The sequence below is a fragment of the Klebsiella sp. DY2415 genome (assembly GCF_026314315.1).
GTDB lineage: Bacteria > Pseudomonadota > Gammaproteobacteria > Enterobacterales > Enterobacteriaceae > Klebsiella > Klebsiella ornithinolytica.
In genome coordinates this window covers 513165-570835 of the sequence record NZ_CP111115.1, presented here as the reverse complement: position 1 = coordinate 570835, position 57671 = coordinate 513165, and the positions used below count along the sequence as shown (strand labels likewise).

The window sequence follows — 57671 nt, the reverse complement described above, 5'->3', positions numbered from 1 at the left end:
GCGTAATCAGCAATGCTCAGCACTTCTGGCACGTCATGTGACACCACGATACAGGTCACGCCCAGCGTGCTGTTGAGTTCTGAGATCAGCTTAACCAGCACGCCCATGGTGATGGGATCCTGTCCGACAAACGGTTCGTCGAACATAATCAGGTCCGGCTCCAGCGCAATAGCCCTGGCCAGGGCGGCGCGGCGCGCCATCCCGCCTGAGAGTTCAGAAGGCATTAATTTCGCCGCTCCGCGCAGCCCGACCGCTTCAAGCTTCATCATGACGGTCGTATGCAGTAACGCCTCCGGCAAACGCGTATGTTCACGTAGCGGGTAGGCTACGTTATTGAACACGTTCATATCGGTGAACAGTGCTCCGGACTGGAACAGCATGCTCATGCGCTTACGCACGGTATACAGGCGCGAGCGTGACATCTGCGGCACGTTTTCACCATCGAACAGGATCTCACCTTTATCCGGCGGGATCTGCCCACCGATCAGGCGCAGCAGCGTCGTTTTACCGATCCCCGATGGTCCCATAATCGCCGTGATCTTACCGCGCGGCACTGACAGCGAGATATCGTCAAAGATGACGCGATCGCCGCGAGAGAAGCGGATACCGCGTACTTCGACCAAATTCGCCAGAGTTTGGCTCATAAAATCATCCTTACTAAACATCCCTCGGGCTAAGCATGGCGCGTACCTTCGCCACAAACCCAACATTTTTACAGAATCTTACCTGCCTGGGTTAGCGAAAGCTGGCATTTGTTTTACTTTTGACAAACATAAAGTCAAAATTAAGAATTCGTTACGCTGCAGATGGACCGCTACAGCGAATCAACGATTATACCTGAAGAAAGGACTTTAGATGCTCTTAGCGACGGCTCTGTTAATAATTGGTTTACTGCTGGTAGTCTACAGCGCCGATCGTCTGGTCTACGCCGCTTCAATACTTTGCCGCATGATAGGGATCCCCCCGCTCATTATCGGGATGACGGTGGTAAGTATCGGCACCAGCCTGCCGGAGATCATCGTTTCCGCCGCTGCGTCTCTGCACGGACAGACCGATCTGGCGATCGGCACGGCGCTCGGATCCAATATTACCAATATATTATTAATACTCGGCCTCGCTGCCTTGTTGCGTCCATTTACCGTGCATTCTGATATCCTGCGCCGCGAGTTACCGCTAATGTTGCTGGTCAGTTTGCTGGCAAGCTTTGTGCTGTACGATGGGCAACTGTCCCGTATGGACGGTCTTTTCTTACTGGCGCTCGCCCTGCTGTGGCTGCTGTTTACGATTAAAATCGCCCGGCTGGCGGAACGTCAGGGCAGCGATAGCCTGACCCGGGAACAGATGGCGGAGCTTCCGCGGGAAGGTTCGCTTCCCGTGGCCCTGCTCTGGCTGGGTGTAGCCATGATTGTGATGCCCATGGCAACCCGAATGGTCGTGGATAATGCCACCGTGCTGGCAAACTACTTCGCTATCAGCGAGCTCACCGTCGGCTTAACGGTGGTGGCGATCGGCACCAGCCTGCCGGAACTGGCAACGACGATTGCCGGGGCGCGAAAAGGGGAAGACGATATCGCTATCGGGAATATTATCGGCGCGAATATCCTGAATATCGCCCTGGTTCTCGGATTACCGGCACTGATCGCCCCGGGAGCATTCGCACCGGAGGCCTTTACGCGCGACTATGCCGTGATGCTGTTCGTCAGCGTGATATTCGTCCTGCTATGCTGGCGTCGCAAATGGCAACCCGGTCGCCTGGTGGGTGCGCTGCTGGTCGGCGGTTTTGTGGTTTGGTTGGCGATGCTGTACTGGGCAGCACCGCTCTTCGTTGAATGAATCGGGATAACACTATGTCGCAAATAGATTTGCCAACGGATTTTGACTTTCAACGGGTAGGACGTGAAGTTCTGGAAATTGAACGTGAAGGTCTGGCTCAACTCGATCAGTACATTAATGAAGATTTCACCCATGCCTGCGAGAAGATCTTCCGCTGCGCGGGCAAAGTCGTGGTGATGGGGATGGGCAAATCCGGCCATATCGGGCGTAAAATGGCGGCGACGTTTGCCAGCACCGGTACGCCGTCGTTTTTTGTGCACCCCGGCGAAGCGGCCCACGGCGATTTAGGCATGGTGACGCCGAAGGATGTGGTTATCGCGCTCTCGAATTCCGGCGAGTCGAACGAGATCCTGGCGCTGATTCCGGTACTTAAACGCCTGCAGGTGCCTCTTATCTGCATGACCAGCCGTCCGGAAAGCAGCATGGCGCGCGCCGCGGACATCCATCTTTGCGTGAAGGTACTGAAAGAAGCCTGTCCGTTAGGGCTGGCCCCGACCTCCAGCACCACCGCCGCGCTGGTTATGGGCGATGCGCTGGCGGTTGCCCTGCTGGAAGCGCGCGGCTTTACCGCTGAAGATTTTGCGCTGTCGCACCCTGGCGGCGCACTGGGTCGTAAGCTGCTGTTGCGGGTCAATGATATTATGCATACGGGTGATGAAATCCCGCACGTCAATGTGCAGGCCACCTTGCGCGATGCGCTGCTGGAAATCACACGTAAAAATTTAGGCATGACGGCTGTCTGTGATGATGACATGAACATCATCGGTATTTTCACCGATGGCGACCTGCGCCGGGTGTTTGATACCGGGGTCGATATGCGTAATGCCAGTATTGCCGATGTCATGACACCGGGCGGCATTCGCATTCGCCCCGGTATTCTTGCCGTCGATGCGCTGAACCTGATGCAATCTCGCCATATCACCTGTGTGTTAGTTGCCGATGGCGACCGCCTGTTGGGTGTGGTACATATGCACGATCTCCTGCGCGCAGGCGTAGTGTAAGTAAGGATAAAATAATGAATAATGCTGATGCTCTGCAGGAAACCTGCTACGGGCCAGTAAGCCCTGAATTTATCGATCGGGCGGCGAAGATCCGTTTATTGATCCTCGACGTAGACGGCGTGCTGTCCGATGGCCTGATCTACATGGGCAACAGCGGTGAAGAGCTGAAGGCGTTTAACGTTCGCGACGGTTACGGAATTCGCTGCGCGCTGACCTCAGGTATTGAAGTCGCGATTATTACCGGACGAAAAGCTAAACTGGTAGAAGATCGTTGTCAGACGCTGGGCATTACGCACCTGTATCAGGGGCAGTCCGATAAACTGCTGGCATTTCGCGAATTATTGCGCAAGCTGGCCGTTCGCCCGGACGAAGTTGCCTACATCGGCGATGATCTGATCGACTGGCCGGTGATGGCCGAGGTCGGTTTAAGCGTGGCAGTGGCGGATGCGCACCCGCTGCTGCTACCGCGCGCAGATTATGTTACCCGCATCAACGGTGGACGCGGAGCGGTACGCGAAGTCTGCGATTTGTTACTATTGGCGCAGGGCAAGCTGGATGAGGCCAAAGGGCAATCAATATGAGTAAAACCAGACGTTGGGTTATCATTTTACTATCGCTGGTCGCGCTTATTCTGATCGGCCTGAATCTGGCGGGTACGGACGATACCACTCAGCAAGAGATCAATCCTGATGACCCGACCTATACCAGTGAACATACCGACACCGTTGTTTACAGCCCGGAAGGGGCGCTTAACTACCGCTTAATCGCTGAGCACGTGGAGTATTTTTCCGCCCAGGAAGTCTCGTGGTTCACCAAACCGGTGATGACCACATTTGATACCAACAAGGTACCCACCTGGTCTATCAAAGCGGATAAAGCCAAACTGACTAAAGACCGCATGCTGTATCTTTACGGAAACGTAGAGGTGGACGCGCTGAGCGCGGACTCTCAATTGCGCAAAATTACGACGGATAACGCCCAGATAAACCTGGTGACGCAAGATGTTACCTCTGATGACATGGTGACGTTGTACGGGACGACATTTAATTCCAGCGGCCTGAAAATGCGCGGAAATTTACGCAGCAAAACTGCCGAGCTGATTGAAAAGGTTAGAACCTCTTATGAAATTCAGAACAAACAAACTCAGCCTTAAGATTGCGCTCGCCAGCGCCTTACTGGCCGCCAGCCTGCCGGCACTGGCAAAAACCGGCGATACCGATCAACCGATTCACATCGAATCCGATCAGCAGTCACTGGATATGCAGGGCAATGTCGTCACCTTCACCGGTAATGTCGTCGTCACCCAGGGGACCATTAAAATCAACGCCGATAAGGTGGTGGTGACCCGTCCTGGCGGTGAAAAAGGTAAAGAAGTGATCGACGGTTACGGTAATCCGGCAACCTTCTTCCAGATGCAGGACAACGGCAAGCCGGTGAAAGGCCGCGCGCAAAAAATGCACTATGAATTGCAGAATGATTTCGTCGTCCTGACCGGTAATGCGCATCTGGAACAGATCGATAGCAACATCCAGGGCGACAAAATTACCTATCTGGTGAAAGAGCAGAAAATGCAGGCGTTCAGCAATAAAGGCGGACGCGTGACGACGGTTCTGGTTCCTTCGCAGCTGCAAGACAAAAGCACCAACCAGCAAAAGAAGGGTAACTAATTCGTTATGGCAACATTAACCGCAAAGAATCTCGCCAAGGCGTATAAAGGCCGCCGCGTGGTGGAAGATGTCAGTCTGACCGTGAACTCTGGCGAGATCGTTGGCCTCCTCGGGCCAAACGGCGCCGGTAAAACCACGACCTTCTACATGGTGGTCGGCATTGTGCCGCGCGACGCTGGCAACATTATTATCGACGATGAAGATATCAGCCTGCTGCCGCTGCATGCCCGCGCGCGTCGGGGGATCGGCTATCTGCCGCAGGAAGCTTCCATTTTCCGCCGCCTGAGCGTGTACGATAATTTAATGGCGGTTTTGCAGATTCGCGACGATCTCAGCAGCGAGCAGCGTGAAGACCGCGCGAAAGAGCTGATGGAAGAATTTCACATCGAGCATCTGCGCGACAGCCTGGGACAGGCGCTTTCCGGCGGTGAACGCCGCCGCGTTGAAATCGCCCGCGCGCTGGCCGCTAATCCGAAATTCATTCTGCTGGATGAGCCTTTTGCCGGCGTTGACCCCATTTCCGTTATTGATATCAAACGCATCATCGAACATCTGCGCGACAGCGGTCTTGGCGTGCTGATCACCGACCATAACGTCAGGGAGACGCTGGCCGTCTGCGAACGCGCCTATATCGTCAGCCAGGGCCACCTGATCGCCCACGGCACCCCGCAGCAAATCCTTGAAGACGAGCAGGTTAAGCGCGTGTATCTTGGGGAAGACTTCAGACTCTGATAGGGTAGAGGTTACAGACGTTTTAGCCGGAGATATTAGCCCTGAATATGAAGCAAGGTTTGCAATTAAGGCTAAGCCAACAGCTTGCCATGACGCCACAACTGCAACAGGCTATTCGCCTGCTGCAGCTGTCCACGTTAGAACTCCAGCAAGAACTCCAGCAGGCGCTGGAGAGTAATCCGCTGCTTGAGCAAACCGATCTTCACGATGAGGTAGAAACCAAAGAGGTCGAGGACCGCGAATCGCTGGACACCGTCGATGCTCTTGAACAAAAAGATATGCCGGAAGAGCTGCCGCTCGACGCCAGCTGGGATGAAATCTACACCGCCGGCACCCCGTCCGGAAACGGCGTTGATTACCAGGACGACGAGCTGCCTGTCTATCAAGGCGAAACGACCCAAAGCCTGCAGGATTACCTGATGTGGCAGGTTGAACTGACGCCGTTTACCGACACCGACCGCGCCATTGCCACCTCGATTGTCGATGCCGTTGATGACACCGGCTATCTCACCATTCGGCTGGAAGATATTGTCGAGAGTATCGACGATGACGACATTGGTCTCGAAGAAGTGGAAGCGGTGCTAAAGCGTATCCAGCGCTTTGACCCGGTCGGCGTCGCGGCAAAAGATCTGCGCGACTGTCTGCTGGTTCAGCTTTCCCAATATGCTAAAGAGACGCCGTGGCTGGAAGAAGCCCGGCTGATCATCAGCGATCATCTCGATCTGCTCGCCAACCATGATTTCCGCTCCCTGATGCGCGTCACCCGACTGAAAGAAGAGGTGCTGAAAGAAGCCGTTAATCTCATCCAGTCCCTCGATCCGCGCCCCGGTCAGTCGATTCAGACCAGCGAGCCGGAATACGTCATTCCCGACGTGCTGGTACGTAAGGTCAGCGGCCGCTGGGTCGTGGAGCTTAACTCCGACAGCATCCCACGTCTGAAGATTAATCAGCATTACGCGGCCATGGGCAATAGCGCGCGCAATGATGCAGACAGCCAGTTTATCCGCAGCAACCTGCAGGAAGCTCGCTGGCTGATCAAGAGTCTGGAAAGCCGCAATGATACGCTGTTGCGCGTCAGCCGCTGCATCGTCGAACAGCAGCAGGCCTTCTTCGATCAGGGTGAAGAGTTCATGAAACCGATGGTGCTGGCGGATATCGCTCAGGCCGTCGAAATGCATGAATCCACCATTTCACGCGTTACCACCCAAAAATATCTGCACAGTCCGCGCGGTATTTTTGAGCTGAAATATTTCTTTTCCAGCCACGTGAATACGGAAGGCGGCGGCGAGGCATCGTCGACGGCCATTCGTGCGCTGGTGAAGAAGTTAATCGCCGCGGAGAATCCCGCGAAGCCGTTGAGTGACAGTAAGCTGACCACCATCCTGTCCGAACAGGGTATCATGGTGGCACGTCGTACCGTCGCTAAGTACCGAGAGTCTTTATCCATTCCGCCATCTAACCAGCGTAAACAACTGGTTTGATACAACCGATAAGGAAGACACTATGCAGCTCAACATTACAGGACACAACGTCGAGATCACCCCTGCACTGCGCGAATTCGTTAATGCGAAGTTCAGCAAGCTGGAGCAGTTTTTCGACAGGATCAATCAGGTCTATATTGTGTTAAAAGTAGAGAAGGTGACGCAAATTGCGGATGCCAATCTGCATGTCAACGGTGGCGAAATCCATGCCAGTGCGGAAGGGCAGGATATGTATGCCGCTATCGATGGACTCATCGATAAGCTGGCAAGACAGTTAACAAAACATAAAGATAAACTAAAACAACACTAATTGTCCGGGCGCCGCCCTTGCCTGCTGCCAGCCTTCATCGGTAGCAGGCAAGGGGCGCGCTCAGGTGAAATTATGATGAACAACGATTCGGCTCTACAACTGAGCAACGTCCTTAACCAGGAATGTACCCGTAGCCAGGTTCACTGCCAGAGCAAAAAGCGCGCGCTGGAAATCATCAGTGAACTGGCAGCAAAACAGTTAGGTTTGCCGCCGCAGGTGGTGTTTGAGGCGATCCTTACCCGCGAGAAAATGGGCAGTACCGGGATTGGCAACGGGATTGCCATTCCGCACGGTAAACTTGAAGAGGATACGCTGCGCGCCGTTGGCGTGTTTGTCCAGCTGGAGACTCCGATCGCATTTGATGCCATCGACAATCAGCCGGTCGATCTGCTGTTTGCGCTTCTGGTCCCGGCTGACCAGACCAAAACCCATCTGCATACGCTGTCTCTGGTTGCAAAACGACTGGCGGATAAAACGATTTGCCGTCGCCTGCGCGCAGCGCAAAGCGATGAAGAGCTGTATGAGATCATCACCGAAGCAGGAAGCAACGATGACGTATAACGGCCGTCGCCCCCTACCCTTTATCGTACTGAGGAGAAACGGTACATGGTACTGATGATCGTCAGCGGCCGCTCAGGCTCGGGGAAATCCGTCGCTCTGCGGGCGCTGGAAGATATGGGCTTCTACTGCGTAGATAACCTGCCGGTAGTGCTGTTGCCTGAGCTGGCGAGATCGCTGGCCGACAGAAACATCTCTGCCGCCGTCAGCATTGACGTGCGTAACATGCCGGAATCGCCAGAGATCTTTGAACAGGCGATGAAAAACCTGCCTGAGGCATTTTCCCCTCAGCTGCTGTTCCTTGATGCTGACCGCAATACGCTGATCCGCCGCTACAGCGACACCCGTCGTCTGCATCCGCTATCGAGCAAAAATCTGTCGCTGGAAAGCGCGATTGACGAAGAGAGCGCGCTGCTGGAGCCGCTGCGTTCCCGCGCCGACCTGATCGTCGACACTTCAGAGATGTCGGTACACGAGCTGGCGGAAATGCTACGTACCCGTCTGCTCGGCAAGCGTGAACGTGAGCTGACCATGGTCTTTGAATCCTTTGGCTTTAAGCACGGTATCCCGATTGATGCCGATTACGTCTTTGACGTACGCTTCCTGCCAAACCCACACTGGGATCCGAAACTGCGTCCAATGACCGGTCTGGATAAGCCGGTGGCCGCCTTCCTTGACCGGCACACGGAAGTTCACAACTTTATTTACCAGACCCGCAGCTATCTTGAGCTATGGTTACCGATGCTGGAGACCAATAATCGCAGCTATCTGACGGTGGCGATTGGTTGTACCGGCGGTAAACACCGTTCGGTCTACATTGCCGAACAGCTGGCTGATTACTTCCGCTCACGCGGTAAGAACGTGCAGTCTCGTCATCGGACGCTGGAAAAACGCAAATCATGACCGTAAAGCAGATCGTTGAAATCACCAATAAACTGGGGATGCATGCCCGCCCGGCGATGAAGCTGTTTGAGCTGATGCAGAATTATGATGCGGAAGTCCTGCTGCGCAACGACGAGGGGACGGAAGCGGAGGCCAATAGCGTAATTGCCCTGCTGATGCTCGACTCGGCCAAAGGTCGGCAAATCGAGATTGAAGCCAACGGTCCGCAGGAAGTCGAGGCGCTGGCAGCGGTTATCGCGCTGTTCAACGCCGGTTTTGACGAAGACTAAACATTCCCGCCTCTTCCCCGGCTGCACGACGCTGACCGGGGCTATTGTTTCTGCCGCGACCTCACTTCAGCTTATTCGCCTGCATAAATCCTTCTCCGCCTAGCTGACGCATCTGACGCAGGATCCACGCCTGCCGACTGCGAACATAGCCGGACGGCGCATCGGCGCGAAAGCGAATCGGGTTGGGCAATACCGCAGCCAGGAGCGCCGCTTCAGAAGCCGTTAACTTGCTCGCAGGCTTGTGAAAGTAGCGCCGGGACGCCGCTTCGACGCCGAACGTTCCTTCCCCAAATTCAGCGATATTCAGGTAGACGGTCAGAATCCGTTTTTTACTCCACACCGTCTCAATCCCTACCGTTAACCCTGCCTCCAGCCCTTTGCGCAACCAGCTACGGCCATCCCACAAGAACAGGTTCTTAGCCGTTTGCTGCGAAAGCGTGGAGGCGCCGCGCACGCGGTTTTCCTGACGTTCATTGTGTGCCAGCGCTTTCTCTATCGCTGAGACATCAAAACCCCAGTGTTCAGGGAATTTTTGATCCTCCGCAGCGATTGCCGCCAGCCCCATCCACGGCGAGATCTCGTCCATCCCGACCCAGTCGGAGTGGGCGACATAATGAAAATCACCGCTCAGCCATGCGCCGATTTGTCGCTCGAGCATAACGGCTGAAAACGGCACCGGCAGTATGCTAAAGAGCGCGATGCCGCCTCCCCAAAAGGCTGCCGCAATCAGCAGAATGCGCAATAAAAGGCGTTTAATCATTCGCAACGGGGCCGAACGCACGCTCATGCAGTCAGAACCAGCACGCGAGCCACCAGCTTCTCAATCCCGCTTGCCGCTTCCGCAATGTTCTGTGCCAGCATCCAGGCCGGGGTCGTCACCACCTTATGTTCTTCATCGACGACGATATCATCGACCGGGCAAGGAACGTGTTCTGCGCCCATCTCTTCCACCACCTCAGCAGTATCAAGATCGGTGCCGATGGTTATCCGCAGCGGGATCGGGAAAATTTTTGGCAGCAGCGCCGGGGCGATACACATAAAGCCCAGCGGTTTACCCGCCTCGTGCATCGCCAGCGTCAACGCTTTCAGGTCGCTATCGACCTGGCATTCAGCCCCTTGCGAGGCAAAATTGCTGAGGTTCTTCGCCGCGCCAAACCCGCCAGGGACAATCAGCGCATCCAGATCTTCAGCCCGGGCCGCAGCCAGAGGCTGGATATCGCCACGGGCAATACGCGCGGCCTCCACCAGAACGTTGCGGCTTTCGGCCATCGGCTCACCGGTCAGGTGGTTGATCACGTCCGTTTGCGCTTTATCCGCGGCGAAACAGATGGCCTGTGCGCCGCTACGGGCGATCGCCAACAGGGTAATGACCGCTTCATGGATCTCCGTTCCGTCATAGACGCCACAGCCGCTCAATACCACGCCAATCTTTTTCATACTGCCAGCTCCTTAGTGCAACTTGCTGAAACCAGTCAAAAATTTTGATTTACACGCATTGCTTCACATATTTTACTGATTCACGTAACAAATAATTTAAGGTTTGCTATCTTAATGAGCGAGCAAACCAAATCCTCAGGTTGCGCTACGTAAAAATATCTCTAAAAATTCTGGCGCAACGACCAGTTCCCTGGTGTTGGCGCAGTATTCGCGCACCCCGGTTTATCCGGGGTCATTTTTTATGTGCCGCCGCAACCCATGCTTTCAGCACCGCTACATCGTTCTGCCACTCGGATTTCATCTCTTCAACCCATTCACCAACGTTATCCGACCACGCCGGCAGGTCCGGAGTCTGAATCTGCTGTCCCAGCTGTTGGATATGCCGCAGGCCAATCGAGCCTGCCGCGCCTTTAATTTTATGCCCTTCATCGACGATCCCCTTCTGGTCGCGAGCGGTCAGATTAGACTCCAGTACCGCCATATAGCCCGGCATCATCTTCTCAAAAACCGCAAGACCATCGTTGATAAGCTTTGGCCCCACCAGCTCGATATACTGCTCAAGCATCGGAATATCCAGCACGGATGCCGATTTACTCACATCCACGGTCGGCATTTCGCACTCATCCTCTTCCGGCGAATCCCAGAATTTTTTAATCATTGCCGTCAGCGCCTGCACCGATAGCGGTTTACTCAGGACGTCGTCCATTCCGGCATCAAGATACTCTTTTTTATTCTTCAGGACGTTGGCGGTCAGGGCAACCAGCGGCGGTAGCTCGTCGGCGGCAAAGTGCTGCTTAAGATGACGAGAAATATCCAGGCCCGTCATATCCGGCAGCTGGATATCCAGCAGCACCAGGTCGTACTCGCCCGGTTCAAACATCTCCAGCGCGGCCTTACCGGTCATCGCCACATCGACGCTGTTACCCAGCTTCTCCAGCACCGAGCGCGCCACAATCACGTTGAGCTCGATATCCTCGACCAGCAGCACGTTCAGCGCCGGCAGGGGCATCTCATCTTCAGTCAGCATATCTTCCACTTCTTCCGCCACCGCCGGCGCATGCACGGTCAGCGTAAATGTGGCCCCCTGGCCCGGCTGGCTGGAGACGTTAATGTCGCCGCCCATATTGCGAGCCAGACGACGCGATACGGCAAGACCGATCCCGGTGCCCGTCGCAGGCTTGCCGCCGTGGCTGTCTTTCACCTGATAATACATCGCGAAGATCTTATCCTGCTCGGCTTCGGGAATGCCGATGCCGGAGTCTTCCACTTCAAAATGCAGGATATCGCCTTCATCGTAGCGAACGCGAACGGTGACGTTTCCACCTTGCGGGGTGAATTTCACGGCGTTACTGATGAGGTTCCACAGAATCTGCCGCAGACGCGTCCCGTCGGTCACCACTTTATGCGGCAGCGGCAGCGTCGGTTCCAGGACGAAGCGCAGCCCTTTCTGTTGCGCCTGCAGGCCGGAGAGGTTTTCCAGATCGGCCAGGAAACCGGTGAAGTCGACCTGCTGATTATCCAGCTGGACTTTGCGCCGCTCCATTTTATCCATGTCGATAATATCGTTGAAAATATTCCCCAGCGTAACGGCAGAGACATGGATGGTTTTGAGGTATTTTTCCTGCTCACCGGTCAGCTCGGTATCCAGCAGGATACGGCTCAGCCCGACGATGCCGTTGAGCGGCGTACGCAGCTCGTGGCTGATGGTTGAGATAAAGGTGGTCTTATCGCGGCTGGCGCGCTCCAGCGCATCCTGGTAGCGCTTACGTTCGGTAATATCGCGGCCAAAGCCCATCAGTCCACGGCGCTTGCCGACGCGGTCATAGTAAGGGACCTTGCGGATTTCAAAGCAGGCTTTACGCCCGTCCGGATAATCCAGCCACTGCTCGTAGGTCAGCGACACATTATGGCGGAAGACCTTTTCGTCAGTCTCCAGCACTTTAACCGCCGCTTCTTCGTTATAGACATCCTGAGGTTTCAGGTGGATAAGCTGCTTTTCGCTTTTCCCGGTCAGGAGCTCCATCGCCCGGTTACAGCCAGAAAACTCTTTGTCTTCATTGCGATAGAATACCAGGTCCGGCGAGGCATCAAGGAAAGAACGGAGGAAGGAGGATTGCTGTTCCAGCTGAATTTGCGTCTCTTCGCGCTCTTTCATCTCAATCTTCAGCTGTTCCAGCGTCGTCTCGCGCTCGGCTTCCGCCTTTTCACGCTCGCCAATCTCCTGATTGAGCTGCGCGATATTATCTTTGAGCTGCACGTTAAGCTGCAGGTCGCGCTCGCGCATCTCCTCCAGTTTTTCCACCAGCCTGGAGAGACGCTGCCGCGACTCTTCCAGTTGCTCCACCACCACCGACAAAAAGTAAACTGCCCAGGGGGTGATCAGCAGACCAAAGAAGATAGAGCGGATAACGTCGATGCTCTCAACCTGGCCATGCAGAACCATCGTGACGGCCATCTGTACCACAATCGCCAGCACCACCAGGGCGAGGGCCAACAGCATGGAAAAACGCACCAGACCCAGCTTCATCATCAGGTCGACATAGTACTGCGCCAGCATACGGATTTGCTTCATAAGGGATTCCTTCGCGACAACTCCGCACAATAATACCCAATTCTGAGCAATACGCTGTAAGTTGTGCAAAAAATGCGGGCGCCCTTACTCTAAAGCTGCGCGCGGCACCCAGGCTCGTCCCAGCGCCGAGCCCTGCACGCCGTGTTGGTTGAGATAGCGGTCAAGTTCAACCATCCCGGTCCAGCGGTTCTCACACCACAGGGGCGCCAGCAGCGTCGGCCGCCGGGCGCTGGCGGAAATGCGGTGATAGATCACCTCGGGTGGCGTGTGGCGAATCATCTCCCCGGCAGTGATCGTATATTCATCCAGCGCAATCGCCTGCAACCGTCCCGCCTGCCAGGCTTTGGCCATCGTACTGCCGGTGACGATATGCAGCGGATGCAGTTTGATGCCATCCACGCCGGTATCCACAACCTGCTCCAGCGTTTGCAGGCAATGGCTCTGCGCCTCGCCCGGTAGCCCGACGATCAAATGCGCGCAGACCTTCAGCCCGCGCTCGCGCGCCAGCCGGGTCGTACGCTGATAACAGGCAAAATCATGCCCACGATTAATCCGCTGCAGCGTTTTGTCATGCGCCGTCTGTAAGCCGAGTTCCAGCCATACTTCGTAGCCCTGTTCCCGATAGCCGCCGAGCAGTTCCAGCACCGCCTCCGGGACGCAGTCAGGACGAGTACCCACGCACAGCCCGACGATATTGGCCTGACTCACCGCCTGCTGATACATCGAGCGCAGTACCTGAACTTCGGCAAAGGTGCTGGTGTAAGCCTGAAAATAAGCGAGATAGCGCCTGGCGCGATTAACCCGCTGCGCCTGATGTGCCAGCTGTTCAGCAATAGAGTGGTGCTGCTGCTCTTCGTCAGCAAAAGAGGCGACGTTGCAGAACGTGCAGCCTCCGCGGCCGATAGTGCCATCGCGATTCGGGCAGCTAAACCCGCCATGCAGCGTCAGTTTATGAACCTTTTCGCCATAGCGCCGCGAAAGATCCCCACCAAACATATTGACTAATTTTTGTAACTGCATAATCTGATAGACCGGCCTGAAGAAAGGGGCCAAGCCTGCCATTTTTAGCCACCGACGGCGATGACCTGGATCAATCGTCAGCGCGGCCGCTCATCTCATTGCATAAACACTCAAGATAACTGCAATTTCATTCACTCACTCTGTGATGACTTTTCCTTATACTTAACCTCAGGTTTGCCATTATCTTCATCAGGGCAAAAAACAGTGTTATTTACCGCGCCAGAGGTAACAGGCAGATAAATACTCTGCGATAAATAGGCAGTTCAGCACAGATCGATAATGTTACGCTATCGATATAGTGAGACAGATCACACTAGATTATGCTTTCCGCTACGTTTCAGCGCCGCTTAAAACACAGTTATTATCTTATTTATCATAACGTTAAACCATGTATAGCACATTTTTGTATAAATAAGATTGCCATTTGACGTAAGTGTCGATTCCCGATAAGTTGGGAATCCGCTGGAAGCTTTCTGGATGAGCACTCTGCTCATCATATTTATGCAGTAATTGAGATTCCCTCTTACAGCAAGTCCTCAAACTTGCGTACCGATGCGAAAAGGATTTAAAGAGGGCGAATGCGAGGTGCAAACCCCGTCGCCATGCTCTTTCTGTGCCCGTGCGCAATCGGTATCGGAGGGTGTCCCGTAGAGCCTGGGGAGGTTCACTGATATGTTGTACGATAAATCCCTTGAGAGGGATAACTGTGGTTTCGGCCTGATCGCCCACATAGAAGGCGAACCTAGCCACAAGGTAGTGCGTACCGCTATACACGCACTGGCCCGAATGCAGCACCGCGGCGCGATTCTTGCCGATGGTAAAACCGGCGACGGTTGTGGCTTGCTGCTGCAAAAACCTGACCGTTTCTTCCGTATCGTTGCGGAAGAGCGCGGCTGGCGTTTAGCCAAAAATTACGCCGTCGGGATGTTATTCCTTAATAAAGATCCTGAACTGGCGGCTACGGCACGCCGCATCGTTGAAGAAGAACTACAACGTGAAACCCTGTCTATCGTCGGCTGGCGCGAAGTGCCGACCAACGAAGGGGTTCTCGGTGAAATCGCCCTCTCCTCGCTGCCTCGTATTGAACAAATTTTTGTTAACGCCCCGGCAGGCTGGCGCCCGCGCGATATGGAACGTCGTTTGTTCATCGCCCGTCGCCGCATTGAAAAGCGTCTGCAGGAAGATAAAGATTTCTACGTTTGCAGCCTGTCGAATCTGGTGAACATTTACAAAGGTCTGTGTATGCCGGCTGACCTGCCGCGCTTCTATCTGGACCTCGCGGACCTGCGTCTGGAGTCGGCAATCTGCCTGTTCCACCAGCGCTTCTCCACTAACACCGTGCCGCGCTGGCCGCTGGCACAGCCGTTCCGCTACCTGGCGCACAACGGCGAAATCAACACCATCACCGGCAACCGCCAGTGGGCGCGCGCGCGTACCTACAAGTTCCAGACGCCGTTAATTCCGGACCTGCACGATGCGGCGCCGTTCGTGAACGAAACCGGCTCCGACTCCAGCTCGATGGATAACATGCTTGAGCTGCTGCTGGCCGGCGGGATGGATATCGTGCGCGCCATGCGTCTGCTCGTACCGCCAGCCTGGCAGAACAACCCGGATATGGATCCGGAGCTGCGCGCCTTCTTTGATTTCAACTCCATGCATATGGAGCCATGGGATGGCCCGGCGGGCATCGTGATGTCCGACGGTCGCTACGCCGCCTGTAACCTCGATCGTAACGGTCTGCGCCCGGCGCGCTACGTCATCACCAAAGACAAACTGATTACCTGCGCTTCAGAAGTCGGGATTTGGGATTACCAGCCTGACGAAGTGGTCGAAAAAGGCCGCGTAGGCCCGGGCGAACTGATGGTTATCGATACCCGCGGCGGACGTATTCTGCACTCCGCGGAAACCGATGATGACCTGAAAAGTCGCCACCCTTACAAAGAGTGGATGGAGAAAAACGTCCGCCGCCTGGTGCCGTTTGAAGATCTACCGGACGAAGACGTCGGCAGCCGCCAGCTGGATGACGACACGCTCGCCAGCTTCCAGAAACAGTTTAACTACAGCGCAGAAGAGCTGGACTCCGTCCTGCGTGTACTGGGTGAAAACGGCCAGGAAGCGGTCGGTTCAATGGGCGACGATACCCCGTTTGCCGTGCTCTCCAGCCAGCCGCGTATCATTTACGACTACTTCCGTCAGCAGTTCGCGCAGGTGACTAACCCGCCGATCGACCCGCTGCGTGAAGCTCACGTGATGTCGCTGGCCACCAGCATCGGCCGTGAAATGAACGTCTTCTGCGAAGCGGAAGGCCAGGCTCACCGCCTGAGCTTCAAATCACCGATCCTGCTGTACTCCGATTTCAAACAGCTCACCACCATGGAAGAGGAGCACTATCGCGCCGATACCCTGGATATCACCTTTAACGCCGCGGAAACCTCGCTGGCCGAAACGGTGAAGGCGCTGTGCGATAAAGCGGAACAGATGGTCCGTAACGGTACCGTTCTGCTGGTGCTCTCCGATCGTAATATCGCCAAAGATCGTCTGCCGGTTCCGGCACCGATGGCGGTAGGCGCGATTCAAACCCGCCTGGTGGATAAGAGCCTGCGCTGCGATGCCAACATTATCGTTGAGACCGCCAGCGCCCGTGACCCGCACCATTTCGCGGTGCTGCTGGGCTTCGGCGCCACGGCTATCTATCCGTACCTGGCCTATGAGACGCTGGCGAAACTGGTCGATAACAAGGCCATTGAGAAAGATTATCGTACCGTGATGCTGAACTACCGTAACGGCATCAACAAAGGCCTGTACAAGATCATGTCTAAGATGGGCATTTCGACCATCGCCTCCTATCGCTGCTCGAAGCTGTTCGAAGCGGTTGGCCTGCATCGTGAGGTTTCCGATCTGTGCTTCCTCGGCGTTGTCAGCCGCATCGGCGGCGCGGGCTTCGATGACTTCCAGCAGGATCTGCTGAATCTGTCCAAACGCGCCTGGCTGGTCCGTAAGCCGCTGGATCAGGGCGGTCTGCTGAAATACGTTCACGGCGGTGAATATCACGCCTACAACCCGGACGTCGTCCGCACGCTGCAGCAAGCGGTTCAGAGCGGTGAATACCACGACTATCAGCAGTATGCGAACCTGGTGAATGAACGCCCGGCCGCCACGCTGCGCGATCTGCTGGCGCTGAACCCTGGCGATGACGCCATCAGCATCGACCACGTCGAATCGGCCAAAGAGCTGTTCAAACGCTTCGATACCGCCGCCATGTCTATCGGTGCGTTAAGCCCGGAAGCTCATGAGTCGCTGGCGGAAGCCATGAACAGCATCGGCGGCTTCTCTAACTCCGGCGAAGGCGGCGAAGATCCGGCGCGCTATGGCACCAACAAAGTGTCGCGTATTAAACAGGTCGCTTCTGGCCGCTTCGGCGTCACACCGGCTTACCTGGTCAACGCCGACGTTATTCAGATTAAAGTCGCTCAGGGCGCGAAGCCGGGCGAAGGCGGGCAGCTGCCGGGGGACAAAGTCACCCCGTACATTGCCAAACTGCGCTATTCGGTCCCGGGTGTAACCCTGATTTCACCGCCGCCGCACCACGATATTTACTCTATCGAGGATCTGGCGCAGCTGATTTTCGACCTGAAACAGGTCAACCCGAAAGCGATGATTTCCGTGAAGCTGGTTTCCGAACCGGGCGTCGGCACCATCGCCACCGGCGTGGCCAAAGCCTATGCCGATCTTATCACCATCGCCGGTTACGACGGTGGTACGGGTGCCAGCCCGCTCTCCTCCGTGAAATACGCGGGTTGTCCGTGGGAGCTGGGTCTGGTGGAAACCCAACAGGCGCTGGTGGCGAACGGTCTGCGTCACAAGATCCGTCTGCAGGTGGATGGCGGCCTGAAAACCGGCCTCGATATCATCAAGGCGGCAATTCTTGGTGCAGAAAGCTTCGGCTTCGGCACTGGCCCGATGGTCGCGCTCGGCTGTAAATATCTGCGTATCTGCCACCTGAACAACTGCGCAACCGGCGTAGCAACTCAGGATGACAAACTGCGTAAGAATCACTATCACGGCCTGCCGTTCAAAGTGACCAACTACTTTGAATTCATCGCCCGCGAAACCCGCGAGCTGATGGCTGAGCTTGGCGTGAAGCGTCTGGTGGACCTGATTGGCCGTACCGACCTGCTGAAAGTGCTGGATGGCTTTACCGCGAAGCAGCAGAAGCTGGATCTCAGCAAACTGCTGGAAACCGCCGAGCCGCATCCGGGTAAAGCGCTGTACTGCACCGAAAGCAACCCGCCGTTTGATAACGGCGTGCTGAACGCGCAGCTGCTACAGCAGGCTAAACCGTTCGTGGACAGCAAGCAGAGCAAAACCTTCTGGTTCGATATCCGTAATACCGATCGCTCCGTTGGCGCGTCGTTGTCTGGCTATATCGCCCAGACCCATGGCGATCAGGGGCTGGCAGCAGATCCGATTACCGCGCACTTCAGCGGTACCGCAGGCCAGAGCTTCGGCGTGTGGAACGCCGGCGGCGTGGAACTGCATCTGACCGGTGACGCGAACGACTACGTGGGTAAAGGGATGGCAGGCGGTCTGCTGTCAATCCGTCCTCCGGTGGGCTCCGCCTTCCGCAGTCACGAAGCGAGCATCATCGGTAATACCTGTCTGTATGGCGCGACCGGCGGTCGTCTGTACGCTGCGGGCCGTGCAGGCGAACGCTTTGCGGTGCGTAACTCCGGTGCCATCACCGTGGTAGAAGGCATCGGCGATAACGGCTGCGAATACATGACCGGCGGCATCGTCTGCGTACTGGGTAAAACCGGCGTCAACTTTGGCGCAGGGATGACCGGCGGCTTTGCTTACGTCCTGGATGAAGACGGTGATTTCCGTAAACGTGTGAACCCGGAACTGGTGGAAGTGTTGGGCGTTGACTCTCTCGCTATCCATGAAGAGCACCTGCGTGGTCTGATTACCGAACACGTGCAGCTTACCGGTTCGTCTCGAGGCGAAGAGATCCTGGCCAACTGGCCGGCTTTTGCCGCGAAATTCGCGCTGGTTAAACCAAAGTCCAGCGATGTTAAGGCACTGTTGGGTCACCGTAGTCGTAGCGCAGCAGAGCTGCGTGTGCAGGCGCAGTAAGGAATTCAGATGAGCCAGAACGTATACCAGTTTATCGACTTACAGCGCGTTGATCCGCCAAAGAAACCGCTGAAGATCCGTAAAATTGAATTTGTTGAAATTTATGAGCCGTTTTCAGAAGGCCAGGCCAAAGCCCAGGCAGATCGCTGCCTGTCCTGCGGCAACCCGTACTGCGAATGGAAATGTCCGGTCCATAACTACATCCCGAACTGGCTGAAGCTCGCCAATGAGGGGCGTATTTTTGAAGCGGCAGAGCTGTCGCATCAGACCAACACCTTGCCGGAAGTCTGCGGGCGCGTCTGCCCGCAGGACCGTCTGTGCGAAGGCTCCTGTACGCTGAACGACGAGTTTGGCGCGGTGACTATCGGTAACATCGAACGCTACATCAACGATAAAGCGTTCGAGATGGGCTGGCGCCCGGATCTCTCCGGCGTGAAGCCCACCGGTAAAACGGTGGCGATCGTCGGTGCCGGTCCGGCAGGACTGGCCTGCGCAGATGTCCTGACCCGCAACGGCGTCAAAGCGGTAGTATTCGATCGCCATCCGGAAATCGGTGGCCTGCTGACCTTCGGCATCCCCGCTTTTAAGCTGGAAAAAGAGGTAATGACCCGTCGCCGTGAAATTTTCACCGGCATGGGTATTGAGTTCAAACTCAATACCGAAGTGGGTCGTGATGTTCAGCTCGACGCGTTACTGAAAGAGTATGATGCCGTGTTCCTCGGCGTGGGGACCTATCAGTCCATGCGCGGCGGACTGGAAAACGAAGACGCAAATGGTGTCTTTGATGCGCTGCCGTTCCTGATTGCCAACACCAAACAGACCATGGGCTTTGGCGAAACCGCCAGCGAGCCTTACGTCAATATGGAAGGCAAACGGGTGGTGGTTCTCGGCGGTGGCGACACCGCGATGGACTGCGTGCGTACTTCCGTACGTCAGGGCGCGACTCACGTTATTTGCGCCTACCGCCGTGACGAAGAAAACATGCCGGGCTCCAAACGCGAAGTGAAAAACGCGCGTGAAGAGGGCGTCGAGTTCCAGTTCAACGTTCAGCCTCTGGGCGTAGAAGTGAATGCTAACGGCAAAGTGTGCGGCGTGAAAATGGCGCGTACCGAGATGGGCCAGCCTGATGCCAAAGGGCGTCGTCGTGCGGAGATCGTCGCAGGCTCCGAGCACGTGGTCCCGGCAGATGCGGTGGTGATGGCGTTTGGTTTCCGCCCGCACAGCATGGAATGGCTGGCGAAGCACGATGTTGAGCTGGATTCTCAGGGCCGTATTATTGCGCCGGAAGGCCATGAAAACGCGTTCCAGACCAGTAACCCGAAAATCTTTGCCGGCGGCGATATCGTGCGCGGTTCCGATCTGGTGGTGACGGCGATTGCCGAAGGTCGTAAAGCGGCTAACGGGATCCTGAACTACCTGGAAGTGTAATCAACAAACCCGGACAAACTGTCTGTCCGGGTCTCTGACAGAGCCCGCTGGCGCAAGCCCGCGGGCTTTTTTTATCATGCCAGCAGGGCGGCGCGGACCTTAATGACCACTTTTTTAATCCCGGCGCTGTCCCCGACCTGGCAACCGGGTTTGTGCGGTTCATCGGGCATGAAAACCGCAAACATATCCGGATGCAATGTCAGTACCTGTTCCCCGCGTATCCGACGGCAAAGCTGATAATCCTCGTCAGGATGCGCTTCTTCGCACTCACAGGCCGACCCGGCGACGCCATAAAAGATCCGCTCTTCCCCCGCCAGTAAAATCTGGATATCAATAAACTGGCTATGCAGTTCGGCTTTTTTCTCTTCCGGCACACCGGTATGAAACGCCATGACGTTCATCAATACATTGTCGCCCTGAAGCTCATAGCTTCCGGGAGCGATAGTGTGTAAATCGTGGGCCTGCGCCAGGGCGATAGCCCGGACCAGAACCGCCGGAAGACCGGCATGCGAAGGCTGCTGTAGATGACCCAGAATCATATCTTTCCTCCCTGTGCCCATAATGCCGCTCCTGACAGGCCCGCATCATGCCGATAGTAAGCTTCCCGCAGCGGAACATGATAAAGCGCGGGTTCTTGTGACAAATACGTCTCAACCAGCTTCAGGTAGCCGTCTGCAAGACCGATACTGCCGCCGATCACAACGCAGGCGCAGTCCGTCACGGCCTTCAGGTCGGCAATCAGTCGCGCCAGCGTGCGTGCCGATCGCTGAATTAATATCTGCGCCTGCGGGTGTCCCTCCCTCGCCAGAGCAAATATCGCTTTTGCATCCAGCCCGCAAAGCTCACCGCCGGCCGCCGCCGCGATACCGCGCCCGGAAGCGATAGCTTCGACACAGCCTTTCCGACCGCAGCCGCAGAGCGGCCCGGCAGGATCCGCCAGCGTATGACCGCAATGGCCGGCCAGGCCTCCGCGACCGGTCTGCAGCCTGCCCTGGCTGACGATCCCCCCGCCAACGCCGGTTGAAACGGTCAAAAAGAGCATCTCGCTGACTTTCTCCGGCAGCGCATGATATTCCGCCCACGCCGCTGCCTGAGCATCATTGAGGGCAATACCGGGCAACGCCGTGAGGTCGGATAAACACGCCTGCAGGGGAAAATGTGCCAGTCCGCCCAGGTTCGCTGGATTGATGGCGGTCAGAATGCCGTCCTGAATGATGCCGGTGGAGGCGATAGCAAAACGATCCGCGCGCGCCGAGAGGGGGGCCACCAGCGCCGCCAGCGCGGCAGCTAATGCCGCCGGCGTCTGACTGGCTGGCGTGGGGACTTCACGCCGCTCCAGGAGGGTCAATCGGCTGTCTATCAGTGCGGCGGCTAGCTTGGTGCCGCCAATATCAATCGCCAGCGTCGTCATTGCACCGCCTTTTTCAGCGCCGTGTTGTACCACTCGCAAATGTGTTCCAGCCGCGTAATGGCGGAGCCTACGGTCACCGCCCAGGCGCCATGACGCATGGCCTCTGCCGCCTGCGCTGGCGTGTTGTAGCGCCCTTCGGCAATCACCCGACATCCCGCTGCGTGTAGCGCCTGTACCAGCGCCAAATCAGGCTCTTCCGGCGTGTGCGCCGTGGTATAACCCGACAGCGTGGTGCCGATAATTTCCGTACCGAGCTGCTGACAGAAGATGCCATCTTCAACGGATGAACAGTCGGCCATTGCCAGCTTGTACTGCTGATGGATACGGGCCAGCAGTGCTTCCACCGCCACCGGGCGCGTCCGACGGGTACCATCGAAAGCAATAATATCCGCCCCCGCCTGCGCCAGAGCATCAACATCCTCTAAAAATGGGGTAATGCGTACCGGTGAATCATCGAGGTCACGTTTGAGAATACCGATAATGGGTACTGTCACCCGGGCGCGGGTCGCCCGCAGATTCTCAACACCTTCAATACGCAATGCCACCGCGCCAGCCTGTTCGGCCGCCAGCGCCATCGCTGCGACAATCGCCGGCGTATCCAGCGGGCTACCGGGGACCGGCTGACATGAGACAATTAATCCGCCGTGGGCGCTGATGCGACGACCCAGTTGTTCAAGCAAAGACATAATAACTCCCTGATTTATCTCGTTGCCCGGCGCCAGCGCCGGGCACGGGTTACCTGGTTTTCACTAATCCACGTTTGCTGGCGCCGGGCATCACCGCCCCGCTCAGGGGCCTGCCATCAATCGCATCGTGCGTTCGCACCGCTTCCGGGCGGATCCAGCGCTGAACACGCGAGGGCATATCCAGTCCGATAAGCAGGATCACCACAAAGGTCAGGCCGAAAGAGAGCGATCCCAGCGTTGTGCCCAGATCCATCCGCTGCGCGATCAGCGCACCGAGCACCGGCGCGATCGCCCCACCTAAGGCACCGACGTTATAGGTAAAACCCAGACCCGCAGCACGCTGATCGGTATCGAAATAGCCGCCGATCAATTTAGGTAAGATCCCGGAGATCCCCTGCCCCAGCATCTGCTGGAAGAACAGTAACAGCCCCAGCACCCACACGTTGGTGCCGCCGATAGCAAAGACGGGAATAATCAACAGCTGGGAGGCCAGCAGGCTACAAACATAGGCTTTGCGCGTTCCCAGCCAGTCGCCGAGAAAACCGCCGACGCAACAGCCGACCGCAGCACCAAAACCGCTGAAGAACAGCACCCTGGCCACGGTCGTATGATCGTAAGCGAGCTCCGTTTTAAGATAGGTGGGCAAAAGCGCCTGGATAGGCCATGAATAGAGAAAGGCGAACAGGACGACAACCATCAGCGTCACGCCGGTTGGCCAGCGCTTACCGCTGCTTTGCACCATAAAGCTGATAAAGATCGTGGCACAAAGCAGCCCCAGTGCGACCACGATTCCGGCATTGTTGAGCTCGCCGGCGAAACAGAACCACAGCGCCGTCGCCGCCACAATGGTCAGGAAAATATTGATCGCCCGGTGTTTGCCACAATAGAGGATATCCACCATGGTCCGCACCGGCGCTTTACCCTGATGTTTCTCTTTCCAGTCTTCGGCTTCCGGGATGTTTTTCCGCAGCCACAGCGCAAAAATAATCGGCACGATGCCAATGAAAAAGAGCGCACGCCATCCCCAGACCGGTACCACCAGACTATAGATTTGCGCGGCAATCACCGCCCCGACGGAAAAGCCGGAAATCAGAAAACCACTGGCCTTGTTGCGCAGCTGCTTTGGCCAGCTTTCAATAACATAGGTCGCACTGGATCCATACTCCCCCGCCATCCCCATGCCAATCACCAGACGCGCGATAAACATGGTGGTAAAACCGGGAGCAAAGCCGCAGGCCAGCGTTCCGAGGGAAAACAGAATAATACTGGTGACCATCGCCAGCCGCCGTCCGTAACGATCGCCCATTGCGCCCAACATCAGGCCGCCAAACCAGCGAGAAATGAAGGCGGCTGAGATCAGACTCGCTGCCTCTACGGTCGTCAAACCAAAGTCTGCCTGGATTTCTGTCAACACCAGGGCAATCAGGACAAAATCAAAACCATCAAGCAAATATCCCAGCCAGGCGGCGGAGAAAGCCCGCCACTGCGCCCGGTTGAGATGGCGATACCACGGGATGTTCTGGGTCGTTGCGATCATTTTACTCTCCCGCGATGGGTCAGACCCACGCTTGGTTTGCCATACCAGATGTCGCTATCACTGCATCCGATATAGCTCGTGTTATGACCCGGACCGGGCGCATAGCGCCTCCATCCGGGAATGCCCCGCTCGCACACGCGGCGGGGAAGCCGTTAGCCTCAACCCAGCTGCGCTTTCTCCTGCTGCAGCTGCTGCGCCAGCGCTTTCAGCTCCGGCAGGAACTGCTCAGCAACCGGAGCAAACGGTTTGCGACATAGCGGCTCAGCAACCACGTCCATGTAGTGCAGCACGGTTTTCAGCCCCCGGAATACGCCGGTTTTGATCAGCAGATCGATTGCCTTGTTGCATTCACACTGCAGCCTCTGCGCTTCCGCTATATCGCCCGACCGCAGCGCTTTCACGATCCCCTGATAGCGCCAGCCCATAATGTTATAGGTACTACCGATCCCGCCATCGGCACCGGCCAGCAAGCCAGAAGCAAAAATCTCGTCATAGCCGTTGTAAAGCACCAGATTCGGATGCGCCCGGCGGATCTGCTCCATCTGGAAAAGATCGCCTGATGTCTGCTTCAATGCCCCCACTCCCGGCAGCGTCACCAGCGTATTGATCTGATCCAGGGAGAGTTTCACGCCGCTCAGCGCCGGGATGTTGTAGACCACCATCGGTAAGCCATTAGCTGAATCAATAATGGCCTGGTAGTGAGCGCAGTGCTCTTCAAAGCTGAAGGGATAGTAGAACGGCGTGACGGCGGACACCGCATCGTAGCCATAGCTGTGCGCAGCTTCGGCAAGTTGCTGGCTCTCCAGCGTACTGACGCAGCCAACATGGGCAATCAGCGTCATTTTTCCCTTCGCTTCTTCAGCGACGATCTCCAGCACTTGCTGGCGTTCTGCGCCGCTTTGCACAAAAGCTTCCCCGGTCGAACCGCCAACGTACAACCCGTCGATTCCCTGGCTCAAATTGAAACGCACCAGCCGACGCAGGCTCTCTTTATCCAGCTTTTGTTGCCCGTCAAACGGCGTAAGCAGCGCTGCCATGACTCCACGTAAATTAACCGCCATATCTCACCTCGTATGCTAGTTGTTATGATTAACTATGTACCTTTATACCTGTTATACCATACGAATTAAGCGATGGCCTCATAGGGAACGCTTATTATGCGATCGGCTTCACTAAACGAGGATCCAGACGATCGCTCTTGTTACTTACGTGATTGTTTTTTCTGGCCGAAGGCGTGCCAGGTGGCGGAAACGCTATTGAGGTGGGTCTGCAAGGCGCGATCGGCCTCGTCAGGGTCATGGCGGCGGATCGCATCGACGATGTCGATATGTTGTTGATAGCTCACGTTATTATGTTCGTGAAGCTCGTGCTCCGGGACGGTAGGGCGTGCGGCGATGAGCCAGTCCAGCAGGGCGACATGGATAGCCAGGAAGATAGGATTCCCGGGAATTTCCGCCAGTACGCGGTGAAATTCAACGTCTGAACGGATAAACAGCGCGTTATCATCAAGCGACTGGCTGTTGATCTTCAGCGCTTGCTCCAGCTTTGCAACCTGCTCGTCGCTGGCGTGTTCCGCAGCATAGCGAACCAGGCTGGACTCGAAAAACAGACGCAGCTGTTCAAAATGCGCAATCCCGCCGGGGTGAGAGAGAAAATCCTTCGCCATCCCCGAAAGTTCGCCAATGATGGTGTCGGCAGAAGGCCGTGAGACGCGGGCGCGTTCACCGTTGTTAATCTGCACCAGTCCTTTACGCTTTAAGGCGGCCAGAGCTTCGCGCACAGAAGGTCGTCCGACGTTGAAAAACGTCATCAGCTCACGTTCAGAAGGTAGCTGCTCGCCTTCGGCAAACTCACGGCGGCGAATCATATTCTCAAGCTCTTCTTCCACCATTTCCGACAGCTTTTTGCGCGCCAGAGGACGGCGGTGCAGGCTGTTACCGATTGGGGTGGATGCTTCTTCTGTCTGGGGATCAAATGCGCTCATAGGGACCATGTGTGATGTGTGACAGCAAGTGACGACCGGACCATCTTAACACAAGAATGCCATGCTGGCGGCGTAGATAACAGAACAGGCCCCGAAGGGCCTGCAATCTGAAATCCACGACCTGCTGGATTACTTCACGACGCGCAGCGCCGGACGCCCACCGCGCGGCGGCGGAGGCGTATCATCCGGGTCATCATCATGGTGATCCGGCTTATCGCCGTCGATCACCGACATGACCGTCTCGCTTTCATTGCTTACCGATGCATCGTCATCATTCAGGGTGGTGACGTCTTCATCATAAGCCGCTTCAGGTTCGAACATGGTACCCGCACCGTTTTCACGAGCATAGATAGCCAGAACGGCAGCCATAGGCACGGAAACATTACGCGGGACACCGCCGAAGCGCGCGTTGAAGCGGACTTCGTCATTAGCCAGTTCCAGATTACCCACGGCGCGGGGAGCAATATTCAGAACGATTTGTCCGTCGCGCGCATACTCCATCGGCACCTGTACGTTTGGCAGTGTCACATCCACAACCAGGTGTGGAGTCAGCTGGTTATCCAGCAGCCACTCATAGAACGCCCGCAGCAGGTACGGGCGACGCGGCGTTAGCTGCGATACATCCATCGGTTAGCCCCGACCGAGACGCATTTCACGCTCGGCTTCAGTTAAAGAAGCGAGGAAGGAATCACGTTCAAAGACGCGAGTCATATAGCCCTTGAGCTCTTTCGCGCCGGCACCAATAACTTCAACACCGAGAACCGGCAAACGCCACAGCAGCGGCGCCAGATAGCAATCAACGAGGCTGAACTCATCGCTCAGGAAGTAAGGTTTCTGAGTGAAGACAGGCGCAATCGCCTGCAGCTCTTCACGCAGCTGTTTACGTGCGGTATCCGCTTGCGCTGCGGTACCGGTCTGAATGGTGTTCATCAACGAATACCAGTCTTTCTCGATACGCTGCATGTACAGACGACTTTCTCCACGCGCGACCGGATAGACCGGCATTAACGGTGGATGCGGGAAACGCTCATCCAGATATTCCATAATGATGCGGGATTCCCACAGAGTGAGCTCACGATCCACCAGCGTAGGTACGCTTTGATTCGGGTTGAGGTCAATCAGATCCTGAGGTGGGTTGTCCTTCTCCACGTGCTCTATCTCAAAACTAACACCTTTTTCTGCCAGCACGATGCGGACTTGGTGGCTATAGATGTCAGTAGGACCAGAAAACAGCGTCATTACCGAACGTTTGTTGGCAGCGACAGCCATGAAAACCTCCAGGTATATTCAGAATTTTTGTACTGCTACCAGCCACGCGTGGCCAGCCAGATGTAAAAACCCCATTCGCGTGAAGTCATTATTGTTTATGCGAAAAAAACAAAAAACGAACAATCACCAGCATTTGGGCAGAAAATTGGATGATAGTTTACCAGATCTTGAAGGCATTGTGGTGAGGGGATTCTGGAAATGCTGAAAAAGTGGTAAGAACAGGCGATTTGCTTGTGGATAACCGCAGGTTTATGCATAAAAAAACCCGCCGAAGCGGGTTTTTTCGCAAATTGTTCTGCGTAAGCAGAAAACAATTAACGTTTGGAGAACTGAGGACGACGACGTGCTTTACGCAGACCGACTTTCTTACGTTCAACCTGACGAGCATCACGGGTAACGAAGCCAGCTTTACGCAGTTCGCCACGCAGGGACTCATCATACTCCATCAGAGCGCGGGTGATACCGTGACGGATCGCACCAGCCTGACCAGAGATACCACCACCTTTAACGGTGATGTACAGATCCAGTTTCTCAACCATGTCGACCAGTTCCAGCGGCTGACGAACTACCATGCGGGCAGTTTCACGACCGAAGTACTGTTCCAGAGAACGCTGGTTGATAACGATTTTGCCGCTGCCTGGTTTGATGAAAACGCGAGCTGCGGAACTTTTGCGGCGACCAGTGCCGTAATATTGATTTTCAGCCATTGCCTATAATCCCGATTAGATGTCAAGAACTTGCGGTTGCTGTGCCGCGTGGTTGTGCTCGTTACCCGCGTAAACTTTCAGTTTACGGTACATAGCACGACCCAACGGGCCTTTTGGCAACATGCCTTTAACCGCGATTTCAATCACACGCTCAGGACGGCGAGCAATCATCTCTTCAAAGGTCGCTTCTTTGATACCACCGATGTGGCCGGTGTGATGGTAGTACATTTTGTCTTCGCGCTTGTTGCCGGTTACAGCAACTTTTTCTGCGTTCAGAACGATGATGTAATCACCAGTATCGACGTGCGGAGTGTATTCCGCTTTATGCTTACCGCGCAGGCGACGAGCCAGTTCAGAAGCCAGACGGCCCAGAGTTTTACCGGTCGCGTCAACAACATACCAGTCGCGCTTTACGGTTTCTGGTTTAGCTGTAAAAGTTTTCATTAAAAGCTTACCCAAATAATAAGTTACACGTTGGTGAACACCCAAACGTTTAGTCAGTTGAGGTTCACACGACATTGTCCAGCAAACCTACCCCTTCGAATAGCCTATGCCGGCACTATAGAAAGTTTTGGGAAAAAAACCTTCTTGTAACGTGGGGTCGCAAGATTATAGAGAAGTCGGGGCCAAAGATCGACCCCTTTATGTGATTTGAACCTGCTTTTTTCGGCGGCGCGTTGCCGCGCGATATCCTTATGTCATGGCAACACGATGCGCGGGGGAACGCCCGCCAGTTAAGGCATATGCGGGCGTTTCAAATACTCTTCGCTTTGCATTTCCTGCAGGCGCGATAAGCAGCGCTGAAACTCAAACTTCAGCCGCTCTCCCTGATAAATGTCATACAGCGGCACCGCGGCGCTGACAACCAGCTTAACGTGCCGCTCGTAGAACTCATCCACCAGGGCGATAAACCGCCGGGCTTCACTCTCCAGCTGCGTCGTCATCACCGGTACATCAAACAACATGACGGTATGGAACAGGCGCGAAAGCGCGATGTAATCGTGCTGACTGCGCGCGTCCACGCATAGGGTAGCAAACGAGGCCGCCAGCGTCTGGTTTTCGACGCCTAATGTCGGGAGCGGTCGATGGTTAATTTCCAGCGTCGGCGTCTGCTCGCGTTTCGCCCCCGCTAAGGCCAGCCACAGTTTATCCATCTGCTGCTGCGTCTGCGCATCGAGCGGCGACAGCCAAAGATGGGCCTGCGTCAGCGTGCGCAGGCGGTAATCAATGCCCGCGTCCACATTCATAATGTCGCAATGCTGTTTAATCGCCTCGATCGCGGGCAGGAAACGGGCGCGCTGCAGGCCGTTGCGATAGAGCTCATCTGGCGGGATGTTCGAGGTAGCCACCAGCGTGATGCCACGCGCAAACAGGGCTTTCATCAGACCGCCCAGCAGCATGGCATCAGTAATATCGGAGACAAAAAACTCATCAAAACAGAGAACGTCGGTTTCCGCCTTGAAGCGATCGGCGAGGATTTCCAGCGGGTCGCTGTGTCCCTGCAGGGCCACCAGCTCTTCATGGACGCGCAGCATAAAGCGATGGAAGTGCAGGCGCTGCTTACGATCGCCGGGCAGGCTATGATAAAACAGGTCCATCAGCCAGGTTTTCCCTCGCCCGACGCCCCCCCACATATAGAGGCCACGTACGGCAGCCGTCTCGACGGTAGGTTCACGCTTACCCAGCAGTTTGCCGAATTTTGCCCGCAGGCCGCCGCTTTGTGGCGCCGGAACGGGTTTATTCTGCAGTTCATGATAGATAGTATCGAGGCGGCTTACCGCTTCCTGCTGGACGTCGTCAGGTTGATGGCTGCCCTCTTTGAGAGCTAAAAGGTAACGCGATGTTGGGGACAGGCTTTGCATGATCTAATTGTTATTCCTTGAAAACCGTAATGCTGAAGCTCACGATTGACGAAAAAAAGGCCGTTCTACACTACGCGATGATACGCCAGGATTCCACTTCTGTGGAATTAGCGGTTATAGTGGCACTATCGGGCGCAGGCGGAGAGCCTTACAGCCACCCTACGGAACCACAAAACAACGGGAGATGTACATGACCTGGGAATATGCGCTAATTGGGCTAGTTGTCGGTATCATCATCGGTGCCGTCGCCATGCGTTTTGGCAACCGCAAATTACGTCAACAGCAGGCGCTGCAGTTCGAACTGGAAAAGAATAAAACAGAGCTTGAAGAGTATCGTGAAGAGCTGGTCAGTCATTTTGCCCGCAGCGCTGAACTGCTGGATAACATGGCCGATGATTACCGCCAGCTGTATCAGCACATGGCTAAAAGCTCCAGCAGTCTGCTGCCGGATACCATGGCGGATGCAAACCCGTTCCGCAATCGCCTGGCAGAATCAGAAGCCGGTAACGATCAGGCACCGGTCCAGATGCCGCGCGATTATTCTGAAGGCGCATCCGGCCTGCTGCGCGGTGGCGCAAAACGCGACTGATTTATCCCTGCCAGCAAAAATATTATCCGGGCGCACTCTCTGCGCCCGCCTCAACCCCACATCCCAGCTATTATTTAATCATTGACCGCATTGTTAGCCGGTTGAAAATTCAATAACATCAGGCCATTCGGGACGTTTTTCCATACACCTCAGGTTACGAGAGCCAGCATCTAATGAAGAAACAGACTTTGCTGTTGAGTGCGTTAGCGTTAAGCATCGGGTTATCGTTGTCGGTTTTACCTACGGCGACGGCATCGTTACCCACGCAGGTACCCGGCCAGGGAGCTTTGCCAAGCCTTGCGCCGATGCTGGAAAAAGTGCTGCCCGCGGTCGTGAGCGTACAGGTTGAAGGGACCGCCGCCCCGGCGCAAAACATGCCGGAAGAGTTGAAAAAGTTCTTTGGCGACAATGCGCCGCAGGAGCAGGCTCAGCCTTTTGAAGGTCTGGGCTCCGGGGTCATCATCGATGCCGCCAAAGGCTATGTCTTAACCAATAATCACGTGATCAGCCAGGCACAGAAAATCAGCGTTCAGCTTAACGATGGCCGCGAATTTGATGCGAAGCTGGTCGGCAGCGACGATCAGAGCGATATCGCCCTGCTGCAATTACAAAACCCCAGCCATCTGACGCAAATCGCGATCGCCGATTCCGATAAACTTCGCGTTGGCGATTTCGCCGTGGCCGTCGGTAATCCGTTTGGCCTCGGGCAGACCGCCACATCAGGTATTATCTCCGCACTCGGTCGCAGCGGTCTCAACCTTGAAGGACTGGAGAACTTTATCCAGACCGATGCCTCTATCAACCGGGGTAACTCCGGCGGCGCGCTGCTGAACCTGAACGGCGAGCTGATTGGTATCAACACCGCGATTCTGGCGCCAGGCGGTGGCAGCGTCGGCATAGGCTTTGCCATTCCGAGTAATATGGCGAAAACCCTCGCTCAACAGCTGATCCAGTTTGGTGAAATCAAACGCGGCCTGCTGGGAATTAAAGGCATGGAAATGAGCGCGGATATTGCTAAAGCGATGAATATCGACGCTCAGCGCGGGGCCTTCGTCAGCGAAGTCTTACCAAATTCAGGTTCAGCGAAAGCCGGGATTAAGTCCGGCGACGTGATTGTCAGCATGAACGGTAAACCGCTGAGCAGCTTTGCCGAGCTGCGTTCGCGAATTGCCACGACCGAGCCGGGCACCAAAGTGAAGCTGGGCCTGCTGCGCGACGGGAAACCGCTGGATGTCGAAGTCACTCTGGATAAGAGCACCTCGTCTACCGCCAGCGCCGATCTCATCATCCCTGCGCTTCAGGGGGCATCGCTGAGCGACGGTCAGTTGAAAGACGGCACCAAAGGCGTCGCCGTCGACAACGTCGATAAAGGAAGCCCGGCGGCGCAGGTTGGCCTGCATAAGGACGATATTATTATCGGCCTTAACCGCGAGCGCGTGCGCTCTATTGCCGAACTACGTAAAGTGCTGGAGAGCAAGCCGGCTGTCATCGCCCTGAACGTCATTCGCGGTAACGAAAGCATCTATCTGCTGCTGCGATAACACGCCTTTCCGGACATCGCCCGCAGTACGATGTCCGGATAACTCGTGCTATGCTGCGCATGTCCATCCATCAACGATACCGGTATCATGCCTGGAAAGTTTTTACGTTCTGTACTCATTGGTTTGATCGTCGGAGGCCTGCTGCTGGCCGTAATGCCTTCGCTGCGTCAATGGCAACTGTCGACGACGACCCAGTACGATAGCGCGGACGAGTCGCCCGCCAGCTATAATTCTGCCGTTCGCCGCGCTGCCCCTGCGGTGGTCAACGTCTATAACCGCGCGCTGAACGGTACCAGCCATAATCAGCTGACTCTGGGCTCCGGCGTTATCATGGACCAGCGTGGCTACATCCTGACCAACAAACACGTCATCAATGACGCGGATCAGATTATTGTCGCCCTGCAGGATGGTCGCGTTTTTGAAGCGTTGTTGGTTGGTTCTGATACCCTGACTGACCTGGCGGTATTAAAAATTAACGCCAATGCCGGCCTGCCGGTCATTCCTATCAACCCGAAACGGGTGCCGCATATCGGCGATGTTGTCCTCGCGATTGGTAACCCTTACAACCTCGGTCAGACGATTACGCAAGGGATTATCAGCGCTACCGGTCGTATCGGCCTGAACCCGACCGGACGGCAAAATTTCCTGCAAACCGACGCCTCAATCAACCACGGCAACTCCGGCGGTGCGCTGGTGAACTCGCTGGGCGAACTGATGGGCATCAACACGCTGTCATTTGATAAAAGCAACGATGGCGAAACGCCGGAAGGGATCGGCTTTGCGATTCCCTTCCAGCTGGCAACCAAGATTATGGATAAGCTGATCCGCGATGGCCGCGTGATCCGCGGTTATATCGGTATCAGCGGCCGCGAGATTGCGCCGCTGCATGCTCAGGGCGGCGGCATCGATCAGCTGCAGGGGATTGTGGTTAATGACGTTGCTCCGGATGGTCCGGCGGCCCAGGCCGGTATCCGCGCCAACGACGTGATCATTTCGGTGAATGACAAACCGGCGGTTTCTGCTCTCGAAACCATGGACCAGGTCGCGGAAATCCGCCCAGGCTCAGAAATTCCGGTGGTTATCATGCGCGATGACAAAAAAATCACGCTGCATATCGCCGTTCAGGAATATCCGGCAACCAACTAAAGCCCGAGACCGGGCTTTAGCTTTTGACAGTGACGTTAACGTCAATCAGGCGTTAACGTCGATCATCGTCTTAATTTCATTCGTCATCGGGAGCGTCCATGCTTCCTGGGCGCGCGCCAGCGGCAAACGTCGGCTGATCAAAATATCGGCGTTCAGCCTCTGCTCCTCCAGCGCCGCGATAACCGCAGGCCAGGTGAACTTATAGCGCATCACCCCGTGAATGGTGACTTCGCGTTCTATCACCGCTGACATGGGAAAGCCGCCCACCTGTTCACCCACGCCGATCATGATTGCCCGCCCGCCGGAAAGTACGCTCAGACAGGCGTCGTGGCGCACGGACTGTACGCCCGTGCATTCAAGCAGCACGTCATACTGCCGGTCGTTATCGGCCAGAGTACTCAGCGTTTCAGCCCCCAGCTCATGGGCAATTTTGCGCCGCCCCTCCTGAGGCTCAACCAGCACCACTTCCGTGGCGCCCAGCGTTTTAGCGACCTGAACGGCGAATAACCCCACCGGGCCGCCGCCGGTGATTAACACGCGGGACCCCAGACCAATCTGCCCTTTTTGCGCCCCTGCCAGCGCGACTGAAATCGTTTCAACCATCGCCGCCGCGCCGTCGCTAATGGCGTCGCTGATAGCGTGCGCGTTGCCTGACGGGACGCACAGATACTGCTGCATGGCGCCATAGGTACCCGGTACGCCGAAAAACTTCTGCGTCGGACAGATATTATAATTGCCCTGCACACAGTGCCGGCAGCGGCCGCAGGGTACCAGCGGATCCACCGATACGCGCTGCCCGACGCGGTGCGGCGAAATTCCCTGCCCCACCGCCACAATCGCCCCGCCAAACTCGTGTCCCATAATCATCGGCGCGGTAATCATTTCGCTGCCGCAGCGGCCGTCGAAGTAAAAATGCTTATCCGAACCGCACACGCCGACCGAGCCGATTTTCAGCAGCACTTCCCCGGCCTGCGGCTGCGGCACGGCGGTAGTCTGTAGCTCAAGGGTTTCTTTCGCCATCAGGAACAGCGCACGCTGGCTGTCCGGAATATCTGTTTCAAATGCCATAACGACCTCTCAGTCTGAGTTGATTTTATTGAGCAAAACGCCCGAAGAAGCGGCATTGCGCGCGTTGAACTGCCCGTTAAGCAGGCTCTGTTCGATATCCTCCAACGTTCTCCCCCGCGTCTCCGGGGCATAGCGCCACACGAAGACCCAGGCGAGCGCGTTGACCGCGGCCAGCGCGCCGAACACCAGGCCGATGCCAAGCGCATCGGCCGTGAAATAGAGCAGCAGGGTGACGAGGAAGTTGACCACCCACAGCGCAAACGAGCACAAAGCCGTGCCTTTTCCCCGCACGCCAAGGGGGAAGATTTCGGCGCAGTACAGCCAGGTCACAACCGACAGGCTGCCGCCGTTGAAGGCGAAATATCCCAGCAGGCAGGCCAGCACGATAATTTTATGGCCGTCACTCAGCAGCTCCTGCGCGTGGGCGGACCATGGCAACAGCATCGACATCACCGCCAGCACCACCACCGCGCCGGGCAGGCCAATCAGCATCAGGCGCCGCCGCCCGAGCACGTCCAGCAGCCAAATGCCTAACAGGGTGAATACCGTGAGCACCACGCCGATCCCGACGGAGCCGAGGATCGCCACCGACTTGCCAAACTGCGCCATCACCAGCAAGGAAGGGGCGTAATAGATGATGGCGCTGATGCCGGTAGCCTGAGAGAAAATAGCGATGCCCAGACCGGCGACCAGCGCGGGCCGCACCCAGGGCTGGAACAGCTCTCTCCAGCTCGACTGCTGGTCCTGATGCAGCCGCCCTATCTCCTTGACTTCCTGAGCGGCTTCGTGCCCGGTGCGCCCTACGCGGACGAGGATTTCCTCCGCCCGTTTAGCCTGCTGCTTGCCCACCAGCCAGCGCGGGCTTTCCGGCAGATACAGCATCATCACGATAAAAATCACCGCCGGGATAACCGCCAGCCCGAGCATCCACTCCCAGGCGCCGGACGGCCCAAGCAGATAGCCTACGGCGTAGGCCAGCAGCGTGCCGACGCAGATCATCATCTGGAACAGCACGCCCTGAGCGCCGCGCCGATGGGCAGGCGCCAGCTCGGCGATATACATCGGAACAATTTGCGAGGAGCCTCCGACGCCCAGGCCAAGCAGGAAACGCATGACAATCAGCATATTGAGGGAGGTCGCTAAAGCGCAGCCGAGAGCGAATAAAGCAAACAGTATTGAGATGACGATGACGGTTCTGCGCCGCCCCAGACGATCCGAGAGCGGGCCGGTCAGCAGCGCGCCAAATATCGCGCCGAGAAGCGTGGCGGAGGTGACCACCGACTGCATAAAGGCGTTGTCCGCGATGGCGAAATCCTCGCGCAGAAAGAGCAAGGCGCTGGCAATAATGCCCGTGTCGTAGCCATACAGCAGGCCGCCGATGCTTGCCCCGATGGCGACCAGAAAGCTGTAGCGTCTGCCGTGGGCGACGGCCGTGGGAGGGGTCGATAACGTGTTCATATTAACCTCACAAGAGAATAGTCAGGCTCCCCGGGCCAAATTTCGGCAAAGGGAGGCCAGGCGATAGCGGGTATCACAAAAAAGTAAGGATTAAATGGGAGAAAGCGGGCTTCCCACTGGTCGTACGGCGCGCGACAGCAATTGGATCAGGACGATCGTGCGCCTGAAGATCACACCTCGTGGACAGGGATCTTCAACAGCTGCCCAAGTTTATGAAACGCCTGGGCGTGGTATCCCCGTCCCATCGCGCAGTGATGGGTCGGGCCGCAGGCGGACCAGTCATCCACAAAAGCGCGCAGCCCTTTGCGGAAACGGAACAGGGCGTTCGTATCCCCAAGCTGCAGCGTTCTGCCTTCCACCAGCTCGCCCTCGGCCAGCACCAGCATGTACTGACCGTCGGCCCCCTGAGTAACGGAAGCCAGGGTTACCGGCCCGGTGGCCGGGGTAAACTGGGTCAGAAAACCGCTGCCCGGCTTGCCGTGGAAGACGGCGCTCATTTTGAGCAGGGATTTTTCATCGGCGATGTCCGGATCGCCTGCCCCGCTGTGCCCGACGATGCAAAGATCCTGATTGAAATCCATCGAATACAGCTCGGTCAGCGTTGCGCTGCCGGCCAGGGATTTCATCAGCGTCAGCGCGATCGCCGTTTTGACGTCGGCCTCAACCGGGCAGGCGATCCCTTGCCGGGTCAGCATGGAGAAGACCGGATTCGACGCGGAGATAATCTGGTGCATATAGCCGCTGGGCTGCACCTCGAAGTGGTTCGACAGCGCAATCAGCCGGTGCTCATCCACCAGCCTGCGGGTGGCCAGATAGACCTCAATCATTGAGGTCAGATGCTGCTCATCCAGATCCTCCGGCAGGCGGAAAACCTCTTTCACCTCCCGACCCGCCCGCTCGATGTCGTCCTGGTTAAAGCCGTGGGCAATATTGGCCGCGATATCCTCCCAGTTCAGATGCTTCACGTAGCTGCCGAAGGTGCGGAAAATCTGCGTCTCATCGACGTTGAGATCCATCATCCCCGGATACGGACGGCCAAGAATGCCGATGTTCCCTGACTTCAGGCGACGGCAGGCGTTGGCCGCGTCGCACCACTGGCTAATCTTCTCATCAAGGATCGTATCTCCTTCAAGGTAGCCGGAAACCACCGCAAAAGGATGCTCGAAACGGCGCAGCACGGCGGTCATTTCGGGCAGCCCGGCGCAGGTACAACCTTTGCCCAACCAGTCGTCGATAGTCAGGGTTCTATCCAGATCCAACGCGGGAACCGACTGGACGTTCAGCAGCACCAGCGTCACGTTGCCCAGCGTGCGCACTACCGGCAACAGGGCCTCGGACGAGGCGTAGGTTGTCAGGTGGCAGAAAATAATATCCACATCTTCCGCCTGAAAGCGCAGCCCCGCCTCCCGCGCTCTTGCCGGATTGTCCACCATGCCTGCGGCAACGACGTCGCGCGGCGAGAATTTCTCCAGCAGCCGCTGATGATGCTCCATCAGTCGCTCTTTCATGCCCGAAAACTGCGGCCAGTACGCTTCAAGACCGATGGCGAAAATACCAATTTTTGCACTCATAAAGGTTCTCCTTTGCGGTTATACAATGCGGGTAGCCGTCACGCCGAGCAGACTGGCGAGCCTTTCAAGCGTCGTACCGTGGTGCCCGATACCGATGGCGCAGTGATGAGCCGCCCCGCCGCGCGACCAGCTTTCGGTGAAGGCCCGGGCGCCGCAGGCGAAGCGGTAGCGGCTGTTGGTGTTGCCGATATCCAGTATTTCTCCCGCCAGCGATTCTCCTTCGGCGTACTGCAAAATCACCCGGTTGTTGACGTCCTCCACCACCGACAGGAAGGTGACCGGCCCGTTGCGTACACTCATCTGGATCGAGATCCCTTTGCCGGGCTTACCGTGATAAACCGGCAAAGGCACCAGGCGCACTTCACCTTCAGCCATCGCCGGATGAGCCGGGCCGTCATGCCCCCACAGTACGACATCATCATCGAAATCAATGCCGTAAGGTTCGGCAAACGAGCCTCCGGCCCCGAGTAAAGAGAGAATTTTCATCGCGATAACGTTTTTAACTTCGTACTCCCCGGCAACCGGAATATCCCGCCCGGTAAGCAGCGTGTTGCCCAGAATCAGCGAGGTGACGATATTTTCATGGGCGCTGCCCGGCGTGCCTTCGTAGTAGTACGCCAGCGCGTGCAGTTTGTTTTCCCTGACCAGGTCGTCGAGAGCGACGGCGGTATGCGTTGCCCGCAGCAACTCCCGCTCATCGCAGCTGTCATCGATGACCAGCTTTTCCCTTATTTCCCGCCGTTTCTCTTCTATTTGCCTGTCGGAAACCTGCTCGCGCCAGCTCATCAGCTCGCACATCTCCAGCGGCTGGAAGCGAACGCCCAGCTTCGCCGAGAGGTTCGTCATGTTGGAATAGACGTCGTACATGCCGTTGTAGTAGTGGCCGAGCACGCCAATCTGCGTCTGCGCCAGCTGCTTTTTCAGCGTCAGCGCCGTCAGCCAGGCGCGGGTTTCCCGCCAGACGTGGGGATCGTTGTGCAATGCTCCGACGATCATTTCCCAGTGGATCCCGGCGCGATTAAAGACGTTCGCCAGTTCCGGCGCGCTGCACGCCTGGCAATGCGCCAGCCACTCGCCGGTGCGCGCCCCGCGATCGGGCAGATCGCGAATCACGCTGTACGGCAACGTCCGCTCCGGCTGGAGGGCCAGGATCAGCACCGGCACGCTAAACTGCTGCACCAGCGGCAGCACGGTGGAGCTCAGGGCATAGGTGCTGATGGCTATCACAATAACGTCCGGGGAAAACTGCCTGAGACGCAGGGCCAGCGCATCGCTTTTCTCCAGCGAATCCACCAGCCCACCGTTCAGCACCGTGAGCGATGGCGCAGAGAGCTGCTCTTCAATCTCCTGCAGGTAGCCCAGCAGGCGCTGTTCGAGGCCGCTGAACTGCGGCCAGTAGGTATTGAGCCCGATACCAAATAGCGCGGTATTAAGCGTGGAGGGTATATTCATAGGTTGTCTCCTGATGAGGATAAATCGTCTGAGAAAGGAAAATGTCCACGTCCCAGACCCCGCGCCTGAAGCGCTCGTCGACAGTGGCTGGGGGACTGGTTAAAGCTTTTCTGAAAGATGACCGAGAAATAGTTGCTGTCGCTAAAACCGCTTACCTCCGCCACTTCTGCAATGGAGAGGTCGCTGGTGCCGAGCAGCGTGATGGCGCGGCACAGGCGGCGCTGCATCTGGTAGCGGCTGATGGTCATACCGGTTATCTGTTTGAAAGCGTCGCGTACCGAACGCGGAGAAAGCTGGTGCTGCGCGCAGAGGGATTCCAGCTCAAATCTCTCATTCAGCCGCGAGCCGAGGCTGGCGATGACCAGATCGATATCCTGACGGGCATGAGAAGTCAGCTTGTCCGGTGCGTAGCGGTGGCGCATCAGCAAAAGTACCAGTTCGAGAAATATCGACTCGGTCAGGCGTAAAGAAACAGGGTCCCGCCTGCCGCACTCGCCGGCCAGGCGCTCGACGTGCTGGCGGATCACTGCCAGCGACTCCCGGGTTAATCGCCAGCTACGGCTTTGCTGGTGGGTTTCCGTGCCGGGCAGCAGATTGTGCCAGTCGGTGCCCAGGCGCAGGCGGTCGCGGCAAAACAGGATGTTGCCCAGCTCGAGGTTATCGACCGACTGGTAGTAATGGCTATCCTGCTGGGTCACATACAGCACGTCACCGTAAGTAATGCGGTACGGCAGCCCGTTCCAGATGTGTAATCCGTTGCCGCGCCAGACAATAACGATTTCGTCAAAATCATGGCGATGCAGAGGAAAGATATCCTGCGGGCAGCGGTGCTCCACCGCCACCGGATGGGCGGCACTCGTGAAGTAATCACTGCGCTTGAGCATTAAGGAGGTCATGTTTTTCCCGGTGATGGCGGCAAGGTGGAATCAATATAAGCCAGCCAAAAGCCGGGCCGCCTTAAGAGCCGGGTGGAAATTCGGGCGGGGCGTGACCAAAAAATCAAGAATCAGGAAGGGATTGCCGAAGTTGCAGAGGCGATCACATTTTGATAACAATCAACAGCGGGGCGAAACGGCGGAGGCTTTAAAAACAGCGAGCGGGCAAGGCTGCCCGCTCGTTTATATCATTGGCAAATCAGAACAATTACTTGTTAACAAAATCTTCGCCCAGGGCGATATCTTTCTTCAGCGTATCGAGCATGCCTTCCAGCGCCTGTTGCTCAAATGCGCTTAGCTTACCGAACGACTGACGCTCTTCGATGCCGTTTTTGCCCAGCAGTAACGGTTGCGAGAAGAAACGCGCGTACTGGCCATCACCTTCAACATAAGCGCATTCGACCACGCCTTTCTCGCCCTGCATCGCACGCACTAAGGAAAGACCAAAGCGGGCGGCCGCCTGCCCCATAGAAAGCGTGGCAGAACCGCCACCGGCTTTCGCTTCAACAACTTCGGTGCCGGCGTTCTGGATGCGTTTTGTCAGATCGGCAACTTCTTGCTCGCTGAAGCTCACGCCAGCAATCTGTGACAATAGCGGCAGGATGGTCACGCCGGAGTGGCCGCCAATAACCGGCACTTCAACGTCGGATGCGGATTTACCTTTCAGCTCAGCCACAAAGGTATTTGAACGGATGATGTCCAGCGTGGTCACGCCAAACAGTTTGTTCTTATCGTAAATGCCGGCTTTTTTCAGCACCTCTGCCGCGATGGCCACCGTGGTGTTCACCGGGTTAGTAATGATACCGATGCAGGCCTGCGGGCAGGTTTTCGCTATCTGCTGTACCAGGTTCTTCACGATACCAGCGTTAACGTTAAATAAATCGGAGCGATCCATGCCTGGTTTACGGGCTACGCCGGCGGAAATCAGCACCACATCAGCCCCAACAAGCGCCGGAGTTGCGTCTTCACCGGAGAAACCTTTGATTTTTACATCGGTAGGAATATGGCTAAGATCAACCGCCACGCCCGGCGTGACCGGAGCAATGTCGTACAACGAGAGTTCTGAACCTGAAGGCAGTTGGGTCTTAAGTAGTAGGGCAAGCGCCTGGCCGATTCCACCAGCGGCGCCGAGGACTGCAACTTTCATCCTAAACTCCTTATTATGGTTAATATAGTCTTTCGTTACTCCGTCGCCTGGACCTTAATTCACAAGATGAACAATTACAATAAGTATGGTTGAAGAATGCGTTCTGGTGCGCAGCGATGCATCCGCTTCGCATTTTCATCCCTGAGACTGACCATCCAGCAAAACGTAGTACCGGATCGACTATTGGTTACAATACACCCAGCTCACTCGGCAAAACAACATCATTCTCATAACATTTAGTTTACTTTTACAGCGATTTACGCGCTGTGATGAAGGCATGTTCCTTAGCAGGGTTATTTGCTAAAATATGCCCCCTTCATAACATTATTTACTTTATCCCCCTGCGGATTATTTGCATAAAAATTCATTACTATGCATAATGATGTTGTTTTTACCACCATAATTTGGGTGACTTATGCGAAGTTCGGCAAAACAAGAAGAACTGGTTAAAGCGTTTAAACTGCTGCTTAAAGAAGAAAAGTTCAGCTCTCAAGGTGAAATCGTCCAGGCGCTGCAGGAAGAAGGTTTCGATAATATCAACCAATCGAAAGTCTCCCGCATGTTGACAAAATTTGGCGCGGTTCGTACCCGTAACGCCAAAATGGAGATGGTCTATTGCCTGCCTGCCGAACTTGGCGTTCCTACGACCTCCAGCCCGCTGAAAAACCTCGTGTTGGATATCGACTATAACGATGCGGTCGTGGTTATCCATACCAGCCCGGGCGCTGCGCAGCTGATTGCTCGCCTGCTGGACTCTCTCGGGAAGGCGGAAGGGATTCTCGGCAGCATTGCCGGCGATGACACTATCTTTACGACCCCGGCCAGAGGCTTCACCGTCAAAGATCTGTACGACGCCATTCTCGTCCTGTTTGAACAGGAACTCTGAGAGCCTCCCCTCTGGTTCCCACCAGAGGGTCTTTTCAAAAATATTGCATTTCTTTAACATTTAGTGTGGTTTTCGGCCTCTATACATACTTTTACCGAATGAACGGGCCAGAAGCGCACAAAATATCAAAATACCCTATCTATATGATTTTAATCGCTATATCAGACTTCTATGGCGAGTAAATGACATTTCTAATTCTTATACGTTATAAAAACGACAATTCTTTGTAATTATTTACTCATACAACCATTAGCGTGGTATTAATATTTTTGGTGATTAGTGTATACTTGATTTTGTGATGAGGGTCACGAAACGAAGAGCCCTCAATAATAAGATTCGACGAGGTGAACATCATGAAAATCAAAACAACTGTAGCTGCACTAAGCATCCTGTCTGTTCTGTCCTTTGGCGCTTTCGCCGCTGACTCTATCAACAGCGATCAGGCGCAAGGCCGTCAGTCAATCGGTACCATTTCCGTCGGCGCGGTGAGTTCTTCCCCGATGGATATGCATGAGATGCTGAACAAAAAAGCTCAGGAAGAAGGTGCGTCTTCTTATCGCATCATCGAAGCCCGTACCGGTGACCACTGGCACGCTACGGCAGAGCTTTATAAATAAGACGTAATGATTGTCGGTTACGAACTAAATACGAATAATTCACAGCGGCCCAGGCCCATATAAAGCCTCCCGCCGCTGCAACAAATGGTTGGAGTAAAGATTATGAAACGTTCAATGATCATCGCATCCCTGGGCCTGGCTTCCGTTCTCTCCTTCGGCGCTAGCGCCGCCGTACATCAGGTCAACGCGGAACAAGCTCAAAACCTGCAGTCGATGGGCACCATCTCTGTTTCTCAGGTAGGCAGCGCCCCGATGGATATGCGCCATGAACTGGCGGCTAAAGCCGAAAAAGAAGGCGCAAGCAGCTACCGTATTATTGAAGCCCGTACCGGCGATAGCTGGCACGCTACAGCTGAGTTGTACAAATAAACCCTCGTCGTCTTATCCGACGACTTGCCCCCGCTTGTCGGGGGCTTTTTTATGCCTGCCTGGCGTTAAACCGTAGCTCCCCTTCCAGCTCTTCTTCCGCTTCATCAAACAGCAATATCAAGGCGCCAAAGCGCCGACGCTGCTTATCGCTTAAGTGAATAAACTCAATCTCCAGCGGCAGCGGCAGCAGACCGCTGGTAACGGCTTCCCACAATGAGTCCAGATTGTTCACCTGCTCGCGGTTGAGCGAGAAGCTCCGCGAAAATTCACGATAGAAATCCTGCTGATCGGCTATATCATCAAAATCAAATGTATAGATAGTCATCGCCCACACCCTGTCAACATCGCGCTATTGCCACCTGCCAATACTGCCTATGCCTCCACGCGCCGGGTTTTCTCTCCCTCCTTCCCTGAACGAAACGCGAATATCCCCGACGATTAAGTATAGTGATAAAAAAACCGACGCTTCAGCGTCGGTTCAGGTAGTTAGCTATTGGTCAATACATGCTGGTACTTACGCAACATATCCACCAGCCGTCGGACCGGTTCCGTCACCTGCGGTGGCGCCTCCCAGACCTGCAGTTTTTCCTGATAAACGTCCAGCTCTTCTAACAAACGAGCAAAATAGCGACGTCGTTTATCATCGCTGCCTGCGGAAATCACATGGTCCGCAGTGCGGCGCAGCTGGCGGTGAAATGCCGACAGATCGTCGTTCACCGGCACAGGCGCATCCCGCAGACGCTGATGGGCAATAATCAGGGTCAGCGCCAGGCGGAAACGGGCGATATCGCCGGGGAACTTATTCAGCAAGAGGAACAGCTGCTGATAAAGCGCCGGCAAATGGTTCTCTTTACGGCGAGAGGTATTGGTCGTCAGGGATGACACCGCGGCCGAAACAAACTGATTCAGCAGCACACGTCCGGTACGCGCTTGTGAATTATCCCGTACCAGCAGAATCACCATCAGCGCCAGAAAACAGCCGACGATCTGGCCCAGCGCGCTATCAAGAAACTGGCTGAACTGAAACTGCATAGGGTTATCCAGTACCAGAATGTTGATGGTACTCGCCAGCGCCCCCAGCGATCCCAGCCGCCGTTTTTGTACCTCAATACCAATAAAGAACGCCATCGCCGCCAGGCTGATACACAGCAGCAGCATACTCTGCTGCGTGGCGGGCATAATCACCAGGAAGAACAGCGCCCCCAGCGGTAAGGCCGCCAGCGTACCGTAGAGAAAATCTATTGCCACCATTCGTGGGTTGGGCAGGCGCATGGCGAGCGACGTCACCACCGCAATCATCACCATCGCCCCGCTACCGGACGTCCAGCCGGTCCACAGCCAGAACAGCGTCCCAAGAATGCAGGAAATGGAGGTGCGCCAGAAGTTGACCATCGCATGATGACGCTCGGCGGACCCTGCCTTTATCACCACCTCACCCTGCAGCACTTCATCTTCAACCCGGCTGATCCTGGTATTGCCGACCACGCCGCGCTTCAACAGCAGATAGCGTGTCGCGGCGCCAACCCAGCTGTAAATAGTGACCGGCGTATTGTGCTCCCCCTTCCAGGTCAGAAAACGGCGCATTCTTTTCAGCTGTCGATGGACGTCCTGTACGGTTTCAACCGGCTCGGCAAACAGCTCGCGGTAATCATTGGTCACGATTTCCGGGCGCGAATTCTGGATCAGGTACGTTTCGCAGGCCTGAGTAATCAGCGTTAAAGAAAGAGTATTAATGGCCTTCAGGCGCTGATTGACCCTGGCCCAGCGCGAGGACTCCATAATCAGGTTGCTGCGCATTCCTTCCAGCGCACTGGTCCGACGCACCAGCGAACCCCATGCTTTATCAACCACTTCGCTGTCGCCATGCGCCACACAAAGTTGCATCAGGCGGTACTGTTCGATCAGCAGGTTATCCAGCTCAAGATCGATCTCTTTCTTAATCGAGCGCGGGGAAAATAACAGGTCCGCCATAATGGCGCTGACAATCCCCACCACAATCTCGCTGCAACGCTCAACGGCAAACTGCGGCGCCAGCATCGGATCGGTATGAATGGTGATAATAATGATCAGCGCGGTATAGCCTGCCAGCCCCCAGGCATAGGAGTTTTCGACGCGAACCAGCGAGGAGATCCAGGTGCAGAAACCCGCCCACAGACAGCACACCAGCATCATCAGCAGCGGCGCGCGAATCATCAGAATGATTATCGCCAGCGCGGCAATACAGCCGATAAACGTCCCGACAATACGCAGCATCCCGCGATAGCGGATCGCGCCAGAATAAGGTTCTCCGCCGGCGGCAAACGCGGGACCCGCGGTGACAATGGCCGCCGTGAGTACCGCCCAGCGCGGCGTTTCCAGTTGAAAATGGAAGCCGACAAAGAGTGCCAGCACCACCGCACACGCTAATTTAATCGCGAAGCGCAGGTGCCGGGGAGAAATGGTGAAGATCCCCATGGCGATTAACCAAACTCACGCAGGCGCATCGCCAGTTTCTGGAAGAAGTTCACCTGGGTTGTATCGCGGTCTTCTTTACCGGTAATCACCACCGTCGCGGTTGTCCCCGCTGGCCACAGATTGCCCTGCTGCTTGTCGAGTCGAATGCGGACCGGCACACGCTGCGCCAGACGAACCCATTCAAGGTTAGAATCCACGGAAGCCATCCCTTTGGCGTCGCTGCTGCTGCTGGCGTTGGTCACCCCGGCGGCGATGCTATCCACCGTACCTTTAATCGAGCGGCTGCTTCCCAGCGGGGTAATTTCCGCACGGTATCCCTGACGTACCCCTTCCAGTTTGGTCTCTTCAAGGTAGGCCACCACGTAAAAGGTGTTTTGCTTAACCAGCGCCACGGCTGTCGAGCCACGGGTAATAAATTCACCGTTGTAAACGTTGAGGTTGGTCACCCAACCATCGGCCGGCGCGCGGACAACCGTGCGTTCAAGATCGAGCTTTGCCAGATCCCGGCTGGCCACGGCTTTCGCCAGCTGATGCTCTACCGTTTGTAAGACGTTATTGGCCTGGTCTATCTCTTCACGAGACATCGCCTGTACGCCCAGCCTGTTACGGCGGCCGGCTTCAACACGTTTTTCCTGCGCCAGAGTCTGGTAATAGGAAACGTCGGCCTGAGCTTCTTCGAGGGCTTTCTGATAACGCGGCTGGTCAATCACAAACAAAACCTGGTCTTTCTTAACCAGCTGGTTATCCTTGATATTTACCTGGGAAATCAGCCCGGATACATCGGGTGCGATAGCCACGATGTCGGCGCTGAATCGCGCGTCGCGCGTCCAGGGAGACGCGGTGTAATAGACCCAGGCGCGAAAAATCGCGACAAATGCCAGGATAACCAGTATCACAGTGATTGCGGTACGGAAGATATTTCTTGTTAGTGTTTTCACATCGACCTCAAACGAACAAACGCGATATCAGATAAAAAAGGCAGCAATATAACGCGGTATTAAACAGTGCAGGGTGCCAGACAAAATCATAGATGCCGGTGGGAACCAGCAGCCGGTGTACCAGCCAGAAAATGGCCAGCGATATTAGCAGCTCAAAGAAGATCGGCGGAAACGATAAGCCGAAAATCACGATGACAGGAAACAGACTCATGATGACCTTGATAAGAAGCGTACAGGTGATATGCGTGAAGCGTTTATTATGTAGCTAACAATATAGTAACGTAACAATTGCAGCATGATCTATATTATGTGATCTAAATCACTTTTAAGTCAGAGTGAACAATGGAACGATTAAAACGCATGTCCGTTTTTGCCAAAGTGGTTGAACTTGGTTCATTTACCGCCACGGCACACCAGCTCCAGATGAGCGTTTCATCCATCAGCCAGACTGTCTCCAGACTGGAAGATGAACTCCAGGTGAAGCTGCTCAACCGCAGCACCCGCAGCCTTGGCTTAACAGAAGCCGGCAAGATCTATTACCAGGGCTGCCGACGAATGCTGTTCGAAGCGCAGGACGTCCATGAGCAACTGTACGCGTTTAACAATACGCCCATCGGTACGCTGCGCGTCGGCTGCTCTTCAACTATGGCACAGAATGTCCTGGCCCACATTACCGCTGGAATGCTGAAAGAGTACCCGGGTTTATCCGTCAACCTGGTTACCGGAATTCCGGCGCCGGACCTGATTGCTGACGGGCTCGATGTGGTGATCCGTGTCGGGGCATTGCAGGATTCCAGTCTCTTCTCCCGCCGGCTTGGCTCGATGCCGATGGTGCTCTGCGCAGCGAAAAGCTACCTGCAGCAGGCGGGGATCCCGGAAAAACCGGCCGATCTCGCCAGCCATTCGTGGCTTGAGTACAGCGTGCGCCCTGATAATGAATTTGAAATTATCGCCCCGGAAGGGATCTCAACCAAACTGATTCCGCAGGGCCGCTTTGTCACCAACGACCCCATGACGCTGGTACGCTGGTTGACCGCAGGCGTCGGCGTGGCTTACGTTCCGCTGATGTGGGCGATCGAAGAGATCAACCGCGGAGAGCTGGAGATCCTGCTGCCAAGCTACCAGTCCGATCCTCGTCCGGTGTATGCGGTGTATACCGAGAAAGACAAGCTACCGCTGAAGGTTCAGGTCTGTATTAATTCACTGACGGAGTATTTCGTCGAGGTGGCAAAAATTTACCAGGGGATGCACGGCCGGGGAATTGCTCGCTAGCGACACGACACACACAGCAACGATGGCCGGTGCAAGGTGCGCCTCCGCAAGATGCGGAAGCGCATTCAGAATACTCAGGCGGTTCCGCCAACGGTAAGATTATCGACTTTCAGCGTCGGTTGACCCACGCCTACCGGCACGCTCTGGCCCTCTTTACCGCACACGCCGACACCGCTATCCAGCTTCAGATCGTTACCGACCATGGAAATCTGCTGCATCGCTTCAATCCCGGAACCAATCAGGGTCGCCCCCTTCACTGCTTTCGTGACCTTCCCTTTTTCGATCAGGTAGGCTTCTGAAGTGGAGAACACAAACTTACCTGAGGTGATATCGACCTGACCGCCGCCAAAGTTCGGGGCATAGATACCGTAATCAACCGATTCAATAATTTCCTGCGGCGTCGATTTACCTGCCAGCATGTAGGTGTTGGTCATCCGCGGCATGGGCAGATGGGCGTATGACTCGCGGCGGCCGTTACCGGTCGGCGCAACGCCCATCAAACGCGCGTTGAGTTTGTCCTGCATATAGCCTTTCAGGATACCGTTCTCAATCAGCACGTTGTATTGGCCCGGCGTCCCTTCGTCATCAACGGCCAACGAGCCGCGGCGATTGGCAATGGTACCATCATCCACCACGGTGCACAGTTCGGAAGCCACCAGTTCACCCATATGGCCGCTGAACACCGAAGTACCGCGACGATTGAAATCGCCTTCCAGACCGTGTCCTACCGCTTCATGCAGCAACACGCCAGGCCAGCCGGCACCCAGCACCACCGGCAGCATGCCCGCCGGGGCGGCAACGGCAGATAAATTCACCAGCGCCATCCGCACCGCTTCTTTCGCCCAGGCATCGGCACGAACTTCACCGTCTTCGGCAGCCAGGAAATAGTCATAGCCAAAACGACCGCCGCCGCCGCTGGAGCCGCGTTCACGTTTACCGTCGTCTTCCACCAATACGCTGACCGACAGACGCACCAGCGGACGAACGTCCGCCGCTAAGGTCCCATCGGTCGCCGCGACCAGAATCAATTCATATACGCCGCTCAGGCTGGCGGACACTTCCTGCACGCGTTTATCAGCGGCGCGAGCCGCTTTATCGACGCGGCGCAGGATATCCAGTTTCTCTTCGCGGCTCATACTTTGCAGCGGATCGATACTGGTATACAGCGCGCTGTATTCTACCGCCCCCAGGGTACGCACTTTGCCGTCGCCGCTGTCGCGCACGATGGTACGCGCCGCCTGCGCGCTCTGTTCCAGCGCCAGCCGGCTGATTTGATCGGCATAAGCAAAACCCGTTTTCTCGCCGCTGACCGCACGAACGCCGACGCCCTGGTCAATGTTATACGAACCATCTTTAATGATGCTGTCTTCCAGAACCCAGGATTCGTGATAGCTCGACTGAAAATAGAGATCACCGTAATCCAGACGGCGCTCGGCCAACTGGCCAAGAATGGCAAAAAGATCCTGATGATTCAGGCCATTTGCTGACAGTAATTGTTCACTTACCAGGTTCAGACTCATCGTTATGCTACTCGTTTGTTGCCGCCGGTCAGGCGGAAATAAAAAACGCTATCCATTGAGAGTGCGGTAATTCCCCGCAATCGTCAAATCATTGCTTTTTGTCGCTGCGCGCCTGGCGCAGAACTTCATTGATCTGCGGCTGATCGATAGGGCCAGTGATGCGATAGCGCAGGATAGATACTTTGTTCCACAGCGGCCCCAGCACTTTACTGGCGGCAAATACCGCGGCGCCGACTATCGGGTTAATCACAAACGCTGTCGCAACACCGACGGTGGCCGAAATTTCCGGGGCCACGACGGCCTGCATATCCAGTCGGCGGCGTACCAGATCGACCGAGCCTTTCATAGCGATATCCGCCTCGAGGCCATCCACCAGCGTATCATCCGTATTCAGCACGCCATCTTTAATCCATGCCGTGCTGTTGATCGAATCAAAATAGAAGCCTTCGCTGAAGGTATCGCTAAAGTCGAAACGCAGCTTCCGCAACAGCGCATCGACGCTCAGCAAACGCAACAGCTGCCCGGCATGACCGGTGCTGATGTCGGTAAATTCGCCTTTCCCGAGATGGCTTTTCAGCACCCCATTGAGCGATGCCACATCCGGCTGCCACGGCGGTGCGCGCCAGTGCAAATCGTAATCGACATCGAACGACGACCCTTTCACCGGCGTTGAAATACCGAAGAAGCTGGCAAAGGCATCCGTTTTATTCCCATGGAGTTTGCCTTTCAGCGACGTCCGCACGCCGCCCGGGGCGTTGACCCATACGCCGTCGGAAGTCAGACGGCCAAAACCGGTATCCACCAGCCCGTTAGCCAGCGTCAGGGTATCGCCTTTAATTGAGAAATCACCGTCGATGCGCCCGTATTTTTGCCCCCATAGCCAGCACTCTGCGCAGCGCAGCTGAAGATCCGGCCAACCGCGAAAATCAAGGCGGTTACTGGCAAGCGGGCTCGACCCGCCGGACGTCTCACCGCTCTTCTGAGCGGCGGCCGGGTTGTAATACAGGTAGCGAATAGCGGCCTGCCAGGGAGCATTTTGCCGCATTGTCAAAGAGGCGTTAATTTCGCGCCCCTGGGCTTCAACCTTCGAGCCACCGGCATCCGGTTGGCTCACCAGGCTCACGTTGTTCCAGCTTTGGCCAGCAAATGTCAGCGACGGCGTACGCAACGTTATACGTTCCGGGAAGAGAACATTGCTGCTGACCTCATTGACTGCGCCGCCCTGGAAAAGCGCCAGCCACTCCGCGCCATCCATCGGCGGCATATTCAGCTCAACGCCGGCCTGATCCGGCAGTGGAGAAATGGCTTTGCTATCAGAGGTTAAAATCGCCCGATCCAGCGTCAGCTTACGACTCAGCAACCAGCGGCTGTTGAAATGATTTTTCGCACCAATCGCGCCGGTCAGCTCGAAGCTGTTTAACCCGCCAGCAACATTAATTTTCACCGGCAGCGGCTCACCCGCTTTTTTATCGACCGGAGAAGGTAAGTCGCTGCTTACGTTTTTCAGATCGCCGTTGATATCAACCTTATAGCTCGCATTCCCATGGTACGGCAGCTCAATGGCCACCTTACCGTCCCACGGCACGCTACCGCTCACGGCATCATTGACCGCTTTTGGCAGCAGACCGGTATGCGACGGCTGCCAGCTGGCGTTCATTCCAACGTTGACCAGGAAGGCCTTAGCTCCCTCGGTGGTGGAAAAATCGAGATTCAGCGGCTGATTAAACCAGCTGGCTTTCAGGGTCTCGCTTTTCAGATCGCCATTTGTAAAGCTGAACTTACCGGTCAGATCCTTCAGCGTCGTATCAATCGGTTTGATAAACAGGCTGTTATTCACCAGATTGACATCGCCTTTGGCGGTGGTCAGCTCGCCATCCAGCGGAATATCAAGATGTAAGCGAGCGCTCACATTCCCATCCAGCTGGAGCTCATCCAGTGCCGAACCCAGCGTCTCTTTCAGCGGCGTCTCTTTAAAATAGGGGCCGACATCTTTCCCCGGACCGTTGATATCGGCATCAATAAGCAGTTTTTCCCGCGAATAATCAGGGATAACCGCATCAAGGTTGCTGGCGGTGACGTTACCCAGCATGACCTTATCAGCCTTCATCCACAAACCGTTATTGATAAAGTCGAGGTTGATATCCAGCCCGGTTAATGCCGGCCAGTCCGGTTGAAAGGCAAAAGTGGCGTTGGTTAATGGCACAGAAACCTGGAACTGGCCTTCGTTATGCAGATAGGGGAACAGGTGCGGATTACCGCCGTAAACCAGGGTCGCGTTGGTTGACTGCCCGCCTTTTATCGCGCCGCTGAGATAATCCACCAGCTCTTTGCCCATCAGGTTTTCCGGGAAATAGCGCCATGCCTGACCGCCGTCATTGGTGCTGATCCCCGCCAGAATTCCCAGCCACGGCTCATCATCCTGCGGCTGTAAATAGCGGAATCCTCCTCGCGCACGTACACCGGTCGCCTGCACGTCAATGTTGCGTCCGTCGAGCATAAATCCTTTGTCATTCTTCACCCAGCTAAGGGTGGCATCGCCTTTGGCGATTTCCAGCGGGGCGCGGAAGACCGTGGCATAAGGCATTTTAGCCTCGCTCATACTGGCGTGCAGCGAGCCGTTTTCCACGCTTCCGGCAACGCTACCGGAGAAATGCTCGGCCCCTGGCAGCAGCTTCCACTGCTTCCAGGAGAGGTCGCTCCAGCTTGCCTGAAAACGGGACTTCTCCGCCGCCTGCAGCGGGATATCCAGCGCCAGCAGATCAATTTTGCCGGCAGGTTGCGTGGTGCGCCAGACCTCGCCCAGCTCAGGAGCCAGCTTATCGGCGATCGGTTGCAGCCCGGTCAGGCCAGTGAGATCGAGATTACTGGCGCGGACACGCAGCTCATCGCTGCGCGCGTGGTTATCGCCGCCAACATCCTGGGCCGGGATCCACGCCATCGCCAGCGCGCCGCGCGGCCAGGCTTTGCCATCGATCGAGATACGGGTATCCGGGATGTCGAAGCCCCAGCCCTGCTTCTCGCGGAAGATATGGGCCGTCAGATTATCCACCGTCAATCGATGAGGCTGACCGTCCCCCTGCCAGCTGGCGCCGCCCTTCTTCAACCAGACGTCGCCGCTGGCGATATCGCCTTTGTCGATGGTCATCCAGCCTTCGAGGCTAAAGCGCGCATTTTGCAATGCAATATTGTCCTGCATCCAGCGCCCCAGCCACGGCTTCACGTCAATATCGTCCGCCTGCAGCCATACGCGCCCTTTATTCAGCAGGCCATTTTCATCACGCAGATCCATGCGTACCTGCATCACCCCATGCTGGCCGTTCAGACTGGAGAGACTCAGTTGCCCTTCTGCACGATGGCGGTTATTGGTGTTCAGCCAGGTGAGCTGCGGAACAGCTAATTCCGCGCGTTGCCCGGAAATGGTCACGAAACTCAAATGGCTATCGCGAAGAATAAAGTGGTCGAACTGGCGCAGGAAAAGATCGCCGATATGGTCGGTTTTCAGGCTATCGCCGCCATCATTGGTCTGGATGGGCGAATTGGTATGGATTTTCAACTGCCAGAAGGTGAGGTCGCGGAACTGCCAGCGCATGTGCAGCAGACTTTGCCAGACATCCAGCGCCAGAGTGACCCGTTTAACAGAGAGCTGACCGCCGTCTTTCAGACCCGCGGAGACATCGCGCACGTCAAGCGTCGGACCAAAATTTTCCCAGCGGGCCGTGAGCTGTGAAGCATTGACCGGCGAGCCTGAAATCGCAGAGATTTTCTCCAGCAGCTGCGGGCGCCATGCGTCCAGCTGCGGCAGAACGAGACGCAGGCCGCTCACCAGCAGTGCGACGACAACTGTCAATGTTGCCGCGGTGAGCAATAATATCCCGGGCAGTCGCCTCACGCCTCTCTCCTTGTCAGACTTTTACACGTCATCTGTCTCTTTGCCTCCGCGTCGGCGGCGTTGACTTCCGGGATAAGGCGTCGTTTAGCCATGCTCCCGGGCGCCAGAACAGAGGCAAACCAGATGATTACATCATAACGACATCGAACTGCTCTTGATTATAGAGCGGTTCAATTTGTACTTTGACCTGTTTGCCGACAAAGATTTCGACTTCCGCCAGCGCGTGCGACTCTTCCCCTTTCAGGGTTTCCGCAACCGCAGGAGAAGCATAGACCAGGAAACGATCGGAATCGTAGGCATGATGCACACGTACAATCTCACGCATGATTTCATAGCACACCGTTTCCACCGATTTCACCGTACCGCGTCCGTGGCAGGTAGGGCAATCCTTACACAGCACGTGCTCAACGCTTTCACGAGTCCGCTTACGGGTCATTTCTACCAGACCAAGCTGGGAGAAGCCGTTAATACTGGTTTTGACCCGGTCTTTACTCAACGCCTGTTCCAGTGAATGCAACACCCGGCGGCGGTGATCTTCATTATTCATATCAATGAAATCAATAATGATAATCCCCCCCAGATTGCGCAGACGCAGCTGGCGGGCAATCGCCTGAGTCGCCTCAATATTGGTATTAAAAATGGTATCGTCGAGATTGCGATGACCGACAAATGCCCCGGTATTGATATCCACGGTGGTCATCGCTTCGGTTTGATCGATAACCAGATAGCCGCCGGATTTCAGCTCCACCTTACGCTCCAGCGCGCGCTGAATTTCGTTCTCCACGTCAAAGAGATCGAAAATCGGCTGACGGCCGCTGTAATGCTCCAGCTTGCTGGTCATTTCCGGCATATATTCGGCGGTAAACTCCACCAGCGATTCATACGTCAGGCGGGAGTCGACGCGAATACGGTCCAGATGCTCATCGGCAAAATCGCGCAGCACGCGCTGAGCCAGCGCCAGTTCACCGTACAGCTGATAACGGGTCTGCTGCCGTTTTTTGCGCTCCATGACCTTAGTCCATACGCGCTTGAGGTAAGCCGCATCGGCGGCTAACTCCTGTTCATGCACCCCTTCCGCGGCGGTACGGATGATAAAACCGCCCTGCTCATCGCAGTACTCGGCCACCACCTTCTTTAACCGCTCGCGTTCAGCTTCACTCTCGATACGCTGTGACACGCCGACGTGAGAAGCTCCCGGCATAAAGACCAGATAGCGGGAAGGCAGCGTAATGTCCGTCGTCAGGCGGGCGCCTTTCGTGCCGAGCGGATCTTTCACCACCTGAACCATCAGGTCCTGGCCCTGACGAACCAGTTCGGAAATATCGCGCACCGTAAACTGCTTTTGTTCTTCCCCGGCGACGCATTCGGTATGCGGCATAATATCTGACGCATGCAGAAATGCGGCCTTGTCCAGGCCAATATCTACAAAAGCCGCCTGCATCCCCGGCAGTACACGACTGACACGACCTTTGTAGATATTGCCTACGATTCCGCGCCGCGCTTCACGCTCAATATGAATTTCCTGAAGAATACCGCCATCAATGTACGCAACGCGCGTCTCCGATGGCGTTACGTTAACTAATAATTCTGCCGTCATCTTTATCCCTTTTCTTCACGCAGTGAGTTAAAGTTACTCAGCAACTCATACGTTTCTACCAGCGGTAAGCCGACCACGGCGTGATAGCTGCCATTAATCTTCCTGACGAAACAGCCACCCAACCCTTGAATACCGTATGCACCTGCTTTGTCCAGAGGTTCTCCGCTGGCCACATAGCTGGCAATATCCTGTTCTGAAAGCAGGCGGAAGGTGACTTCCGTCACCACCAGGCAATCCAGCGTCAGCTGCTTATCCGCCAGCGCCACGGCCGTCATGACCTGATGCGTCTTACCGGAGAGCATGCGCAGCATCTCGGCGGCGTGAGCGGCATCGCGCGGTTTTTCCAGCACTTCGCCGTTCAGGATAACAATGGTATCCGCCCCCAGCACCGGCAGATCGCGCGACGCCAGTGCGACCCCCGCCTGCGCTTTTTCACGCGCCAGACGCGCAACATAGTGCCCGGCGCTCTCCTGCGGCAAGCGTCGTTCTTCAATACCGGGAACCAGACGTTCAAAAGATAGCCCCAGCTGCGTCAGCAGTTCCTGCCGACGCGGAGAGCCTGAAGCGAGATACAGAGTCGTCATATCAACCTTATTGCACCGCAAATTGCTGACGGACTTTCCGCATCAGCAGGAATAACCATGGCCAGAGCACGCCGTTTACTACACTACTCCAGAACACTTCCGGACGGAAAGAGACGTTGATCACTAAAAACTCTGCCCAGAAAACAACGATATCCACAGCAAGGGATAGCATCATCACCACCAGCGCCTGCTGCCAGAGCGCCAGGTTGCGAAACAGCTGATATTTCAGCGCCACCAGATAAGCGATGATACTTAACGATAGCGCGCGAACGCCCAGTGTCGACCCACTGATAAGATCGAGGATAGCCCCCATGACGAAACCGGTGCCTACGTTCACCCGATGCGGTAAGGCGAGGATCCAGTAAAGCAGGATCAGGAACACCCAGTTTGGCCGGAAGACGGTCAAATCCGCCGGCCAGGGCATGACCTGCAGCAATAGTGCGATAAGAAACGAGAGCCAGATAACCCAGCGTCCCTGGCTTCGATAACTTGCCACTATTGTCCCCCTGCAGGCAGAGGTTGCGAAGGCGGCGTTATGCCGGTTGCCGGCGCAGGCATTTGCGGCCCCATGGCATCCGGTGCCGGCAGAACCTGCGGCATCATCTGCATCAGACGCTCATTGGCGACGCGGTGCACCTCTTCCGGCGTCATCGGGTTGGCCCCGTTACGATCGGCTCCCCACAGCAGCAGGAGATAGCGCAGACGCTGCAGACCCGCCGTTGGGCGCGCCTGAATGACCGTATACGCACGCTGCGTGTCGAGCTTCACCGAGGAGACCACGCCAACCGGATAGCCCTCAGGGAAGCGGCCACCGAGACCGGAGGTCACCAGCACATCGCCGACGCGAATATCGGTGTTCGCCGGCAGGTGCTCCAGCTGCAAATCGTCAGTGCATCCGTTACCCGCCGCAATCACGCGAATATCATTGCGCAGAACCTGAATCGGCAACGCATGCGTCGCGTCGCAGATGAGCAGCACGCGGCTGGTTAACTTCGCCACCGCGACGACCTGACCCACAACGCCTTTGTCGCTGATCACCGGCTGGCCTTCGTAAACGCCGTTAACGCTGCCCTTATCGATGACAACCTGATCGCTATAAGGATCGTTAACCGTAGAGATGACCTGAGTCACCATTTTTTGCTCATCCTGGCGCAGCGGCGAGCCCAGCAGCTCGCGCAGACGCGCGTTCTCCTGTTTGTACTGACCCAGCATCAGCAAATCGCTGTTCTTCAGCAGCAGTTCCTGACGCAGCGCGCGGTTTTCCAGTTCGAGCTGATCGCGGGTTGCCAGCGTTTGCGATACGCTATCCAGCAATTCCCGGGGACCATTTGAGATAAAGTAGAAAGGGCTGACGGCAGTGTCCATGTACGTTCTAATCTGACTGAACGTACCCAGGCGGCTGTCGGCGATAATCACGCCAAGCGCCACCAAAACCGCCAGGATAAGGCGAATCTGTAGCGACGGGCCACGGCTAAAAATTGGCTTCATAGGCTATGCGTATTCTCGTGTCAGTTAAGACCAAGGGTAGCTTTTGAGGCTACCCTGGACCTTCGGCTGACTACTCTTCGCTGAACAAGTCGCCGCCGTGCATGTCGATCATTTCCAGCGCTTTACCGCCGCCACGTGCGACGCAAGTCAGTGGATCTTCTGCAACTACGACAGGAATACCTGTCTCTTCCATCAACAGACGGTCGAGGTTGCGCAGCAGGGCGCCACCGCCAGTCAGAACCATACCACGCTCGGAGATATCGGAAGCCAGCTCCGGCGGACACTGTTCCAGCGCGACCATGACCGCGCTGACGATACCGGTCAGCGGTTCCTGCAGCGCTTCGAGAATTTCGTTCGAGTTCAGGGTAAAGCCGCGCGGCACGCCTTCTGCCAGGTTACGGCCGCGAACTTCGATTTCACGCACTTCATCGCCCGGATACGCCGAACCGATTTCATGCTTGATACGTTCAGCCGTCGCTTCACCGATCAGAGATCCGTAGTTACGACGCACATAATTAATCACGGCTTCATCGAAACGGTCACCACCGATACGAACGGAAGAGGAGTAAACCACGCCGTTCAGGGAGATAACCGCCACTTCCGTGGTACCGCCACCAATATCCACCACCATAGAACCGGTCGCTTCAGAAACCGGTAAGCCCGCGCCAATCGCAGCCGCCATCGGCTCTTCAATCAGGAAGACTTCACGAGCGCCAGCGCCCTGAGCAGATTCACGAATCGCACGACGCTCAACCTGGGTTGCACCGACCGGTACGCACACCAGAACACGCGGGCTTGGACGCATGAAGCTATTGCTATGCACCTGTTTGATAAAGTGTTGGAGCATTTTTTCGGTGACGAAGAAGTCGGCGATAACGCCGTCTTTCATCGGGCGAATCGCCGCGATGTTGCCCGGTGTACGCCCGAGCATCTGCTTCGCTTCATGACCAACTGCAGCGACGCTTTTCGGCGAGCCGGCACGATCCTGACGAATGGCCACAACGGAAGGCTCATTCAATACGATGCCTTGTCCTTTTACATAAATCAGGGTATTCGCAGTACCCAGGTCAATGGACAGGTCATTGGAAAACATGCCACGAAATTTTTTTAACATACTAAGGGATAATCCTGAAAGCTGGGGCGGAAAACAAAATCCGCTTACTTTACCAACCACACGCAGCAGCGACAAGGCGCAAAAATCATCTGCTACGGTGAAAATTAGTGCAGCGCATTTCCTTCGTTACAAATTTACCGGGTCCATTCAGTGGCGAAATCATCAACAGCGCTCCGCGCCTGAATCTGTAACCCGTCAAAGGTCATTTACTGGCATTTACATTGCGATAATCCGGC

Annotated in this window: 53 protein-coding genes (1 of these 53 only partly in view); 20 read left to right on the top strand and 33 right to left on the bottom strand. The window is 55.9% G+C overall.

Annotation, left to right across the window (positions count from 1 at the left end; translation table 11 throughout):
* Window positions 1-644: the 5' portion of a phospholipid ABC transporter ATP-binding protein MlaF gene (gene mlaF / locus OQV00_RS02715; protein ID WP_004868142.1), read on the bottom strand. Its footprint begins 175 nt before the window's first position; 644 of the gene's 819 nt are visible here — the first part of the coding sequence; the start codon lies at window positions 642-644; the stop codon falls past the left edge of the window.
* Window positions 645-855: 211 nt separating this feature from the next.
* Here mlaF and OQV00_RS02710 point away from each other — a divergent pair, with 211 nt between their 5' ends.
* The 11 genes from OQV00_RS02710 to npr all read left to right on the top strand — a co-directional run bounded on the left by OQV00_RS02710 (window position 856) and on the right by npr (window position 8754).
* Window positions 856-1833, top strand: coding sequence for a calcium/sodium antiporter (locus tag OQV00_RS02710; RefSeq protein ID WP_004868144.1), 978 nt, complete (start codon window positions 856-858; stop codon window positions 1831-1833).
* A complete protein-coding gene (gene kdsD, locus OQV00_RS02705; RefSeq protein WP_369973985.1) occupies window positions 1830-2834 on the top strand; it encodes an arabinose-5-phosphate isomerase KdsD in 1005 nt (334 codons plus the stop codon). The genes OQV00_RS02710 and kdsD overlap by 4 nt, the downstream gene beginning before the upstream one ends.
* 14 nt (window positions 2835-2848) lie before the next feature.
* Window positions 2849-3415: a 3-deoxy-manno-octulosonate-8-phosphatase KdsC gene (gene kdsC, locus OQV00_RS02700; protein ID WP_004868149.1), complete on the top strand. Its 567-nt coding sequence runs from the start codon at window positions 2849-2851 to the stop codon at window positions 3413-3415.
* The gene (lptC, locus tag OQV00_RS02695) at window positions 3412-3987 is read left to right on the top strand and encodes an LPS export ABC transporter periplasmic protein LptC (protein ID WP_004868154.1); all 576 of its coding nucleotides are present in this window, start codon (window positions 3412-3414) and stop codon (window positions 3985-3987) included. Before kdsC ends, lptC begins: the two co-directional genes overlap by 4 nt.
* Window positions 3956-4501, top strand: a complete 546-nt coding sequence (lptA, locus tag OQV00_RS02690; protein ID WP_004868159.1) for a lipopolysaccharide ABC transporter substrate-binding protein LptA — start codon at window positions 3956-3958, stop codon at window positions 4499-4501. The genes lptC and lptA overlap by 32 nt, the downstream gene beginning before the upstream one ends.
* Before the next feature lie 6 nt (window positions 4502-4507).
* On the top strand, window positions 4508-5233 hold the full coding sequence (gene lptB / locus OQV00_RS02685) for an LPS export ABC transporter ATP-binding protein (protein ID WP_004206203.1): 726 nt from the start codon (window positions 4508-4510) through the stop codon (window positions 5231-5233).
* A gap of 47 nt (window positions 5234-5280) precedes the next feature.
* Entirely contained in the window at window positions 5281-6714 is a 1434-nt protein-coding gene (rpoN, locus tag OQV00_RS02680; RefSeq protein WP_004868164.1) for an RNA polymerase factor sigma-54, read from the top strand.
* Between the two features lie 22 nt (window positions 6715-6736).
* The gene (gene hpf / locus OQV00_RS02675; protein ID WP_004868168.1) at window positions 6737-7024 is read left to right on the top strand and encodes a ribosome hibernation promoting factor; all 288 of its coding nucleotides are present in this window, start codon (window positions 6737-6739) and stop codon (window positions 7022-7024) included.
* Window positions 7025-7096: 72 nt separating this feature from the next.
* A complete protein-coding gene (gene ptsN / locus OQV00_RS02670; protein ID WP_015585655.1) occupies window positions 7097-7585 on the top strand; it encodes a PTS IIA-like nitrogen regulatory protein PtsN in 489 nt (162 codons plus the stop codon).
* Window positions 7586-7630: 45 nt separating this feature from the next.
* Window positions 7631-8485, top strand: coding sequence for an RNase adapter RapZ (gene rapZ / locus OQV00_RS02665; protein WP_004868172.1), 855 nt, complete (start codon window positions 7631-7633; stop codon window positions 8483-8485).
* Entirely contained in the window at window positions 8482-8754 is a 273-nt protein-coding gene (gene npr, locus OQV00_RS02660) for a PTS phosphocarrier protein NPr (protein ID WP_004868176.1), read from the top strand. The genes rapZ and npr overlap by 4 nt, the downstream gene beginning before the upstream one ends.
* A gap of 61 nt (window positions 8755-8815) precedes the next feature.
* Here the strand turns inward: npr and mtgA are convergent, their stop codons facing one another.
* The 4 genes from mtgA to mnmL form a co-directional block, all read right to left on the bottom strand.
* Entirely contained in the window at window positions 8816-9541 is a 726-nt protein-coding gene (mtgA, locus tag OQV00_RS02655; protein ID WP_004868178.1) for a monofunctional biosynthetic peptidoglycan transglycosylase, read from the bottom strand.
* Entirely contained in the window at window positions 9538-10191 is a 654-nt protein-coding gene (gene elbB, locus OQV00_RS02650; protein ID WP_004868182.1) for an isoprenoid biosynthesis glyoxalase ElbB, read from the bottom strand. Before elbB ends, mtgA begins: the two co-directional genes overlap by 4 nt.
* A gap of 232 nt (window positions 10192-10423) precedes the next feature.
* Window positions 10424-12763: an aerobic respiration two-component sensor histidine kinase ArcB gene (gene arcB / locus OQV00_RS02645; protein ID WP_266279802.1), complete on the bottom strand. Its 2340-nt coding sequence runs from the start codon at window positions 12761-12763 to the stop codon at window positions 10424-10426.
* A gap of 84 nt (window positions 12764-12847) precedes the next feature.
* Window positions 12848-13783, bottom strand: coding sequence for a tRNA modification radical SAM protein MnmL/YtqA (gene mnmL, locus OQV00_RS02640; RefSeq protein ID WP_123629355.1), 936 nt, complete (start codon window positions 13781-13783; stop codon window positions 12848-12850).
* Between the two features lie 672 nt (window positions 13784-14455).
* Here mnmL and gltB point away from each other — a divergent pair.
* Together gltB and OQV00_RS02630 are read left to right on the top strand one after the other, a co-directional pair.
* Window positions 14456-18916: a glutamate synthase large subunit gene (gene gltB / locus OQV00_RS02635; RefSeq protein ID WP_004868192.1), complete on the top strand. Its 4461-nt coding sequence runs from the start codon at window positions 14456-14458 to the stop codon at window positions 18914-18916.
* A gap of 9 nt (window positions 18917-18925) precedes the next feature.
* Window positions 18926-20344, top strand: a complete 1419-nt coding sequence (locus OQV00_RS02630; protein ID WP_104896477.1) for a glutamate synthase small subunit — start codon at window positions 18926-18928, stop codon at window positions 20342-20344.
* A 74-nt stretch (window positions 20345-20418) separates the two neighbouring features.
* Here OQV00_RS02630 and nanQ read toward each other — a convergent pair whose 3' ends face one another.
* The 11 genes from nanQ to zapE all read right to left on the bottom strand — a co-directional run bounded on the left by nanQ (window position 20419) and on the right by zapE (window position 29800).
* A complete protein-coding gene (gene nanQ / locus OQV00_RS02625) occupies window positions 20419-20883 on the bottom strand; it encodes an N-acetylneuraminate anomerase (protein WP_048024710.1) in 465 nt (154 codons plus the stop codon).
* A complete protein-coding gene (gene nanK / locus OQV00_RS02620) occupies window positions 20880-21755 on the bottom strand; it encodes an N-acetylmannosamine kinase (protein ID WP_004868203.1) in 876 nt (291 codons plus the stop codon). Before nanK ends, nanQ begins: the two co-directional genes overlap by 4 nt.
* A complete protein-coding gene (locus OQV00_RS02615; protein WP_054828878.1) occupies window positions 21752-22441 on the bottom strand; it encodes an N-acetylmannosamine-6-phosphate 2-epimerase in 690 nt (229 codons plus the stop codon). Before OQV00_RS02615 ends, nanK begins: the two co-directional genes overlap by 4 nt.
* A gap of 49 nt (window positions 22442-22490) precedes the next feature.
* Window positions 22491-23978: an MFS transporter gene (locus tag OQV00_RS02610; protein WP_015585648.1), complete on the bottom strand. Its 1488-nt coding sequence runs from the start codon at window positions 23976-23978 to the stop codon at window positions 22491-22493.
* A 158-nt stretch (window positions 23979-24136) separates the two neighbouring features.
* Window positions 24137-25039, bottom strand: coding sequence for an N-acetylneuraminate lyase (gene nanA / locus OQV00_RS02605; protein WP_064356627.1), 903 nt, complete (start codon window positions 25037-25039; stop codon window positions 24137-24139).
* 140 nt (window positions 25040-25179) lie between these two features.
* Window positions 25180-25971, bottom strand: coding sequence for a transcriptional regulator NanR (nanR, locus tag OQV00_RS02600; RefSeq protein WP_015585646.1), 792 nt, complete (start codon window positions 25969-25971; stop codon window positions 25180-25182).
* A gap of 120 nt (window positions 25972-26091) precedes the next feature.
* Window positions 26092-26589: a ClpXP protease specificity-enhancing factor gene (sspB, locus tag OQV00_RS02595; RefSeq protein WP_004868216.1), complete on the bottom strand. Its 498-nt coding sequence runs from the start codon at window positions 26587-26589 to the stop codon at window positions 26092-26094.
* 3 nt (window positions 26590-26592) lie between these two features.
* Entirely contained in the window at window positions 26593-27231 is a 639-nt protein-coding gene (sspA, locus tag OQV00_RS02590; protein ID WP_004868218.1) for a stringent starvation protein SspA, read from the bottom strand.
* Between the two features lie 314 nt (window positions 27232-27545).
* Window positions 27546-27938 (bottom strand): 30S ribosomal protein S9, encoded by a 393-nt coding sequence (gene rpsI / locus OQV00_RS02585; RefSeq protein ID WP_003025138.1) that lies wholly within the window; start codon window positions 27936-27938, stop codon window positions 27546-27548.
* Window positions 27939-27953: 15 nt separating this feature from the next.
* On the bottom strand, window positions 27954-28382 hold the full coding sequence (gene rplM, locus OQV00_RS02580) for a 50S ribosomal protein L13 (protein ID WP_004868222.1): 429 nt from the start codon (window positions 28380-28382) through the stop codon (window positions 27954-27956).
* Window positions 28383-28672: 290 nt separating this feature from the next.
* Window positions 28673-29800 carry a cell division protein ZapE gene (zapE, locus tag OQV00_RS02575; protein ID WP_004868224.1) on the bottom strand — a complete coding sequence of 376 codons (1128 nt, stop codon included), beginning with the start codon at window positions 29798-29800 and terminating at the stop codon, window positions 28673-28675.
* A 190-nt stretch (window positions 29801-29990) separates the two neighbouring features.
* On the opposite strand from zapE, the gene zapG reads away from it, so the two are divergent.
* From zapG to degS, 3 genes are all read left to right on the top strand, one after another.
* Window positions 29991-30389 (top strand): Z-ring associated protein ZapG, encoded by a 399-nt coding sequence (gene zapG / locus OQV00_RS02570; protein ID WP_004868227.1) that lies wholly within the window; start codon window positions 29991-29993, stop codon window positions 30387-30389.
* Window positions 30390-30562: 173 nt separating this feature from the next.
* Window positions 30563-31930 carry a serine endoprotease DegQ gene (gene degQ, locus OQV00_RS02565; RefSeq protein ID WP_004868228.1) on the top strand — a complete coding sequence of 456 codons (1368 nt, stop codon included), beginning with the start codon at window positions 30563-30565 and terminating at the stop codon, window positions 31928-31930.
* A gap of 87 nt (window positions 31931-32017) precedes the next feature.
* The gene (gene degS, locus OQV00_RS02560; protein ID WP_004868231.1) at window positions 32018-33076 is read left to right on the top strand and encodes an outer membrane-stress sensor serine endopeptidase DegS; all 1059 of its coding nucleotides are present in this window, start codon (window positions 32018-32020) and stop codon (window positions 33074-33076) included.
* 45 nt (window positions 33077-33121) lie between these two features.
* On the opposite strand, the gene OQV00_RS02555 is transcribed toward degS, so the two are convergent.
* The 6 genes from OQV00_RS02555 to mdh form a co-directional block, all read right to left on the bottom strand.
* A complete protein-coding gene (locus OQV00_RS02555) occupies window positions 33122-34144 on the bottom strand; it encodes an alcohol dehydrogenase catalytic domain-containing protein (protein WP_015585645.1) in 1023 nt (340 codons plus the stop codon).
* A 9-nt stretch (window positions 34145-34153) separates the two neighbouring features.
* Window positions 34154-35602, bottom strand: coding sequence for a sugar porter family MFS transporter (locus OQV00_RS02550; RefSeq protein ID WP_004868236.1), 1449 nt, complete (start codon window positions 35600-35602; stop codon window positions 34154-34156).
* 170 nt (window positions 35603-35772) lie between these two features.
* Window positions 35773-37173 carry a sugar isomerase gene (locus OQV00_RS02545; protein ID WP_266279795.1) on the bottom strand — a complete coding sequence of 467 codons (1401 nt, stop codon included), beginning with the start codon at window positions 37171-37173 and terminating at the stop codon, window positions 35773-35775.
* Window positions 37174-37191: 18 nt separating this feature from the next.
* On the bottom strand, window positions 37192-38625 hold the full coding sequence (locus OQV00_RS02540) for an L-fucose/L-arabinose isomerase family protein (protein ID WP_266279793.1): 1434 nt from the start codon (window positions 38623-38625) through the stop codon (window positions 37192-37194).
* Window positions 38622-39521 carry a helix-turn-helix domain-containing protein gene (locus OQV00_RS02535; protein ID WP_266279791.1) on the bottom strand — a complete coding sequence of 300 codons (900 nt, stop codon included), beginning with the start codon at window positions 39519-39521 and terminating at the stop codon, window positions 38622-38624. The genes OQV00_RS02540 and OQV00_RS02535 overlap by 4 nt, the downstream gene beginning before the upstream one ends.
* A gap of 247 nt (window positions 39522-39768) precedes the next feature.
* Window positions 39769-40707: a malate dehydrogenase gene (gene mdh, locus OQV00_RS02530; protein ID WP_266279788.1), complete on the bottom strand. Its 939-nt coding sequence runs from the start codon at window positions 40705-40707 to the stop codon at window positions 39769-39771.
* 415 nt (window positions 40708-41122) lie between these two features.
* On the opposite strand from mdh, the gene argR reads away from it, so the two are divergent.
* The 3 genes from argR to yhcN-B all read left to right on the top strand — a co-directional run bounded on the left by argR (window position 41123) and on the right by yhcN-B (window position 42579).
* Entirely contained in the window at window positions 41123-41593 is a 471-nt protein-coding gene (gene argR / locus OQV00_RS02525; RefSeq protein ID WP_004868245.1) for a transcriptional regulator ArgR, read from the top strand.
* A gap of 353 nt (window positions 41594-41946) precedes the next feature.
* The gene (gene yhcN / locus OQV00_RS02520; protein WP_004868247.1) at window positions 41947-42210 is read left to right on the top strand and encodes a peroxide/acid stress response protein YhcN; all 264 of its coding nucleotides are present in this window, start codon (window positions 41947-41949) and stop codon (window positions 42208-42210) included.
* A gap of 102 nt (window positions 42211-42312) precedes the next feature.
* Window positions 42313-42579, top strand: a complete 267-nt coding sequence (gene yhcN-B, locus OQV00_RS02515; protein WP_004868249.1) for a DUF1471 family stress response protein YhcN-B — start codon at window positions 42313-42315, stop codon at window positions 42577-42579.
* A gap of 49 nt (window positions 42580-42628) precedes the next feature.
* Here the strand turns inward: yhcN-B and OQV00_RS02510 are convergent, their stop codons facing one another.
* From OQV00_RS02510 to aaeX, 4 genes are all read right to left on the bottom strand, one after another.
* Window positions 42629-42904 carry a barstar family protein gene (locus tag OQV00_RS02510; protein ID WP_004868252.1) on the bottom strand — a complete coding sequence of 92 codons (276 nt, stop codon included), beginning with the start codon at window positions 42902-42904 and terminating at the stop codon, window positions 42629-42631.
* Between the two features lie 161 nt (window positions 42905-43065).
* Window positions 43066-45033 carry a p-hydroxybenzoic acid efflux pump subunit AaeB gene (aaeB, locus tag OQV00_RS02505; RefSeq protein WP_032718296.1) on the bottom strand — a complete coding sequence of 656 codons (1968 nt, stop codon included), beginning with the start codon at window positions 45031-45033 and terminating at the stop codon, window positions 43066-43068.
* 5 nt (window positions 45034-45038) lie between these two features.
* The gene (gene aaeA / locus OQV00_RS02500) at window positions 45039-45971 is read right to left on the bottom strand and encodes a p-hydroxybenzoic acid efflux pump subunit AaeA (protein ID WP_004868258.1); all 933 of its coding nucleotides are present in this window, start codon (window positions 45969-45971) and stop codon (window positions 45039-45041) included.
* Window positions 45972-45978: 7 nt separating this feature from the next.
* Entirely contained in the window at window positions 45979-46182 is a 204-nt protein-coding gene (gene aaeX / locus OQV00_RS02495; protein ID WP_004868260.1) for a p-hydroxybenzoic acid efflux pump operon protein AaeX, read from the bottom strand.
* Window positions 46183-46313: 131 nt separating this feature from the next.
* Between aaeX and aaeR the strand changes: the two genes are divergently transcribed.
* Window positions 46314-47243 (top strand): HTH-type transcriptional activator AaeR, encoded by a 930-nt coding sequence (aaeR, locus tag OQV00_RS02490; RefSeq protein WP_004868263.1) that lies wholly within the window; start codon window positions 46314-46316, stop codon window positions 47241-47243.
* Window positions 47244-47317: 74 nt separating this feature from the next.
* Here the strand turns inward: aaeR and tldD are convergent, their stop codons facing one another.
* From tldD to mreB, 7 genes are all read right to left on the bottom strand, one after another.
* A complete protein-coding gene (gene tldD / locus OQV00_RS02485; RefSeq protein WP_032690544.1) occupies window positions 47318-48763 on the bottom strand; it encodes a metalloprotease TldD in 1446 nt (481 codons plus the stop codon).
* Between the two features lie 88 nt (window positions 48764-48851).
* Entirely contained in the window at window positions 48852-52652 is a 3801-nt protein-coding gene (gene yhdP, locus OQV00_RS02480) for an AsmA2 domain-containing protein YhdP (RefSeq protein ID WP_015585639.1), read from the bottom strand.
* A 127-nt stretch (window positions 52653-52779) separates the two neighbouring features.
* Window positions 52780-54249 (bottom strand): ribonuclease G, encoded by a 1470-nt coding sequence (rng, locus tag OQV00_RS02475; protein WP_004868271.1) that lies wholly within the window; start codon window positions 54247-54249, stop codon window positions 52780-52782.
* Window positions 54250-54251: 2 nt separating this feature from the next.
* The gene (locus OQV00_RS02470; RefSeq protein ID WP_004868273.1) at window positions 54252-54833 is read right to left on the bottom strand and encodes a Maf family protein; all 582 of its coding nucleotides are present in this window, start codon (window positions 54831-54833) and stop codon (window positions 54252-54254) included.
* A 7-nt stretch (window positions 54834-54840) separates the two neighbouring features.
* Window positions 54841-55329, bottom strand: coding sequence for a rod shape-determining protein MreD (mreD, locus tag OQV00_RS02465; protein WP_004868276.1), 489 nt, complete (start codon window positions 55327-55329; stop codon window positions 54841-54843).
* Complete coding sequence (gene mreC / locus OQV00_RS02460; RefSeq protein ID WP_004868280.1) at window positions 55329-56321, bottom strand: rod shape-determining protein MreC; 993 nt, start codon at window positions 56319-56321, stop codon at window positions 55329-55331. Before mreC ends, mreD begins: the two co-directional genes overlap by 1 nt.
* 70 nt (window positions 56322-56391) lie before the next feature.
* Window positions 56392-57435: a rod shape-determining protein MreB gene (gene mreB / locus OQV00_RS02455; protein WP_002918653.1), complete on the bottom strand. Its 1044-nt coding sequence runs from the start codon at window positions 57433-57435 to the stop codon at window positions 56392-56394.
* Window positions 57436-57671 lie beyond the last annotated feature (236 nt).

Coding starts and splice junctions, on each gene's coding strand:
- OQV00_RS02710 (WP_004868144.1), top strand. CDS start 856: ATGCTCTTAGCGACGGCTCTGTTAATAATTGGTTTACTGCTGGTAGTC.
- kdsD (WP_369973985.1), top strand. CDS start 1,830: ATGAATCGGGATAACACTATGTCGCAAATAGATTTGCCAACGGATTTT.
- kdsC (WP_004868149.1), top strand. CDS start 2,849: ATGAATAATGCTGATGCTCTGCAGGAAACCTGCTACGGGCCAGTAAGC.
- lptC (WP_004868154.1), top strand. CDS start 3,412: ATGAGTAAAACCAGACGTTGGGTTATCATTTTACTATCGCTGGTCGCG.
- lptA (WP_004868159.1), top strand. CDS start 3,956: ATGAAATTCAGAACAAACAAACTCAGCCTTAAGATTGCGCTCGCCAGC.
- lptB (WP_004206203.1), top strand. CDS start 4,508: ATGGCAACATTAACCGCAAAGAATCTCGCCAAGGCGTATAAAGGCCGC.
- rpoN (WP_004868164.1), top strand. CDS start 5,281: ATGAAGCAAGGTTTGCAATTAAGGCTAAGCCAACAGCTTGCCATGACG.
- hpf (WP_004868168.1), top strand. CDS start 6,737: ATGCAGCTCAACATTACAGGACACAACGTCGAGATCACCCCTGCACTG.
- ptsN (WP_015585655.1), top strand. CDS start 7,097: ATGATGAACAACGATTCGGCTCTACAACTGAGCAACGTCCTTAACCAG.
- rapZ (WP_004868172.1), top strand. CDS start 7,631: ATGGTACTGATGATCGTCAGCGGCCGCTCAGGCTCGGGGAAATCCGTC.
- npr (WP_004868176.1), top strand. CDS start 8,482: ATGACCGTAAAGCAGATCGTTGAAATCACCAATAAACTGGGGATGCAT.
- mtgA (WP_004868178.1), bottom strand. CDS start 9,541: ATGAGCGTGCGTTCGGCCCCGTTGCGAATGATTAAACGCCTTTTATTG.
- elbB (WP_004868182.1), bottom strand. CDS start 10,191: ATGAAAAAGATTGGCGTGGTATTGAGCGGCTGTGGCGTCTATGACGGA.
- arcB (WP_266279802.1), bottom strand. CDS start 12,763: ATGAAGCAAATCCGTATGCTGGCGCAGTACTATGTCGACCTGATGATG.
- mnmL (WP_123629355.1), bottom strand. CDS start 13,783: ATGCAGTTACAAAAATTAGTCAATATGTTTGGTGGGGATCTTTCGCGG.
- gltB (WP_004868192.1), top strand. CDS start 14,456: ATGTTGTACGATAAATCCCTTGAGAGGGATAACTGTGGTTTCGGCCTG.
- OQV00_RS02630 (WP_104896477.1), top strand. CDS start 18,926: ATGAGCCAGAACGTATACCAGTTTATCGACTTACAGCGCGTTGATCCG.
- nanQ (WP_048024710.1), bottom strand. CDS start 20,883: ATGATTCTGGGTCATCTACAGCAGCCTTCGCATGCCGGTCTTCCGGCG.
- nanK (WP_004868203.1), bottom strand. CDS start 21,755: ATGACGACGCTGGCGATTGATATTGGCGGCACCAAGCTAGCCGCCGCA.
- OQV00_RS02615 (WP_054828878.1), bottom strand. CDS start 22,441: ATGTCTTTGCTTGAACAACTGGGTCGTCGCATCAGCGCCCACGGCGGA.
- OQV00_RS02610 (WP_015585648.1), bottom strand. CDS start 23,978: ATGATCGCAACGACCCAGAACATCCCGTGGTATCGCCATCTCAACCGG.
- nanA (WP_064356627.1), bottom strand. CDS start 25,039: ATGGCGGTTAATTTACGTGGAGTCATGGCAGCGCTGCTTACGCCGTTT.
- nanR (WP_015585646.1), bottom strand. CDS start 25,971: ATGGTCCCTATGAGCGCATTTGATCCCCAGACAGAAGAAGCATCCACC.
- sspB (WP_004868216.1), bottom strand. CDS start 26,589: ATGGATGTATCGCAGCTAACGCCGCGTCGCCCGTACCTGCTGCGGGCG.
- sspA (WP_004868218.1), bottom strand. CDS start 27,231: ATGGCTGTCGCTGCCAACAAACGTTCGGTAATGACGCTGTTTTCTGGT.
- rpsI (WP_003025138.1), bottom strand. CDS start 27,938: ATGGCTGAAAATCAATATTACGGCACTGGTCGCCGCAAAAGTTCCGCA.
- rplM (WP_004868222.1), bottom strand. CDS start 28,382: ATGAAAACTTTTACAGCTAAACCAGAAACCGTAAAGCGCGACTGGTAT.
- zapE (WP_004868224.1), bottom strand. CDS start 29,800: ATGCAAAGCCTGTCCCCAACATCGCGTTACCTTTTAGCTCTCAAAGAG.
- zapG (WP_004868227.1), top strand. CDS start 29,991: ATGACCTGGGAATATGCGCTAATTGGGCTAGTTGTCGGTATCATCATC.
- degQ (WP_004868228.1), top strand. CDS start 30,563: ATGAAGAAACAGACTTTGCTGTTGAGTGCGTTAGCGTTAAGCATCGGG.
- degS (WP_004868231.1), top strand. CDS start 32,018: ATGCCTGGAAAGTTTTTACGTTCTGTACTCATTGGTTTGATCGTCGGA.
- OQV00_RS02555 (WP_015585645.1), bottom strand. CDS start 34,144: ATGGCATTTGAAACAGATATTCCGGACAGCCAGCGTGCGCTGTTCCTG.
- OQV00_RS02550 (WP_004868236.1), bottom strand. CDS start 35,602: ATGAACACGTTATCGACCCCTCCCACGGCCGTCGCCCACGGCAGACGC.
- OQV00_RS02545 (WP_266279795.1), bottom strand. CDS start 37,173: ATGAGTGCAAAAATTGGTATTTTCGCCATCGGTCTTGAAGCGTACTGG.
- OQV00_RS02540 (WP_266279793.1), bottom strand. CDS start 38,625: ATGAATATACCCTCCACGCTTAATACCGCGCTATTTGGTATCGGGCTC.
- OQV00_RS02535 (WP_266279791.1), bottom strand. CDS start 39,521: ATGACCTCCTTAATGCTCAAGCGCAGTGATTACTTCACGAGTGCCGCC.
- mdh (WP_266279788.1), bottom strand. CDS start 40,707: ATGAAAGTTGCAGTCCTCGGCGCCGCTGGTGGAATCGGCCAGGCGCTT.
- argR (WP_004868245.1), top strand. CDS start 41,123: ATGCGAAGTTCGGCAAAACAAGAAGAACTGGTTAAAGCGTTTAAACTG.
- yhcN (WP_004868247.1), top strand. CDS start 41,947: ATGAAAATCAAAACAACTGTAGCTGCACTAAGCATCCTGTCTGTTCTG.
- yhcN-B (WP_004868249.1), top strand. CDS start 42,313: ATGAAACGTTCAATGATCATCGCATCCCTGGGCCTGGCTTCCGTTCTC.
- OQV00_RS02510 (WP_004868252.1), bottom strand. CDS start 42,904: ATGACTATCTATACATTTGATTTTGATGATATAGCCGATCAGCAGGAT.
- aaeB (WP_032718296.1), bottom strand. CDS start 45,033: ATGGGGATCTTCACCATTTCTCCCCGGCACCTGCGCTTCGCGATTAAA.
- aaeX (WP_004868260.1), bottom strand. CDS start 46,182: ATGAGTCTGTTTCCTGTCATCGTGATTTTCGGCTTATCGTTTCCGCCG.
- aaeR (WP_004868263.1), top strand. CDS start 46,314: ATGGAACGATTAAAACGCATGTCCGTTTTTGCCAAAGTGGTTGAACTT.
- tldD (WP_032690544.1), bottom strand. CDS start 48,763: ATGAGTCTGAACCTGGTAAGTGAACAATTACTGTCAGCAAATGGCCTG.
- rng (WP_004868271.1), bottom strand. CDS start 54,249: ATGACGGCAGAATTATTAGTTAACGTAACGCCATCGGAGACGCGCGTT.
- OQV00_RS02470 (WP_004868273.1), bottom strand. CDS start 54,833: ATGACGACTCTGTATCTCGCTTCAGGCTCTCCGCGTCGGCAGGAACTG.
- mreC (WP_004868280.1), bottom strand. CDS start 56,321: ATGAAGCCAATTTTTAGCCGTGGCCCGTCGCTACAGATTCGCCTTATC.
- mreB (WP_002918653.1), bottom strand. CDS start 57,435: ATGTTAAAAAAATTTCGTGGCATGTTTTCCAATGACCTGTCCATTGAC.